This window comes from Ruegeria sp. CDSA079 (genome assembly GCF_059612245.1).
The window spans coordinates 1-56137 of record NZ_JBXWQF010000012.1 but is presented as its reverse complement, the minus strand read 5'-3'; the positions used below and the strand labels follow the sequence as shown (position 1 = coordinate 56137).

The following is a 56137-nucleotide window of genomic DNA, read 5'->3' as shown; positions in this document are numbered from 1 at the left end:
CCTTTTTTCAGATCGAAGCTGACGGAATGCCCGGCCTTGCGCAGCCGTTCCGCATAGTCGCGGCTTTGGCGGATGAACTCGGGAGTGTCCCGTTCGGCCACTGTCACGTAATAGCGTGGCCCGGGTCGGGGCAGGTTTCGAATGGGCGAGAGGTCGTTCACTTCAACCGGTGTCAATTGCAGCGGGTCGTTTACAGACATCAGGCTTATAGGCTCCAGATCGTAAATACCGCTGATTAGAATCACATCCCGAATCCGCAGCCCTGCTTTGGCCAGCGCGTCAGACGAGGTCGCCATGATCATCGCCGCCAGGTGCGCTCCGGCACTGTGCCCTGACAAGGTGATCCTCGAGGGATCGAACCCAAGCGTTCCGGCCTGAGCCGCCAGCCACAACAGCGCGTCACGGCATTCCTCGATCATCTCGCCGATCCGCGCGTCCGGGGCGAGTGTGTAGTTCAGGGTTGCAAATGAGTGTTCTGCCTCAATCAGCACCGGGGCCATCATCGCCGACTCGCGTTGGCTGAGCGCCTGCCAATAGCCGCCGTGAATGAAGACATGCAGCGGTGCGCCTGCCCCTTTTGCTGGAAAGTAATCCAGAACCTGGTTCGGGCTGTCGCCATAAGCCAGCTTTTCCTGCACGGGAAACTCTGACCGCGCCTGCGCGCTCAGCGCCTGATAGCTTGCAAGATAAGGTGACAGGTCGCCGCCGATCATCGTGCTTGGGGAATATTCCTGTTCCAGCTCGGTTTGCGAAAAACCACGATACAGCATGTTTCAGCCCTGCTCGCTATACATAAGTTCGGTGCGCATATCATAGAGGTCGTGGAAAAATCGCAGTTCAAGTGCTTTGCGCAAAAAGGCGACGCCGCTGGACCCCCCGGTACCCGGTTGCATCCCGATCACGCGTTCAACGGCTGTGGCGTGGTCAAAGCGCCAACGCTGAAACAGGCTTTCCACGTCCATCAGTTTTTCAGCCAGTGCATACAGATCCCAGTACTTGTCCGTATTGCGGAACACTTCGACCCAGATCTGCACCACGCGTGGATCACCAGAGTAAGGCTGGGCATAGTCGCGTTCGATCAGTTCCGCGGGCATATCGAATCCCTGACGGGCCAGCATATGCAGCACTTCGTCATAAAGCGACGGTTTGGTTAGGGCGGCATTCAGCATCTCCATCACCTCGGGGTCATGCTGGTGCACTTTCAGGGTCGAAGGATCCTTGTTGCCCAGAATGAACTCGATTTGCCGATACCCATAGCTCTGAAATCCCGAAGAGTTGCCCAAAGCTTGCCGGAACGTCATGTAATCGGCGGGCGTCATGGTCAGCAGGGTTTCCCAGGCCGCGATCAACTGTCTCTGGATCGCCTTGATCCGATCCAGGTTCTTCATGGCCGGGCCAAACTCATCCTGCTGCAGAAACCGGCGCACTTCGACCAGTTGGTGATGCATCAGTTTCAGCCACAGCTCACTGACCTGATGGATGATGATGAACAGCATCTCATCGGGGTGCGCGGGGTCCTGAAAGGTCTTTTGCAGGTTCAGCAGCGTTTTGAGCTGAAGGAAATCACCATAGCTTTTGCGATGGGTCTGCGCGAAGTCAGTGACCAGCGAGTCCTCGATCCCGCGTTCCAGAAACCTGTCATCCTTGTCGCCCATATGCTCCTCCAACGCGGGTTTACCTCTGTTTAGGGTCAAATCCCGCGCAGTTCCAGAGCCTTAGGTCCAATCCAAAACAACCTTGCCGGACTGCCCGGATTTCATAGCTGCAAAGCCTTGAGCGAATTCATCGACCTTGACTCGGTGCGTGATCACACGGGATACATCCAGCCCGTTTTGCAACATGGCGATCATCTTGTACCAGGTCTCGAACATTTCACGCCCGTAGACACCCTTGATGGTGATGGCCTTGAACACGATGCGCGACCAATCGACCGGAGATCTACCCGGCGGAATCCCCAGCAAAGCGATTTTCCCACCCATCACCAATGCCTCAACCATCTGGTCCAGCGCCGCTTGAGAACCAGACATTTCCAGACCAACGTCAAAGCCTTCCTTCATGCCCAATTCTGTGACGACATCTTGCAAATCTTCCTTGGACACGTCGACAGTGCGGACGGTTGGCACCACATGCTCGGCCAGTTTCAGACGGTCGGGGTTGATGTCGGTGATCACCACGTGACGCGCGCCTGCATGACGGGCGACGGCTGCGGCCATGATACCAATCGGTCCAGCGCCGGTGATCAGAACATCTTCGCCAAGCAGATCGAAACTCAGCGCCGTATGAACAGCATTGCCCAAAGGGTCGAGGATGGCACCGATTTCATCCGGCACGTCATCCGGCAGAGGCACAACGTTGAAGGCGGGAAGTTTCAGATATTGTGCAAAAGCCCCCTGTTCGTTCACGCCTATCCCGCGCGTGCCGGGGTCGAGGTGGAACTTTCCTGCGCGGCTCTGTCTACTGTCAGTCGTGATCAGATGACCCTCTCCGGAACACCGTTGGCCGATCTCAAACCCGGTTACGTTGCGCCCTATTTCCACGATCTCTCCGGCGAATTCGTGGCCCGTGATCATCGGGACCGGCACAGTGGCGGCAGCCCAATCATCCCAGTTCCAGATATGGATATCGGTGCCGCATATACCAGTCTTGTTGATCTTGATCAGCACCTCTTCTGCGCCAATTTCGGGAACCGGGGCCTGAACCATCCACAGCCCTTCCCGGGGCTTGGATTTCTCCAGTGCTTTCATCGTGTTGGGTCGCATTTTGTTACTCCCACAAATCGGTCGAAAGGTATTTCAAGCCGCTGTCGCACATGACGGTTGCGATGCAGCCGCCCTCTTCAGGGCCGCGAAGCAGCTCTATTGCGGCAGAAAGGTTCGCACCTGCCGAGTAGCCGGCGAATATTCCTTCGGTACGGGCCAGAAGTCGCGCACATTCCCGCGCAGCCTCTCCGGACACAGCGAGATGTCCGGCAAGTGCGGTGCCATTCATATGCACCAGTTCACTCATGGCATATCCGCCACCCTGTATGGGGTGGTCGGGGGTCGAAATCCTTTCACCGGCGAGGGCCCGTGCGCCTTCGGGTTCAACGGCATAGCAGCGCACGCCATGTCGGTTTAGGAACTTTGCGGCACCCGCCAGCGTGCCGCCGGATCCGGCAAAATCGCAAAACGCGGTGACGGCACCTTCGGACTGCGCCCAAATCTCGGGTCCGGTTCCTGTTTCATGGGCTTTGGGGTTTCCTGCATGCCCGAATTGATCGGCGCGAAACGCATTGCGTTCGGTTGTGATACGCTTCGCCTCGGCATCGACCAGTTCAAGATCAGCCCCCGAGACTTCACCTGGCTTGCTGCCGGGGGCTTGGGGCACAATGATCACTTGTGCCCCAAGGGCTCGCATCATGCGCGCGCGCTCGACTGAGTTACCGGCACTCATGACCGCGATGAAAGGGTGTCCGAGGATACCACACACAATCGCGAGCCCTGTGCCCATGTTGCCGGATGTCAGCTCGACCACAGTTTGTCCCGGCGCAAGCGTACCATCCGCACGGGCCATTTCGATGATGGACCTTGCAGCCCGATCTTTCTTCGAGAAACCGGGCAGCAAGTAATCCAGCTTGGCGACGATACGCCCGTTCAGATTTAGCCGGGCACACAGACGCGACAACTCGACCATTGGGGTGTTGCCGATTGCGTCTATGACCGACGGCAGGATCATTCGATGACCCCGAGTTCCGTGCCAACCTTGCCAAAGGCCGCCAAGGCGCGATCCAGTTCATCCTTTGTGAGCGCCGCATTCATCTGCGTTCTGATCCGTGCTTGCCCGCGTGGGACGACCGGAAAGAAGAAGCCTGAAACGTAAACGCCCTCGTCGAACAATCGTGATGCCATTTCCTGTGCCAGCGCAGCCTCACCCAGCATCACCGGGATGATCGGGTGCTCACCGGGCAGCAGGTCAAAGCCCAGCTTTTCCAACCCGGCGCGCCAGTATTTGGCGTTTCCGAACAACTGGGCGCGCAGCATGGCACCTTCTTCGACCAGGCGGATCGCTTCCAGCCCGGCGGCGACGATGGAGGGCGGCAGCGAATTCGAGAACAGATAGGGCCGCGCCCGCTGCCGCAGCAGGTCGATCACTGGCTGCGGCCCGGCGATGTAACCGCCGATTGCCCCCCCAAGTGCCTTGCCCAAAGTGCCCGTCAGAATGTCCACGTCGACGCCGAAGTGATCCGGCGTGCCTGCTCCGTTTGGCCCCATAAAGCCGGTGGCATGGCAGTCATCGACCATGACAATTGCATCATACTGGTCAGCCAACTCGCGGACTTTCGGCAGATTGGCCAGATAGCCATCCATCGAAAATACGCCGTCGGTCGCAATCATGATATGCCGTGCGCCATCCTCGCGCGCCTGTTTCAACCAGGCTTCGAGGTCGTTCATGTCATTGTTCAGATAGCGATAGCGCTTGGCCTTGCACAGGCGTACCCCGTCGATGATCGAGGCATGGTTCAGACTGTCCGAGATAATGGCATCTTCGGGCCCGAGCAGCGGTTCAAAAAGACCACCATTGGCATCGAAACAGGCAGCAAAAAGGATGGTGTCGTCCTTGTTCAGGAATGCCGCCAGTTTCTGTTCCAAGTCGCGGTGAATATCCTGCGTGCCGCAGATGAACCGAACCGAGGCCATGCCAAAGCCTTTTGGACCCATAGCCTTCGTCGCGGCATCGATCAGCGCGGGGTGATCGGCCAGACCCAGATAGTTATTGGCGCACAGGTTGATGACCTGTTTTTCGCCTACCGTAATCTCACCGCCCTGAGGCGAGGTGATCATTCGTTCGCGCTTGTACAATCCTTCGGATTCGATCTGCGCGAGTGTGTCCGTGATGTGGGACATGAATGCATCTGCCATGGCGACCTCCGTTCAACTGAGTCGCACATCTAACATAGCGGATGAATTTCCCAAATAGGGGAATTACAATATGGAGGAAAATTTTCCGTGAAGGCGGAAATCTGCCAGTTTCAGGCGTTTTTCACGATCAGGAAGACTCTTGCGGGCCCTTTGGCGGAAATGGAATGTGCAATGTCTGCGGCATAGCGGGCGGTGTCTCCTTGGCTGAGGTCCGAGACGGCGCTGCCGGACGTGACTCTGACTGCGCCTTCCAGCACCGTCAGTTGTTCACGTGCGCCACGGGCGTGAGGCTGGCTGTTCAAAGCTCCGCCTTCTTCAAACTCAATATCGTAGACCTCGTGCCCTCCGGCCTCTTCCGGCGGGGATAGGATGCGAATTCGGCAATTTTGTCCCATATTATCGATGCTGGGGACCTCAGACGTTCGCAGAACCTCGATCTGGTCACTGGCTTTTGCGCCTTCCAACAGACCTGCAAAATCCACCTGCAAGGCGCGGGTCAGGTTCCACAGGGTCGAGATCGTAGGGCTGCTTTCTCCGCGCTCAATCTGGCTGACCATGGACCGGGAAACGCCGCTGAGGTTCGCAACTGCCTCGAGGGATAGCCCTTTGGCCCGACGCGCTTCTTTCAGGCGTGCAGGTAAAAGGTTCAGGATATCGTCTGTATTTTCCGTCATGACGGAATCCATGCGTGTTGCGCAACGTAATGTCAATTCCGGGCGTGACAGTGAGTCAAATTTGAAGATCATGCTGCACGTGCATAATGCGCGCGGGTTTTGGAGGAGAAAACATGACTGACGTAGTGATTCTGGATGGCGCGCGTACCGCCATCGGCACATTTGGCGGCACTTTGGCCTCAACGGCTCCGATTGATCTGGCCACTGTTGCAACGGAAGCGGCCCTTGAACGCTCGGGTGTCGAAGGCGCGCAGATCGGCAGTGTTGTCTTTGGTCATGTCATCAACACCGAACCACGTGACATGTATTTGTCGCGTGTGGCCGCGATGCAGGCGGGTATTCCCAACGGTACACCGGCGATGAACGTAAACCGTCTGTGTGGTTCCGGGGCTCAGGCTATCGTATCCGCAGTGCAGTCCTTGATGCTGGGCGACGCAGAGTTTGCCGTGGCGGGCGGTGCCGAGAGCATGTCGCGTAGCCCTTACATTGTTCCTCAGGCGCGTTGGGGCGCGAAGATGGGCGACGTTTCTTCGCTGGATATGATGCTGGGCGCGCTGAATTGCCCGTTTGGCACAGGGCATATGGGTATCACGGCCGAAAATGTGGCGGATGAACACCAGATCAGCCGTGAACAGATGGATGAGTTTGCCATGACCAGCCAGACCCGTGCGGCTGCTGCGATTGAGGGGGGATTTTTCGAAAACCAAATCGCGCCGGTGCAGGTCAAGGTCAAGCGAGACATGGTCGATTTCAAGGTCGATGAACACCCCAAAGCAACGACGGCAGAGGCGCTGGCAGGCTTGAGGCCGGTATTCAAGAAAGACGGGCGCGTGACGGCAGGGAACGCGTCGGGCATCAATGACGGTGCAGCGGCGATGGTTCTGGCAACGGCGAGCGCGGCAGAGAAAGCTGGTCTGAAACCAAAAGCACGAGTGATCGGCTATGCCCATGCCGGCGTGCGGCCCGAGGTTATGGGTATTGGCCCGGTCCCGGCTGTTCAAAACCTGTTCAAGAAGACGGGTTTGTCGGCTGGCGATTTCGATGTGATCGAAAGCAACGAAGCCTTTGCCGCACAAGCACTGGCTGTGAATCAGGAACTCGGTCTGGACGCCGCCAAGGTGAACCCGAATGGGGGTGCCATTGCCCTCGGCCATCCGGTTGGCGCAACCGGCGCGATCATCACCTTGAAAGCGCTGTATGAGTTGGAGCGTACGGGTGGATCAAAAGCTTTGATCACCATGTGCATTGGCGGTGGTCAGGGGATTGCACTTGCCATAGAGCGGCTCTGAGCCGGACCGGGGGAGGGGGGCGTCTGCCCCCCATCGCGCCGCGGCGCAATTCCCCCCGAGGATATTTATGGCCAGATGAAGCGGGCGGGTTTGCCTTAGCTGAGTGCTATGGCAATCAGCGTAGCGGCTATGCCGAACCCGGCGCCGAGAACCGCAGGTAAGACATACGTGCCAAGGCCATTGTTCTTCTGATCGTCTTTTTGGGTTTGCGCAATCAGCGCGTTTTCGACGAGTGCCGGCAGGCGCGGGCCGAAACGGGCAAGAACCATTGCGGTTTTTCCAAAATCCCGTAGAGCGGCGCGTGGACCGATAGAGCGTTTGATATAGTCTTCGACCACCGGGCGGGCGACCTCCCAGATGTTCATGTGATCGTCGAGTGAGCGCGCCACGCCTTCAACCACCACCATCGTGCGTTGCAGCAGGATCAGTTCGGTTCTAGTTTCCATGCCGAACCGTTCTGTCACCTCGAAGAGGTAGTTCAGCAGGCGGCCCATCGAGATGTGAGAGGCATCCATCCCGAAAATGGGTTCACCGACCGCGCGCAGGGCGCGGGCGAATTCATCCACGTCCCGGTTGGCGGGGACATAGCCCGCTTCGAAATGCACCTCGGCCACACGCTTGTAGTCGCGGCGGATGAAGCCAAAGAGAATCTCGGCATAGACCCGGCGGGTATATTCGTCGATATGACCCATGATGCCGTAATCATAGGCGATGATGTCACCGTTCGCGGCGACCTTCAGGTTGCCCTGGTGCATGTCGGCGTGGAAATAGCCGTCACGCAGGGCGTGCAGCAAGAACAGGCGCAGCACACGTTCGGCCAGATCGCGGCGGTTATGACCTGCCGCATCAAGTGCGGCGTTATCGCCCAGCGGAATACCGTCGGCCCAGCTGAGCGTCATGACACGACGGGCTGAAAGGGACCATACCACAGGTGGCAGCCAGAACCCGGCATCATCCTTGGTATTCGCGGCGTATTCCGATGCAGCGGAGCTTTCCAGCCGCAGATCAAGTTCACCTCGGACAACGCCATCGAAATGTTCGATAACCTCCATCGGGCGCAAGCGGCGCGCGCCAGGGGCAAAAAGCTGCACGATTCGGGCCGCGAAATAGAACGCGTCCACATCCTTACGAAAGGCGCGTTCAATATTGGGGCGAAGGACCTTGACGGCTACATCCTCACCGTTGCTGACCAGTTTGGCTTTATGGACTTGCGCGATTGATGCTGCGGCAATTGGTTCACTGAATTCACTGAAGATCTCGGCGACAGGCTGACCCAGTTCCTTTTCCACCTCGGCCATGGCTTCAGATTTGGAGAATGGGGGCAATTTGTCCTGAAGCACGCGCAACTGCTCGGCCAGTTCGTTGCCGACAACATCGGGGCGGGTAGACAGCACCTGACCGAACTTGATGTAGGCCGGACCCAGCGCCGTCAGGGCACGGGTGGCCGGTGGCATATCAGGATCGCCTTTGTAGCCCAGCCATTGGAACGGTTTGCCCAACGCATGGGCAACAAACCGCAGCGACCGGGGGGCCTCAAAGGCGTCCAGCACCACGTTCATGGCTCCGGTGCGCTCCAAAGTGGCGCCTGTGCGTATCAGGCGGATGATGTTGTGAGGGCCACGCATCAGATTTTCCAGCCGGAATGCAGCGCGGCGATGCCCATGCTCAGGTTTCGGTATTTGGCGTTCTCGAAGCCCGCGGTGCGGACCATGCCCAGAAATGTCTCTTGACCGGGGAAATTGCGGATCGATTCCACCAGGTACTGGTAGCTGTCATAATCGTTGGCGATCAGCTTGCCCATGCGGGGGATGACGTTGAAGCTGTAGAGATCATAGAGCTTTTGCAGCCCGTCATTGGGCAGCTGACTGAACTCCAGAACCATCAGACGGCCACCGGGTTTCAACACGCGGTAAGCTTCGTTCAGGGCGTCTTGCGGGCGGGTCACGTTCCGGATGCCAAAAGAGATCGTGTAGACATCAAACGTGTTGTTTTCGAACGGCAGGGCCATGGCATCGCCGACCACCCAGTTCAGGCTGTCCGACATCTGATCTGCCTCGGCGCGTTGGCGGCCTTCGACAAGCATCGGTTCGGTCAGGTCCAGAACGGTGGCGTGGCCATGGCCTGCGCGTTTGAGGAAGCGGAAGGAGATGTCGCCCGTGCCGCCCGCCACGTCCAGAAGACGTTGGCCGGGACGCGGTGCCAGCCAGTCCATCATCGCGTCTTTCCAGACCCGGTGGATGCCCATCGACATGACATCGTTCATAACGTCATATTTCGAGGCAACCGAGTTGAACACGCCCTGCACGCGCCCGGCCTTGTCGGCCTCGCGCACGGTTTCGAACCCGAAATGAGTGGTCTTGTCGCTGTTGTCGGACATTTGCCTTGCCGTTTGTCGAATTTCGTCTCTGTTATAGGGCCAAGAGAGACGGGCACAATGCGGCCCTTTGAATTAGGAGCCGTGTAATGCCGGAATTGCCCGAGGTCGAGACAGTAAGACGCGGCCTGAGTCCTGCGATGGAAGGGGTGGTCATCGAAAAGGCCGATGTGAATCGCCCTGATCTGCGCTGGCCGTTCCCCGAGCGCATGGCCGAGCGGTTAACCGGGCAGCGGGTGGATCGTTTGCGACGGCGGTCGAAATACATTCTGGCAGATCTCACCAGTGGCGAGACGCTGCTGATCCATCTGGGCATGTCGGGCCGCATGACGGTGTCGGGCGATCCGTTGGGGCAGTTTGTGCATGAGCATCCGATGCCTGAGAAACATGACCACGTCGTTTTTCACATGGCTAACGGTGCCCGCGTGACATTCAATGACCCGCGTCGGTTCGGTGCTATGGACCTGCTGCCGACAGCAACGGCCGAAGATCACAAGCTGCTGTCGGTTCTGGGGCCAGAACCTTTGGGCAATGATTTCCACGAACAACACCTGATCGACGCATTCAATGGAAAGAACACACCGGTTAAATCGGCGCTGTTGGATCAGGGAATCGTTGCCGGATTGGGGAATATCTATGTCTGTGAGGCGCTTTATCGCGGCAAGGTGTCGCCACGTCGCAAAGCCGGACAAATTTCGGCATCACGTGTCGCTGCTTTGGTTCCGATCATCCGGCAGGTGTTGCAGGACGCCATCGAAGCGGGTGGCTCATCCCTGCGGGATTTTCGCCAAGCCGATGGAGAACTTGGATATTTTCAGCACAGCTTTGACGTCTATGGGCGCGAGGGAGAGCCCTGCCGGACAGAGGGCTGTGGCGCCGCAATCAAGAGAATCACCCAGTCCGGTCGCTCATCCTTCTATTGTGCGCAATGCCAAAGATAACTTGATCCAAGTTTTTCGCGTGGTAAGGAATCGTACTTGAACGGAACAACCGGAAGCTTACACCTCATGGCTTTTGAGACGATCATCGTCGAAATCGAAGACCACGTCGCCCTTATCAAGCTCAATCGACCGGACGCGATGAACGCGCTGAACACCCAATTGCTGGGTGAGCTGTGCGAGGCGCTGGAAGATGCAGACAGCAACGACAAGGTGCGGTGCATCGTGATCACCGGATCGGACAAGGCTTTTGCCGCAGGCGCGGACATCAAGGAAATGTCCGAGATGAGTTTTGTGGACGTCTACAACGTGAACCTGTTTGCCGATGCCAATGATCGGGTTTCGGCGATTCGCAAGCCGGTCATTGCGGCTGTTGCAGGTTATGCGCTGGGCGGCGGATGCGAATTGGCGATGCTGTGCGATTTCATCATCGCGGCGGACACGGCCAAATTCGGGCAACCCGAAATCAATCTGGGCGTTATTGCCGGTCTGGGCGGCAGCCAGCGCCTGACGCGGTTCGTGGGCAAGTCCAAGTCGATGGACATGAATCTGACCGGTCGTTTTATGGACGCCGAAGAGGCCGAGCGCGCCGGGCTGGTCAGCCGTGTGGTTCCGGCCAAGAAGCTGATCGAAGAGGCCGTTGGCGCCGCCCAGAAGATTGCCGAGAAATCGCAACTGACCGCGATGGCGGCCAAAGAGGCGGTGAATCGCAGCTATGAACTTCCGCTGAGCGAAGGCATGTTGTTCGAACGCCGCGTGTTCCATTCGATGTTCGCGACAGAAGATCAAAAGGAAGGCATGGCAGCTTTCCTTGAAAAGCGCGCGGCGCAGTTCCGCGACAAGTAAGCCAAACTTAGCGGATACAAAGCAGGCGGGCCCAGCCCGCCTTTTTTGTGGCCAAAGCCCCGACGGGAAGAATCGGCTTGGCAAACACTGAAAACTTGGGTAGAGACCCCCGCTATACATGCGCGTGCGGCCCGCTTGGCCCGACTCACACTCGTGATTTCTGATCCGGTGCGGATATGTCCGTGGCGCGCAACCCAAGATAACCGTACCGAACGAAGGTCAGAAACACATGGCAAATTCGCCCCAGGCAAAGAAACGCGCACGTCAGAACGAAAAGCGTTTCGCAATCAACAAAGCGCGTCGTTCGCGCATCCGTACCTATCTGCGCAAAGTCGAAGAAGCGATTGCTTCTGGTGACAAGGGCGCGGCAACCGATGCTCTGCGTGCGGCTCAGCCTGAACTGATGCGCGGCGTCACCAAAGGTGTGTTCCACAAGAACACCGCAGCCCGCAAGATGTCGCGCCTGTCGGCACGCGTCAAAGCACTGGGCTAATGCCTCAGATTGACCACGGGTCATGTCAGCAGGGCTGATATAATATTCAGGGCGTCGCGTAGAGCGGCGCCTTTTTTCGTGTTGCCCGAAAACCGCGCCTTCACAAATCTGAGAGATTCTTTCGGTCAAAGAACCGAGTCAATATCAGAGTTTCGTTGCCGGGCCCTATCCCATCTTGCTACCACTGATGTCAGCGATTCACTCGCTTGGGGGGACAGGCTGTTTCTCTGGTCGGACTGACGGGCATCAGGGCGATTGGAAGAAGTTGTCGACGACTGGCTGTTGTCAGGCTGCCGATCTGCCGTGAACTCCGGGATAAACCCGGTACTCTCGGCCCTGTCTAATAAAATGAGAGTACGAAATGCAGCCCGGTTTCCGGACGCTCGCCTATTGCCGAGCGTCTACTTCCGGACATGCGCGTATTCGTGAAGACATCCCGCCAAACCGGTCAGGTTTGGCGACGGGATAGCTTTGAGCGTGTGAATTCTTAACCGGGCTACCGGGTTGTATGAATAAGGCCGACAGGCCAATAAGAATGGGATGCGTGAGGCGCTGAATGACACAAGAGAAATGGGGACTATTGCGAAACAAGTTGCTGAAGGCTGTTGGTCGGAACAATTACACTACCTGGATCGAGCCTTTGGAATTCAAGGAGCTGCAGAATGGCGTAGCGGTCTTTTCCGTGCCGACCAATTTTATGGGCAACTACGTCAGTCAGAATTTTGCAGACCTTATCTTGTATGAGCTGAACACAGCGGGTGAAACTGTACAGCGACTGGATTTCCATGTTGCTGCAAATTCCCCGGCACGTCCGAAGCCGACGGTTCCGGCGACCCGTGCAGCAGATCCGGAACGCGTTACCGCACCTGTGACGGAAGTTGCGCAAGATGCACTGGATTCGCTGCAGGCCGCGCCGCTGGATTCCCGCTTTACCTTTGACAGTTTTGTTGTGGGCAAACCCAACGAACTGGCCCATGCCGCCGCGCGCCGAGTGTCGGAAGGTGGTCCCGTGACGTTCAACCCGCTGGTTCTGTATGGCGGCGTTGGTTTGGGTAAAACCCACCTGATGCACGCCATCGCATGGGAACTGAAAACTAAGCATCCTGAGTTGAACGTGCTCTACCTGTCCGCCGAGCAATTCATGTATCGCTTTGTTCAGGCCCTGCGCGAACGCCGGATGATGGATTTCAAACACCTGTTCCGGTCGGTCGATGTGTTGATGGTGGATGACGTGCAATTCATCGCGGGCAAGGATTCGACCCAGGAAGAGTTCTTTCACACCTTCAATGCGCTGGTGGATCAGAACAAGCAGATCATCATTTCGGCCGACCGCGCTCCGGGTGAGATCAAGGATCTGGAAGACCGTGTGAAGTCGCGCCTGCAATGTGGCTTGGTGGTTGACCTGCACCCGACCGATTATGAACTGCGGCTGGGCATCCTGCAGAACAAGGTTCAGCAATACAGCAGTTCGTATCCCGATCTGTCGATTGCCGACGGTGTTCTGGAATTCCTGGCCCATCGTATCTCGACCAATGTCCGTGTGCTGGAAGGCGCTCTGACTCGCCTATTCGCCTTCGCTTCGCTGGTTGGTCGCGAGATCGATATGGAGTTGACGCAGGATTGTCTGGCAGATGTGCTGCGGGCCTCGGAACGCAAAATCACCGTTGAAGAGATTCAGCGGAAAGTGTCCGAGTACTACAACATTCGCCTTTCTGATATCATCGGCCCCAAGCGCCTGCGCTCTTACGCGCGTCCGCGTCAGGTGGCGATGTATCTATGCAAACAGCTCACCAGTCGCTCTTTGCCAGAGATTGGCCGCCGTTTTGGTGGGCGGGACCATACAACAGTCATGCATGGTGTGAAACGCATCGAAGAGCTGAAGTTGACCGATGGTCAGATCGCTGAAGATGTGGAAATGCTGCGCCGGGCGCTCGAAGCCTGATCCGCGCCTGCATTGTAAGAAAATGCCCCGGACATACCTTCCGGGGCATTTTCTTGTGCGCATTTTTCCACGGTTGGACCAGAACTGATGCCTGCCGGGCACGCTGCCCTTGACGCTTGGGGTATTCCAACCCAGAAATCCGTAAAAAATCCTTGTGCCTCAGGGTGGAACCGCTAACGTGCCAGTCCCGCCCATGTCGGTACGCAAGTCAGAGGAACTGAGGGTATGAAGATCAGCATCGAACGCGGCACCCTTCTCAAGGCCGTTTCGCAGGCCCAATCCGTAGTGGAACGCCGCAATACCATTCCCATACTTGCCAACGTGCTGATTGAGGCTGAAGGCGATGTGGCGCAGTTCCGGGCCACCGATCTGGACATTGAAGTGGTCGACAAGGCTCCGGCGCAGGTCGAGAAAGCCGGGGCGACCACAGTTGCGGCGACCACCTTGCATGAAATCGTGCGCAAACTGCCCGACGGTGCGTTGGTCACGCTGACCGCTGACAGCGCTGCAGGCCGTCTGACGGTTGAGGCGGGGCGGTCGAATTTCTCGCTGGCGACGCTGCCAAAAGAGGATTTCCCGGTAATGGCGTCCTCGGAATATCAATCGAATTTCACCGCGTCGGCGGCACTGCTACGCCGGTTGTTCGACAAATCGAAATTCGCCATCTCGACGGAAGAGACCCGGTATTATCTGAATGGTGTCTACATGCACGTCGCTGACGGCTCGGACAGCGGTAAGGTTCTGCGCTGTGTGGCCACCGATGGCCACCGTCTGGCGCGTATCGATGCGGATCTGCCGGACGGGGCGGCAGACATGCCCGGCGTGATTGTTCCGCGCAAAACCGTGGGTGAGTTGCGCAAGCTGCTGGACGACGATGAAATGGATATCGCCGTTTCGGTCAGCGAAACCAAAGTGCGCTTTGCCACGCCGGATATTACGCTGACCTCGAAAGTCATCGATGGCACCTTCCCCGATTACACACGCGTCATCCCGCAAGGGAACACCCGCAAGCTTGAGGTCGATGCTGCCGAGTTCGCGCAGGCCGTCGACCGAGTGGCCACTGTGTCGTCGGAACGGTCTCGGGCGGTGAAGCTGCAACTGGACGGTGACAAGCTGATCCTGTCCGTCAACGCGCCAGATAGCGGCGCGGCTGAAGAAGAGCTGGCCGTTGCATACGGCGACGAACGGCTGGAGATCGGGTTCAACGCCAAATACCTGCTGGAGATTGCGTCTCAGGTCGATCGCGAGAACGCGGTTTTTCTGTTCAATTCGGCTGGAGACCCAACGCTGATGCGTGAAGGCAATGATCTCAGCGCGGTTTATGTGGTCATGCCGATGCGCGTCTGATCGCGCTGACGCGCCAAGCCTCCGGCGGGAGTATTTTTGAAAAGATGAAGGGAGGGGTCATGGGATTGGCCCTGACCGAGCTTACGGTCTCGCATTTTCGATCTCATAAACTGGCGCGGTTGTCGTTGGATGGACGGCCCGTTGCCATTCATGGACCCAACGGCGCGGGCAAGACCAACATATTGGAAGCGGTGTCCCTGTTTTCACCCGGGCGCGGGATGCGACGGGCGAGCGCGGCTGAGATGGCGCGACGGCCCGAGGCGCTGGGCTGGAAGTTGTCTGGGGTATTGGATGCGCAGGGGCAGCGTTATGAGATCGAAACCTGGTCCGAGGGCGGCGCGGCGCGGCAGGTTCGAATTGACGAAAAAACCTCGAACCAGATCGAGTTGGGGAAACTGGCGCGGGTTGTGTGGCTGGTCCCTTCGATGGACCGGCTATGGATCGAAGGGGCCGAGGGGCGGCGGCGGTTTCTGGACCGTATCGCGCTGAGCTTTGACCCTGCCCATGCCGAAGCGTCTTTAACCTATGAAAAAGCCATGCGGGAACGGAACCGTCTGCTGAAAGAGCAGGTGCGTGATGCGCATTGGTATGCCGCGCTTGAGGGGCAGTTGGCCGAGACGGGACATCGCATTCATATGGCGCGTCTGGCGGCGCTGGAGCATCTGCGCGCGGCGCAGGAACTTGCGGAAACGGCTTTTCCGTCTGCTGAACTGGAGTTGGTACAAACAGAAGGCGCGATGCCCGGGTCAGCAGAGGATCTGCGTGAGGCTTTGAGCGAAAGTCGGTTTCGTGATCTGGCGGCAGGCCGGACTTTGGTGGGGCCTCATCGTTCGGACTTGTACGGTGTGTTTGCGGCGAAGGGCGTTCCGGCCAAAGACTGTTCAACCGGAGAACAGAAGGCGCTTTTGGTTTCGTTGATCTTGTCGAATGCGCGGGCGCTGGCCGGGATGGTGGGGGCGCCGCCAATTGTTCTGTTAGATGAGGTGGCCGCCCATCTTGACGCGGATCGGCGCGCGGCGCTTTATGACGAGATTTGCGCGCTGGGGGCTCAGGCCTGGATGACGGGCACCGGGCCTGAACTGTTTGCGGAACTGGGGGACCAAGCTCAATCGCTGGTGGTTACCGAAGGCGATGAGGGCTCGGTCGTGGCTGGTTAGGCCGGTTCGCTGACTTTACGTTCCCACAGGAAGCCGCGCATAACTTCGTCGACCGGGGTTTTGGCCATGTGGTTGATGTAGTTCGACATGGTTTTCTGCGCCAGACCCAACACCACATCCAGAACCGCACGGTGCGAATAGCCCGCGTCAAAGAACGCCTGCAGCTGTTCCTCGGTCGGGTTGCCGCGTGTTTCCATCACCTGCAGGGTGAAGGTGCGCAGCGCCTCAAGCTTGGCTGAGGGCAGCGGAGTTTCGTTGCGCAGGGCCTCGGAAATCTCGTCCGAGACCTTCATCATCTTGGCGATGCCGGTGTGCGCGGGCACGCAGTAGTGGCATTCGTTTTCCACGTTGATGGTCTGCCAGACGACGGTTTTTTCTTCATTGTCGAAATCGGTCTGCAGGAACAGGCCATGCAGGACCTGATAACCTTCCAGGTGTTGAGGGCTTTCGGCCATCACCTTGTGCAGGCCAGGCAAGCGACCAAATGCGGCCTGAGATTTTTCAAGAAGTGGTTTTGACCCTTCAGGGGCGGTTTCGAGGTCGTGAGACGGGAAAGTGGCCATGTCGGAACTCCTGTTTCTGGCGTGATGGGTCGTATTTAGGGTTTCTTGAGCGATCACTCAAGTATATATTTGAGCGAACGTTCAAGAATTGGTGATGCTGATGCCCCGCAAACCCGCATATGACCGTGACGCATTGATCGCAAAGGCGAGAGATATCTTCTGGCGTCAGGGCTGGGCTGGGACATCGCTGAAGGATCTAGAGCGGGAATTGAAGCTGAAGCCCGGCAGCTTTTATGCGGCTTTCGGGTCGAAGGATGCGCTCTATGCTCTGACGCTGGAGAGCTATGCGAATGAGGGTGTCGCACGCATAAAGGCCCTGGCGGAGAAGCTGGGCCCGAAGGAAGCGCTGAAAGCGCAACCTCGTTTGGTAATTGAGGCCGTCGAGAACCCGACGAAGGCTTGCATGCTGGCAAAGACATATGCCGAGTTGCAGGCGAAGGATCACGATCTTGCGGATCAGGCTGCGCGCCACATGACTGAGATGAAGGCATGTTTTGCTGAGTTGTTTCGAAGTGCTCAGGACACAGGCGAAATCAGGGCTGATCATGATCCGGATAGACTTGCGGCGCGATATCAGTCAGACATTCTCGGGCTGCGATTGTCGGCGGAACGCAAGGATGTCGATGCGCTGGAAATTGCTGCGGATATCGCGTCTGATATCGACCGGCTATGAGCCGGGCCCGGGCGGGTAAAAAACAACTCAAACAAACACAAAATATTGGGGGATCGCGTGACAATCCCCACAAGAAAACGTATAAGTTACCAAAATAATATAGGTACTGACTGAATGTCCGAAGACGCACAGGCTCCTCAAGAATACGGCGCAGATTCCATCAAAGTTCTCAAAGGCTTGGAAGCCGTTCGTAAGCGCCCCGGCATGTATATCGGGGACACGGATGATGGTTCGGGTCTGCACCATATGGTGTATGAGGTTGTCGATAACGGGATCGATGAAGCCTTGGCTGATCACGCAGACCATGTGACTGTGAAAATCCACGCGGATTCGAGCGTCTCGGTCAGCGACAACGGACGCGGAATTCCTGTCGATATTCACCCTGAAGAAGGCGTCTCGGCCGCTGAAGTCATCATGACTCAGCTGCACGCTGGTGGTAAATTCGACAGCAACTCGTACAAGGTGTCGGGCGGTCTGCACGGTGTGGGTGTTTCGGTGGTGAACGCATTGTCGGACTGGCTGGAGCTGCGTATCTGGCGCTCTGGCAAGGAGCATGTCGCGCGCTTTGAAGGCGGAGAGACGGCAGAGCATCTGAAAGTGGTCGGTGAGTGCGGCGCCCGGACAGGAACCGAGGTGCGGTTTCTGGCCTCGACCAACACGTTCTCGAACCTTGAATACTCGTTTGAGACGCTGGAAAAGCGTCTGCGCGAGTTGGCCTTCCTGAACTCGGGTGTACGGATCATACTGATCGACGAACGCCCCGCCGAGAGGCTGGAAACCGAGCTTTTCTATGAGGGTGGCGTCAAGGAATTCGTTAAGTACCTGGACCGCTCGAAAACCCCGGCCATGTCTGAGCCGATCTACATCAAGGGTGAGCGCGACGATATCGGCGTCGAGATCGCAATGTGGTGGAATGACAGCTACCACGAGACGGTGCTGCCCTTTACCAACAACATCCCGCAGCGAGACGGTGGTGCCCACGTGGCTGGGTTCCGCGGCGCGTTGACCCGGACGATCAACAACTATGCCCAGTCCAGCGGGATTGCGAAGAAGGAAAAGGTCAGCTTCACCGGTGACGATGCGCGCGAAGGTCTGACCTGCGTGCTGTCAGTCAAAGTACCCGACCCGAAATTCTCGTCTCAAACTAAGGACAAACTGGTCTCGTCCGAGGTGCGGCCGGCGGTCGAAGGCTTGATGAACGAAAAACTGGCCGAGTGGTTTGAGGAAAACCCCAATGAAGCCAAGGGCATCGTCGGCAAGATCATCGAGGCCGCCTTGGCCCGTGAGGCTGCGCGAAAAGCCCGTGAACTGACCCGCCGAAAGACGGCGATGGATGTGAACTATCTGGCGGGCAAGCTGAAGGATTGTTCTGAAAAAGATCCGTCCAAGACCGAAGTCTTCCTGGTCGAGGGCGACTCGGCCGGGGGGTCTGCGCAGACAGGTCGGGACCGGTTGACTCAGGCTGTTCTACCTTTGCGCGGGAAAATCCTGAATGTGGAACGGGCCCGGTTTGACCGGATGCTTTCGTCTCAGGAAATTGGCAACCTTGTGATGGCGCTGGGCACGGGCATCGGCCGCGATGAGTTCAACGTCGAAAAACTGCGCTACCACAAGATCGTCATCATGACTGATGCCGACGTGGATGGCGCGCATATCCGGACGTTGCTGCTGACCTTCTTCTACCGGCAGATGCCTGAACTGATTGAGGGCGGATACCTCTACATCGCTCAGCCACCGCTTTATAAGGTTTCCCGTGGTAAATCAGAAGTTTACCTGAAAGATCAGGCCGCACTGGATGACTACCTGATCAATCAGGGCGTCGATGGGGCCGTGTTTAAACTCGGCTCGGGTGAAGAGATTGTCGGCCAGGACCTCGCCCGCGTGGTGGATGAAGCGCGCCAGTTGAAGCGTGTGTTGGACGCCTTCCCGACTCATTATCCGCGCCACATTCTGGAACAGGCCGCCGTTGCCGGGGCCTTTGTGCCCGGCGCGGTCGATGCAGACTTGCAAGGTGTGGCCGACAAAGTCGCTGCCCGTCTGGACCTGATCGCACTGGAATACGAGCGCGGCTGGCAAGGTCGCATCACGCAGGACCACGGCATCCGTCTGGCCCGCATCTTGCGCGGCGTGGAAGAGGTGCGCACGCTGGACGGTCCCATGCTGCGCTCAGGCGAAGCGCGTAAGACCGGCAGCTTCACGCAAAGCCTGCAAGAGGTTTACAACACTTCGGCGACACTGGTCCGCCGTGACCGGTCTCAGCTCATTCACGGCCCGCTGGATCTGCTTCGCGCGATTCTGGAAGAGGGCGAAAAGGGCCTGTCGTTGCAACGCTACAAAGGTCTGGGTGAAATGAACCCGGATCAGCTATGGGAAACCACGTTGGATCCGGATGCACGTACACTTTTGCAGGTGCGCGTAGATGACATGGTTGAGGCAGATGATCTATTCACCAAACTGATGGGCGATGTTGTCGAGCCCCGCCGCGAATTCATTCAGAAAAACGCACTGAGCGTGGAGAATCTGGATTTCTAACTGTGTTGTAGTTATGCCAACGCATCGAGTATTTGAAGAATATGCACGCCGCGTTGAACGCGAGATGTCACCAGGCAAGCTTAAGGGCAACCCTCAGCCAAAAACAAAAGTCTGTGGGGATTGTGGCGCCGAAAACTCAAGAGAGGCAGCGCATTGCCAAGTCTGTGACAGTCAATTCCCAGCTAGACCTCCCAAAATGAAAGCTTGCGCTTCGTGCGGAGCACTGAACACGATCTCTGCGGAAGCCTGTCAGAACTGCGGTGAGGCGTTCGCTCATGACTTCAACATCACCCTTAAATCAAGCACTGCGTGTCGGAGCGATCATTAGGGGTATGGAACTAGAGGAATGCGAGGTGCAAGATAGTGAGACGATCATCGCCGATGTCCGTGATGCAGTGCTAAGGTCAGGGGACGATCTCGTTATCAAAATGCTTCGGGTATTCCCTGAAGAGAGCACTGCTCGGTTAAAAAGAATCTTTGATAGCATCGATAGCTCGTAACTTATTGTTTATTGAATCCGCCTTTAGTCTCCGAACTCGAGAAAGCTTCAACTAACGCGCAATTGCCCGTGCAAAACACTGGACGTTGCCCCGGTAGCTGGAAAATGGCGCGCGGGTTTGCTTGGTATGAATTAGGGATTGACACAAAAACGGGGCAAATAGTCTTCGAGAATGGTGAAAGCGGGAAGAGAAGCGGACGAAGCCACTTTAAACCGATGCCGCAGTGACAGCTTCTATACCGATTTCGGACGAGAGAACGGCCTCGACATCCCTTGAATTGATGTTGTTCTAACGTTTCCAATCGGAAATGGTTTTGGCTGCATCGCAAAACTCTTGCGTCAGGTCAATGCCTCTAACCTTAGCGCTTGCTTCTTCTGCAATTATTTTGGTGACCCCACCCAATCCACTACCAACATCAAGTACACTCGCGCCTGTCGTTAACTTCAGTTTCTCCAATAACTGTAAAGTCGTCTGTCTGCCTCGGAAATGGAACTCATCGATTGGTTAGAAATCCGCGGCGCGTAGTTTCTTCGGGTCAATGCTCGCGGCCTGCAGGCTATCAGCTATCTGGTCGATCAGCCTGCGGCTGCGACCATAGTGGTCGGAAACTTGCTCTCTCATTCTCAACCCCTTTTACCAATCATGTTGAATGCTACTGAATGCCCATCAGATCAAAATTCGCGGAGGGTCGGCAGGCACTCGAGTACTCAAGGTAGAGCTTCGAACCAGTCTAGCACCGCGTCCCGCCAGCCCTCCGGAACGCCGTGTCCGCCTTTGGTGACCTTCAACCGAATCGAGCCGGCCTCACAGTCCATCCAATCCTTCTGCATCGAACCATCGTCGCCAAAGCTGTTTTCCGCGCTACCCAAGCAGGCGTTTTCTCGGCGCCAGACGTCCAAGCCCTTCATGACGTTACCCTGGTGAAAATCGACACCCTCCCATGTCAGCTTTCGGCCTTCGAAGGGCACCATTCTGTCTTTGAAGCCGTGTACGTGAAACAGGTGAACTGGCGCATCGCACTCAGTGGTCATAGGCTCCCAGAATGCACCAGCCGCCGCGGCAAAGCCTCTTGCAATCTCTGGCGCTTGGCACGCAATGTCCCAGACCATCGAGCCGCCGCGGGAGAAGCCTGAGATCAGTATTCGCGACGGGTCAATTCCAAAGCGCTCCACCGCGTCGGCGCGTACGGCGTCGATAAAGGCTACATCATCGCGCGCCAGGTCATATCCGTCAGCCACACCCCAATCGAGGTCTTTGTCATTAATACTGGGCTGCCCGCTCGGCATAATCACCGCGTAGCCACGCCGGATGAAAGGGTCAACATAGGCGGAATTCTGGATCATCGCCTTGCCAGACCGTCCATAACCGTGCAACCAAATGACGGCAGGTCGTTCATCCGGAGCCTCTGGCAGGGCCACGTAGTATTCACCGCCTTCCAGTGTGCACGGTGCATCTGGCGCTCCACACTCTCCATCAGAAGCGAGGGCAGCGTTCGGCTTCGCAGCAATAACAGCAATGGCAATACCGAGCGTCAAAATGCGATTGCGCGTTTCGGGTCGCATCAAAAGTGTACCTCTGTGGTTAGGTCACAGAAGATCATAGCACAGCGTTGCGCATCTCCGAAGGCAGCGGCCAAGCGTTTGTGAACCATCTGAAGTCTAGGCAAAGTTGGCCGGTCTATCTCTATCCAAATGAGTAGTTATGAGCTTGGGAAAGAACTTAGATTTTGTTCGAGAACCCAGGTAACTTTCATTAAAGTGGTACGGGGGGACTTATGGAACGCCGTCTGACTGCCATTATGGCTGCGGATTTTGAGGGATTCTCACGCCTGATCGGGCGTGATGAAGAGGGCACCATTACAGCGCTAAAGGGCTACCGAAAACTCATTGATGGCCTCATCTCAAACTACGGTGGTCGCGTGTTCGGCAGCGCGGGTGACAGCGTCATCGCTGAATTCACAAGTGCAACGGACGCGTCCCGCTGTGCATTGGAAATTCAAAGAGAGCTGAAAGTCCGGAACCTCGATCTGCCGAAAAAAGGGCGCATGAACCTTCGTATCGGAATACATCTCGGTGATGTCGTGGCAGATGGCGATAACCTGCTGGGAGACGGCGTCAACATTGCGGCTCGGTTGGAAGCAATCGCACCGCCCGGAGGCCTGTGTGTTTCCAAAGCAGTTGCCGATCAACTTTCGGGAAAGGTGGACGCGGAATTTGCGCATGCTGGCGCCCATAAATTGAAGAATATCGCCAATAAGGTCGAGGTTTGGACCTGGCCTCCGGAACTTGCGGTCAAACCCAAGCGCAGCGCAGCGATCCGATGGACTGCCGCGACGGCTGTTGTCGCCACAATTGTCGCGATTTCAGCTTTTTTTGTATTTGGAAGAGATGATCCGCGCGACCTTCCGTCAGGTGCGCGGATTGTCATTACACCTTTTGAAACAATCGGGGAAAACAAGGAAGACGAGTATTTTGCTGAAGGTTTGACGCGTGATCTTAACGCCTTGTTGGCGAAGTTCTCTAACCTGTTTGTTATAGCTCCCGAAGCTGGAGCCGACTTCAGCAGTAACAAAGATTGCGAAGCGATCAGGGATGCGTTAGCGGCCGATTACATACTTGGCGGCACGGCCCAACGGTCTGACTCGAAATTGCGGGTGACAACTACATTCATCAATGCAAGGACTTGCCGTCAACTCACACCGCCGGGCCCCTTTGATATGGACCTCAGCATCGCAAATGTCATGGATATCCAGGTTGAGATTGCAAGAAAGGTCGCCTCGCAAATCGGTTCAAGCGATGCCCCGTTGTTCAACACTTCTGTACAGCAGGCTATCCGCGACAAGGCACCGGAAAACCTGGAAGCCTATGAATGTTATCTGTTGGGATTCTGGTTTTATCAAAGTTTCAGCATTGAAGCGCATCGCAAGGCTCGGGACTGTCTATTGCGAACCGTGAAGGAAGAACCTGGTTACTCTCTTGCTTGGTCGCGATTGGCCTTTAACTATCTCGAGTCTAAGAAACGATCATTCGACACCGATCCGGATTGGGCAAATAAGGCCCGGGACGCCGCCACACGTGCACTTGAGGAAGACCCGGACAATGCGGATGCGCACTACGCCCTGGCAATCCTCAGCAGAATGACGGGAGAAGACAAGGCGGTCTTCTTTGAACACGCAAAGAACGCCACGGAGCTTAGTCCCAATGATTCCTGGATCCTCGCGGATCTGGGTATCTTTCTTGCTTACTCCGGCGAGTTTGAAAAAGGTAAAGAGTGGATTTCCCGCGCAAAAGACCTCAACCCCAAACTTCATCCTGGCTACAATAACGCTTGGGTGCTGCACGCGATCTTGCAAGGCAATTATGATGAGGCACAAAAAGTCATCTTGAGCTGGGGTACGCCGAAATCCACCATGTCGATGGCAAGCCTGACTGCAAGCTATGCTTTGGACGGCGAGCAACAAAAGGCGCAAGAGATGGCGCGACGCTTGCAATACGAACACCCGGAGTTTCTTGACGATCCACGCTCACCGTATCGAGCACGTGGAATGCCAACGGAGCTGATCGAAAAGATAATGGATGGGCTTCGCATTGCCGGTATTGAAGTTTCAGAGAACTAACGCCGCGATTGCTTGCAAACATCGCTTTCAGAATGGCGGGCGTAGAATGTTTGTAGCGGCTCAGGAAGCAAGTTGCGTTTGCTACCTAACGCTGTTGCCGACACCGAATGAGGAGATTCGTAATTTCTAAGGACAGTTCTGCGGACGCAGAAATTGGAAGACACCTAGCGGACGCTGCACGTCGTTGCCGCATGGTTTTCTTCACTGGATTGCCGTCATCTGGAAAGTCATTCCTATTGCGCCAGCAAATATCCATTGCGATCTCCTTGGGACGTCGCGTGCATATCATGCGTTGGGATAAGGGGCTCGCGGCGTTTCAGACCGAAGACATACTAACAAAGTATCCAGATGTTTCGGATGGAACTCATCCGTTGATCCGAAGGGCCGCCGGATTGTGGGGCCGGAGAACCTTAGCGCGATGGCAGGCGGAGAATTCCGATCCCACAGACATGATTGTGGGCGAAGTCCCTATCATCGGAAACAGGTTTTCAGAGTTCATCCAGGCGCAGCCGGATCAGATTGAGCCTGCCTTAGCTTCCGAGGAAACCAAATTCATCTATCCGGTTCCCACAAAGGGCTTACGTGCCAATCTCGAAGCTATTCGAAGATCTACGTTTGCGAACCCCGGACATCCTGAAGAGGCCAGGGACGCGCCACCATCCACAATGGAACTGGCTTGGCGTTTGACGTGTGCCAAGGCCGCAGAATTGGGCTTGATCTCTGAAGCGGATATTCATTCTCCGTACGAGGAGAGGATTTATGTGCGGTTTTTTGAGCACCTGCTGCAACTCCGACACGCCATCAGAATTGGGGTCGATACGATCTATTCAAATGCAGGGTCAGCCCATGATCTGGATGCGGACGCCTTAGAACTCAGTGCTAGCTCAGACGAAGTAAAGTACGCAATCGCAGAGGTAGAGACTACTTTTACAGCCGAAGAAGCCGCCCGAGAAGTTGAAAACTGGTATCGGGTGTAGTCTCGGACAAAGGTCTGTTCGGTTAGCATTTCGGAATTTGCAAAGCTTGGTTGCGAAGGTCCGGTTTAGGCGGCGGTCTCAATTGATCGACGCAACACTTCACCTTGAGAGCAAAGATGGAGTGTTTGGATGCTGCGTGCTGCTCGAATGAAAGTGAGGCGCAGAAAGCGGCCTCTGCAAATTTACGAGAACGGATCAAAGGAAATTGCCTTTCACCAAACGACGAACATGCGGAGGTGAGGTGAGTGACCTTTGCCAGCAGGTGGCTCACTTCAATATCGTCAAACAAGGCGCCAGGTTGCACGAGAAGGTCTCGTGTTGGTACTTACTCAATGGCTACAACACAGGTGCGTTGCTGTCACTTCCAGCTTGCAGCTGTATTTGGCGTGATCTAATCGCCTTATTCGGCCGATTGTCAACATGTGTCGTCAGAACCTTCCTGGATACAGACTCATCATGTTCTGCACGTCCAGTTCACTCGAAAACGCATCGGGATTACTCCAGATCACGTCACTAATATAGCCGCGTTCCGCGTGAAGATCGTTGGCTGTAGGCCGCGGAGTCCGAGTTTCGGGAAAGGCTCTTTTGTTCCAACCGAACAGTCCATCAAATACGGTCCAGATGCTGGGTGACATTGTATGGGAAGCCATCTCATGGTCCTTTCCGAGTTACTTGCGCTGTCGCAACAAGAGTAACTGTTCACCCGTTTTTCTGGTATCCGGCACAAAATTGTGCTGTTCTACAAAAATGAAGAACGGGTTCCGAAATTGGTCGGATATTCGTGTGTTCCTCTCTGTCTTCAGAGAAGGGTCGACGCTTGCGGCCTCCAGAAAGCTAAAGGTCTCCCAACCAACGGTTGCCCGACGCATTGATGTTCTCGAAAGAGAAACAGGCTTGACGCTTTTTGAGCGCGGTACGCATGGGTTCAAACCGACCCCAGAAGCCTTCCGCCTCGTTCCCCTCGCCGAAGCAATCGAGAATTCAGTCCTTGAATTTGCCGATTGCGCGAAAGAATTGACGTCGACACGACCGATCCGTATCACCGCTTACTCAGCAAACTTCTCTGCACGCATGATTGAAATCGTAAACGAGTTTTCCGCCGACAATCAGGATGTCGCATTCGAGTTTTTGTCCAGCGTTCGGGCGCTGGACCTGATGGCAGGCGAGGCCGACATTGCTTTGCGCCTTGCAAGAACCGATCCCGATCCTGACCTGATCTGTCGTAAGATCAGCACGGCCCGCTGGTCCTTGTTCGGCTGCAGAAATTACGCGGACAAATTTGGCTTACCGGGGTCAACGAATGATCTGGCCGGGCATCAGTTTGTTACCTTTCAGCGGGACGATGTACCAAATGTATTCCACGAATGGTTGACCAATCACGTGGAGCCGGACCAGATCGTCATGTCTTTCACTGAACTGGAGCTAATGCATGCGGCGATCAGGTCAGGGCAAGGCCTTGGGATCAGCAATGTCAAGCTGGTGGAAACAGACATGTCTTTTATCCGATGTTTCGACGAAATCCCCGAACTTGCGGTGCCGCACCTAATGCTCATTTCGCCGGAAGCCTATCGTCGGCCAGAGGTTAGAGCCTTCGTTAAGTTCTTCGCACCTCGCTATGCGGCAATCTACAAGTAGTTATTTAGGCAAAAAAGGATTGAGAACACGCGAACAAGCTAGTTTGCATGTACGCCAAGACCGCAATTGCGAATAGAAGCCTTATGCGACGAGCCCCAGGATACTCTTGGAGAAGACAATGGGAGGTCAAATTGATCGGCGCGCCCAAGTCGCTGCAAACTGCCTTAACTCCGATATGCCATCACGTGGTGCATGATCAGATTAAGAACTTCCACATCGTTCTGGTTAAATGTCTGGTATCGGAATTTGACCGTTCCCCGGTCGGGCTTCGAACGTGATGGTGTAATTGCCTCAACCGTGACGCGCACGCTGATCGTGTCACCGGAATACACCGGAGCCAGCCACCGCACCTCGTCCATACCATGTCCACCCAGATTGGTGCCGGTAAGTACACCAGTGTCGCGGAACAACCTGAAAGTAAGCGCTATTGTCTGAAATCCACTGGCTATGAGACCGCCGAAAATCGACTCTGCGGCAGCCACTTTGTTAACGTGGAAGGACTGCGGGTCATGAACCAGTGCGAAGTCAATAATCGCTCCCTCGGTCAGCGTAACGCCTCCGGTTTCGAAGGTTTCGCCAACCGACAAATCGTCGATGTATTTTCCGCTGGCCATGGCAAAAGTATAGTTTGATGCACACTCAACCGTCAACGCGGAGCCACGCTCGGCCGCCACTAATGCCGCATTGTCTTTCGACCATTGCAAAGATCGTAATGGAGAACTAAGTCAGTGGTCGTTGACCTATGCCGCGGCGACAAATAGGTGCGCTTCTTGCGGTACGTGCAATACGCCTTCTTTTTCATATCTAGACAAGGCGTCTGCAACCTCTTCCACGACCTTGTTGGTGACGTCAGCACCTGCATCCCTAAGATCGGTTTCGATTGGCAGCGCCATGATTTGCGCGCGAAGATCAATAAATCTTCGCTCAAGTACCAATGGCTCGTGACGAGCTATCTTGAAGCCTGCATCGACCAACAAGTTCGAAATGAGGTCCCCATCTCGAAACGAAAAAGGCGCTCTGGCCTTGACTGCGGCATCTGTTCCAACATGCCGTTCGAGAGCTTTTGAAAGCGCTCCATTGAAGGGCGACACAGCGCGCCAACATGTCAAAAATAGCTGACCGTCATTGCGCAAGATCCTATGAACTTCTTGCAACGCGGCGGATTTGTCAGGGAAGAACTGAAGCCCCTGTTGTATGAAGGCATAGTCAAACGTAGCCTTTCCAAAAGGTAACTCGGTTACATCTGCTGCATACCACTCGAGCACATGACGACAATCCGGCTGATTGGACTGCGCGACCTCAATCATGGTTTCGTTCAGATCTACGCCAACAACCCGGCCTTCGCCGGTCAGTTTCCTTGCTATCTCTCGCGTCAAAGCCCCGGTGCCGCATGCAATGTCGATGACACAAGCGCCGCTTCGAAGCTGAACCTTCTGCATGGTTGCTTCAGCCAATGGGCCAAACATCGCAGGCACACTGTGGTTGTTGTACTTCTGCGCAGCTTCTTTGGTCAGCCGGAATTTGTCCGTCATCAAAAATATCCTCCTAGCAACGCGTTAATAATTGGACCACCCAAAATGACCCAAAATCGTAGTCTCACGAGGTTTCAACCGGAAGGCTCTCATCGGCGCTCCACTCAGCCCATGAACCATCATACAGGCGGGACTTTTCGAACCCAATTTGGCGCAGCGCAAGGAGACCGCAAGAGGCGGCAATACCGCGACCGCAATACGCGATAACCTCGTCGTCGGTTTGAATTCCCTTGTCCTGATAGTGCTGAAGGAGCTTGGAATGATCCGCCAACTTAAATGAACCACGTTCCTTTAGTTTCGCAGCCCGTTCGGCAATGGGTGTGTGTGCCAAATCCGGATCGATGTTCGATATCGCCGGTATGTTGACGGCACTGGGGATATGTCCCGAGCGACCTCCCCATGTGTGAAGGCCGTCGCCTCGGAAGAGGTCGTTTGGCAGAAAGTCCACAATTCTGACTCCGGGCTTACCTATCGCGTGCAGAACGTCAGTTTTGCTGGCAATCCAATTGCCCTGCACTGTTGGTTCAAAGTCACCGTGCTCAACGGTTAGATCGCCAGTTTCAGTGGGTCGACTTTCGAGTTTCCATTGCTGCAAGCCGCCGTCCAAGACCTGCACGTTTTTATGTCCATAGTGCGAAAGTGCCCACCAAAGACGCGCGGAAGCCAGCGGAAGCCCGGAGTCATCGTAGACCACGACATGACTGTCGTTGGAAACACCCAACTCGCGCATCTTTTCCCCAAAATCCTCTGGCCCAAGCATCATATCGGGAATGTTCTCAGTGCCGTCTGCAAGCTCTGTCGACATGCCAACATACACTGCGCTAGGAATGTGCTCAGCTTGGAACTCGCTCCTGTCGTCGTAGGCCACACCCTTGCCGTTTTCCTCCCTAAACTTCCAGCGAACATCAATGATGCGTAGTTTCGGGTCAGTCAGGTTATCTGCCAACCAAGCCGTATCAATGAGCGGGCGAGTTTGGGTTGTCATACCTACGTTCTCCTCTAACCGGACGCGGGTCGAGCCGTATGGAATAATCCCCAAAATTGCTTTCGGAGTCCAATTTTGGAAAATCGGGATTTGATATAGCAAATATGGTTTAAACGGCATGTTGATGATTTAATGAGACTTCTGAAAGAAACGGATGCTGAAATCATCGCGCCTCGGAACGTCGATTTCCTTTGACTCGTTTATGGGTAGGCATGCTCATATAGCTCACTGACGGACAGGTTTGGTACAGATAGTGGAAGGTTTGGATGCTTGAAGATCGGTACGGAAGCCCGCTAACGACCACATCACAAACTGCGCGAGACGCCTACGTTGAAGGCATCGACCGATTTCTGGGTGCTTTTGATGATGTTGAAGAAGCTTACCGTTCTGCAATGCAGGCAGATGATAGCTTTGCCATGCCCCATGTTGGGCTTGCGCGCTACCTTGTTACTGTCGGGCGTGCACAAGATGCAAAGCGTGAAATAGCCGTCGCAAAGGAACTGTCGCATGGCGTCAGCCCGCGCGAAGCCGCCCAGATCGACATTATCAGCGATCTCATTGAGGGGCGTGCACCGCAGGCCTACAGGCGCATCCGAGATCACGTCACAGACCATCCGCGAGATATTTTGCTTGCTCAGACATGTACCAGCGTATTTGGCTTAATAGGGTTTTCAGGTCAGGCTGGACGCGAGGCGGAGCAGCTTGCGTACACAACCCTGTTGAAGCCACACTATGGCGACGACTGGTGGTTTCTCTGCCAGCATGCATTTGCCCAGATGGAGGCCGGACAGATCGGCCCGGCCGCGGAAAACATCGAGCGCGCGCTTGAGTTGAAGCCAGACAGCGCACACAGTGCACATGTCAGGGCCCATCTCTACTATGAGAACGGGGAGACGGACGCTGGCTACGCTTATCTGCGCGAATTCTGGCAAGACTATCCCTTCACAGCGTATCTGCACTGCCATCTCAGCTGGCACGTCGCTCTGTGGGCGCTTGAGAGCGGCGATGTGGCAGGTATGTGGAAGCTGTTCGATGATTATGTTTCCCCCGACCGACCTCCTGCGCCACCACTGAACGTTTTGACTGATAGTGTGGCAATTGTTCACCGCGCCTTTTTGACTGGCGAGCAAATTCCTCAGGAGCGTTGGCAACAACTCAGCGACTATGCTGTTCAGTTCTTTCCTTCACCTGGCTTGGCTTTTGCGGATGTTCACGCTGCTCTTGCGCATGCGATGGCTGGAAACAGAGAGCGTCTGGAAACAACCATTGACGGCGCAAAGGGACCCGCAGGCCCCACCGTTGCTTCGGTCGCAGGCGCATTCCGTGCGTTGGCGGATGGAATTGCGGATGAAGCGATTGAGAAATTTGTAGGTGTCATGTCTGAGCACGAACGCCTAGGCGGCAGCCGGGCGCAACGCGACTTAATTGAGTTTTCATTGGCGCATGCGCTGGCAATTTCGGGACAATCGAATGAAGCTCGACGCATTCTCAACATGCATCGACCCCATACCTCTCATGACCATGCAGTTGCCACGCTAGAAGGATAGGGTGCCTGAATTTTTGACGCCCGCAATGAGCCCAAATTACACGTTTTCAACACCACTTAGAACGGAAGCTGTCGCACGACGCTACCAGGCACAAAAAGTGTTAGTTGGCGAAAAAGACCAATCTGACTGCTGACATCAGCTTTCTCAAAAGCCCGTCTTAGGTGTGTGCGAGCGGTGTTTGTGGTCTTGTCGGTGGGCTACAGTGGAGGGATTGGACGGCGCGTCACTCACGCGGCCGACAAGTTGATCAGTCGCCAAGAAGAGTGCTTCGATCAAATGGAGTTCATATAAGACGGGTTTATGCCTTGGGTCGGCTTTGATGTCGCCAGTATCGAGAAACAGCCCATTGTGGTAACCTCCTACCTTTAATTAGGGGGTTATTGTGATGGAATACTATGATCTCGGTAGCTACAGCCGAAAGATCACAACCTCGTCGGACGAAGCCGAGCTTTGGTTTGATCGTGGTTTGGCTTGGACTTACGCGTACAACCACGAAGAAGCGATTGTATGCTTTCAGAATGCTGTGGCTGCGGATCCAAATTGCGCAATGGCGCACTGGGGCATCGCGTATTGTATTGGGCCGAACTACAACAAGCCCTGGGAAACATTCGAAGAAGACGAAAAGCCTGACTGTATCGCCTTGGCGAAAGCGTCAATCGAGGCTGCTGCGTCGTTAAAGGACCGGCTGACGCCTGTTGAACGCGCGCTAATCAATGCCATTCCAGCGCGTTATCCATCCTCATCGGATATTGAGGATTTCAGCCCGTGGAATGATGCCTTCGCTGATGCGATGCGAAAGGTTCACACCGAATTCGATCAGGACCTGGACGTGTCTGCGATTCTGGCCGAGTCGCTCATGAACCGGACACCTTGGCAGCTTTGGGATTTGCCGACCGGAAAGCCCGCCGAAGGGGCCGATACGCTCGAGGCAATATCCGTGCTCGAAAATGCGTTCGATACACTTTCCGGAGCATGGGAGCACGCAGGACTATTGCACATGTACATTCACCTGATGGAAATGTCGCCCCACCCCGAACGGGCACTGCGTCACGGCGATGTGCTCAGCACGCTGGTGCCCGAGGCCGGGCATTTGTTGCACATGCCGACCCATATCGACGTGTTGTGCGGAGACTACATGAACGTGGTACTGCGCAATCACAAAGCCATATTGGCAGATCGCAAGTTTCTGAAGCGCGAAGGCCCTGACAATTTCTATTCCGTCTATCGGTGCCACAACTATCACTTTAAAATATACGGTGCGATGTTCTTGGGGCAACCATCGGCAGCAATCGAAGCCGCCGATGAGCTGATCGACACCTTGCCGTCAGACACTCTTCGGCCTATGGCGGACTGGTTTGAAGGCTTCATTCCAATGAAGCAACATGTGCTGATCAGGTTTGGTCTCTGGCAGGATATTCTCGATCAGGATCTGCCAGAGGATGAAGAGCTTTACAGCGTGACCATTGCTATGATGCGGTATGCAAGGACGGTTGCCTTGGCCAACCTACACAGGGTCGCCGAAGCCCAGAGTGAAAAAGCCAAGTTCTATGATGCTCTGGCCAGAGTTCCTGAGACCCGAATGCTGTTCAACAACACATGCCGGGACATTCTGAAGGTCGCTGAGCAAATGATGCTGGGTGAGTTGGCCTATCACGCAGGAGAGCACGAAACGGCCTTTGACCACCTGCGAAAGTCAGTCGAGATCGACGACAACTTGCCATACGACGAGCCCTGGGGCTGGATGCAACCCACCCGCCATGCGCTGGGTGCTCTTCTTCTTGAGCAGGGCCAGATGGAGGAAGCCGAAGCTGTTTACCGTGCAGACCTTGGCCTGGATGCAACGCTTAGCCGGGCCTGCCAGCATCCGGGCAACGTCTGGAGCCTGCATGGCTTGCACGAATGTCTCACCCGGCGCGGTGAAACGGTCGAAGCCGCCCACATTAAGCCACAACTGGACAAGGCCACTGCTCGCGCCGAGGTGCCGATCAAGGCATCGTGTTATTGCAGGCAGAAGGCTTTGGCCGCCCAGTAATCACTGATCAACAGCAATGGCCGGGGTATTTGCGAGGCCCGCTTCTGCCGTTGACCGGGACTTATTTAACTTCGTTGATGGCAACAGTCTGGACGACGACAAGACTGCCAAGCATCGCTTCGGCGCCGATTTGCGGTAAATCAGCCGCATGGTAGCATAGCGCAGGATTTGCAGTCGGGGGGCAATATGGTCTTAACATTCGCACAAATGGAAGCTCAGGAAATATCCAAAGCAAATCCGATTTCAGCAACTGACGCGCTGGCAGTACTGATCGAAGACCCCAACGCACTTGTAGTGGACGTGAGGGATAGCGCTGAAATGGCGGCTACAGGTATCAGCCCTAGAGCAATTCCGGCTCCTGGTCGCGCCGTCGCTTGGATGGCAGACCTTGAAAGTGAATACAGATCTCAAGAGTTACAGGATCGTGGAAGGCGAATTTTCACCACTTGTGGCGGAGCTCCGAGCTACCGAGGCGCGGCAGCGGCAAATGTATTGACAGCGATGGGTTTTCAAAACGTGCAGTTCATCGATGGAGGGATGGCGGCTCTGATCGCAGCTGGCTCCTCCACAAAGCAGCCTTAAAAAACGGCGAAACCAACGGTCTCGAGCAAACAGAGCAGGGGAGTAAATAGATACTTCTCAACTTCCAGAGTTGTGTCTCGATACGACTTGCGACTGAGACTTAAGCCAGTTGACGAACACCTTAGCCTCGTGACGCTGAAATTCTGCTTGAGTCTGGATGTAGTAGACGCCGAAGAGTGGCTCAGAGAACAATTCAATCATCCGACCAGATGACAGATCGTCCTCAAAAAAAGCTCTGGCAGAATACGTGATCCCGTCACCACGGCGAACCGCAGTCATGATCAGGTTCCCCGGCATGTGATTTATCGTCAATGGCTCGAGAGGTGCGACCCCATGATAGGTGAACCAGTCGGCCGCCTCGTTTGTGCCTAGTTCCTGCAACCAGGGCAGCTTCGTTAAAGAGGCCGGGTCACGCAGATCTTGGCCTTCCACCAGTGAAGGTGCTCCGATCACGACCATGTCGGAGACAAGCACAGTATCCTCTTCATTTCTCGGCATGCGTCTGTCGTGATACCGAATGGCGACATCGATACCACCTGGTCTTATCTGAACCAGCTCCGAGGTTGGGTTCAGCATCAAAGTGATCTCTGGATGTTGACGTTGAAACTCTGCCATTCTCGGCAATAGCCACTCTACCGCGAATGCGGGTGACATGGTCACTTGAACGGGGCGGTGCCCTGCATGTTCCGCCAGCCGTTCGACACCCCTTCCGATAATTTCAAAACCGATACCCAGTTCACGTGCCAGAATGATGCCTGGCTCTGTCAATTCAATGCTGCGCCCACGTCTGGCAACGAGAGCTACACCCAAATGCCTTTCCAACGATTTTACCTGCTGGCTGACGGCCGCTTGGGTCACGTTCAAGCGTTCAGCCGCCACGGTGTAACTCCCTGCTTCCGCAACTGCTGAGAAGGCGCGCAAAGCGTTCATCGGGGGAAGGTGCAACCAATCCATACTGTAGATTTTCTAATGTTTTGTTAGACTATTTGAGTCGCATGATATCGGTTTTCTTGACAATATTCATATCGAAATCTGTTTATAAGCTTAAAGAAAAATAGGTATCGGCATCATCACGGATGTCAGCCTAGCCGCATGCCAGGAGATATTCATACGATGGAAAAACTTCAAGGTGGATGCTACTGTGGTGCGGTTCGATACCAGATCGCGACACCACCTGTCTGGTCCGGAAATTGCCATTGTCGTTCATGCCAAATGGCCCTTGGCGGCGCCTTTGCAACTTGGGCTAAGGTAGCCGCCGAAGACTTCGCCGTTATCAAAGGCGAAATCCAACACATTGAAAAAACTCCGGGTATTCGCCGCGGATTTTGTCGGGACTGTGGAACGACGTTGACCTATGCCGCCCTAAATGAAGTTGAGGGCCAAGACTGGAGCGCTGACGCGTGGTTTTCTGCTGTGACGTTGGACGACCCATCGATTACTCAGCCAAAAGCCCATGTCTTCGTTTCACATCAGCAGCCATGGATAAAACTCGACGACGGGCTGCCGACGTTTCTTGAGTTCTAACCAACTTTCCGAGCGCACGGAGGAGAAAGCGATGAACACTGCATACTCATATGCCTGCAAGGATTGCGTAGGCATCGAGGCCTGCCCAGGTAAAGTAGTTGCTGCGACCAAGGACGAAGTCTGGAAGCTTATGGAACTGCACGCGGTGGTCGCCCATGGAGAGGACCCCAGCTCGTGGGACGCCGACACTCGAGAATATCTGGAAACACTGATAAAGCCCGCGTGATCAAATAAATTAGGCCTCAAATTCCTAGGGATAATCGGCCAAAATTTTCGGCTTGGTTTGTTTAACCGCGAAGGGCAGCTTTCCTCTGCAACTGGGAAATTGCTGGGCCCATTTGTGAGTATCCGGTTTGGGCTGCGGCCCACCGCCAAGGCACCTAGAAGCGCAAGGCCGTCACGAACCCAAATCGGAAATGTGTGAGATCGGTTTCCATCACAAACCAACCTGCTACAGCGAAATCCTGCTCTTATTCAGGCAAACCGGCTAGTCGCAAAGACGCACAGTCTTTCTCCAGCCTTTTTCTGTCAGAGAAAAGTTGAGTTTTCGCCCAGTCCGATATGGAAAACTGAGGGCGGTATTTCATCACATTCCGTGCTTCATCGCGAGCGGCCTCAAGGTTCTCTGTCTCTACATGGACGATTACGAGGTCGAGGTGACCAAAGCCTTCAACCCTTTGACCATATTCGGTGAATGCTTTCTTGGCTTCCTCGTATTGACCGTCAAGTCGAAGGGCTAAACCCAGAACGCCTGCATACCAACCCGGATAGTGAGGGTTCAGGGTAATGGCTTGTTGTGCGACTTGGATCGCTTCATTTGCCTGGCCATTGAAAGCTAGGGTGATTGACAGTCTGGCAGCCACGTCAGCGTGGTTTGGATTTAGCGCTAGTGCCTCGTTGAACTTATCGATAGCCGAAACCAGCTTGCCATCGATTGCATCTGCAAAACCCGCAATAGCGTGAGCCTCTGGGTTGTAGCTGTCTATTTCCAGAGCCCGCTGAGCGCAGTCACGAGCCTCCGCTAGCGCGGCACGCCGGTCAGCAACAAATCCATGTCGTGCTTCGACAGTGCAAATGAATCCCAAAGTACAATACGGAGCCGAGTAACCCGGGTCGAGTGCAATTGCCTGTTGTGCAAATCGGCGAGCGTCGGCGTGAGCTTCCCTAGTAATTCTGCGCGAAGCCTCCACGGCCTTTAGTTGAGCGGTCCACGCGCCTAGGTTTTTCGTGCCGGATCCTCTGAAACGAGCCATTTCTCCCGCCAAAAGTTCGACTTGTAACTCGGTTGCAATCCTAAGTGCGAGTTCATCCTGAACTTCGAATACATCTTCAATGAGGCGATCATAGCGGTCTGCCCAAATGTGCATACCGGACTTTGCATCGATTAGCTGTGCTGTGATCCTCACCCGGTTCCTGCTTTGACGGACACTTCCCTCAAGAACAAGATCGACACCCTGCTCCAGACCGACCTGTTTCACGTCAACGGAGCGACCTTTGTAAACGAATGTAGAGTTACGCGCGACGACCAGTAAATTCGGGAGTTTTGATAAAGTGGTGATGATCTCTTCGGTAATTCCATCTGCAAAAAACTCCTGATCGGGGTCAGAAGAAAGATTATCGAAAGGTAAGACGCCGATTAGCAGAGACTTTGTATGGCTAGCCGGAGTTACTCGCGGTGGGGCAGAACCTGGCGGCGACCATTGGAAAACTTCTATTGGTGACGGCGCGTTCTTAAACTGTCGCTCTCCAGCGCGATAAAATTGCTCAGCGAGGCGCTCGTCAAGGCTGCGATGGACGACATCTGAAATCAACACAGCCCCTTCGTTGGAAGCCTCTTGTAGACGTGCGGATAGATTGATGCCATCGCCGAAAATGTCATCTTCGTCGAATACGACATCTCCAAGATGCACACCCACTCGTAGTTTCAATGAGGACTGAGTTAACACCTGGCTTTGAAGATCAAGGGCGCATCGTACTGCATCAGATACCGAGTTAAACTCGACTATCCATCCATCACCCATCTTCTTAACGACATTACCGCGATGATCGCTAACCAAAGGATCAAATAACTCTCGACGTAGAACACGAAGTTCGCCGAGAGTCCTATTTTCATCTGCCTTAATCTGGCCTGAGTAGTTTACTACATCGGCCGAGAGTACTGCGGAAAGTCTGCGGTCTCCATTCATGTCTATTGGTAGCGCAAATTACGCTGCTTGGAAAAGACAACATGATTTCCTGAACGTCGCGCATGTCCTAGTGAATGGCTTGGTGCAAAACTGAAAAGCGTGACTGTGAATGTATGCTTCGGGCTGCCATCGGCCCATCCGCACACCGCAGAGAATGATTAATTCGAGCCCAGTGCGGACGCAAAGTTAGATGGGCAGACGGGCGTGGATCTCAATCGGGGCTATCAATCCGCCTTCTATGTTTCGCACCATGTTTTGGACCTTTATCGCTGTGTCGTCGCCCATGATCAGATGCAGGCCAAGATGTGGAGGACCATCCGCACGGCTTTGCGCAGCCGCCAAATCTTCAAAGAATTGTTTGGCAAACACGGTGCGGTCGATCCTATCGGTCAATTCGAAACCAACGGACTTCAAAGCCGCCTCATATGTCTCTGGTGGTGCAAGCGCACTCTGATCCGAAGTCGAAGCCCAAGGCGCTGGATAATCCATATTGCCCTCGCCGACTTGCATCACATCGTAAATCGCAAAAATACCTCCTGGTTTAAGCACACGCATTGCCTCCCGCGCGATGCCAACTTTGTCCACAATGTTCATGCCGACGTGGATCATGTAAGCAGCGTCCATCGAGTCAGATTCTAACGGCAGATCAAGTACGCTGCCTTCGATGAGTTGAACCCGATCCGACATGCCCGTCCATTCTGTAAGGGCGCGTCCTGTTTCCACAAACTCGGCGGTTAATTCGATGCCGGTCACATGAGCCCCAGTGGCCGCTGCGACATAGCGGGCAGGACCACCGAGGCCACATCCAAAATCGACAACCCGACTTTGGGGCGAAAGGTCCAAAGCCTTCACAAAAGGTTCGGTCGCAAGGCGTCCGCCAATGTGAAACTCGTCAACCGGCGCCAAAGCGTCGCGAGAAATCGGTGGGGTCAAGTCCAGTGCTGCGCAACCATCAGAAATTCGCTTTAGCAAGTGACCGGAGTGGTAGTGGTGCGCGACTTCATTGGGATCAGTCATGTTGAAGCCTCCCTAACTTATGCCGCTATGGTAGACTCGGTGATCTTGAATGTCAGCTTTGTCCGCTTATCCGGATTTGAAAAGTCCAGTTGCAAATGTCTGCCTAGGGCTGACTATCTACGCCAGGCATCGTCCGCCAAAATCATCGCTCATCTCCTTCCTTCGAGGCCTTCGCTGCTTGGTAGCAAGTCCACAACCGCTCCACCTCATCGAGCGGATCGTCACTGGACCGTTTGTGTGAATTCAGCTGCTGTTTCATCGCTCGACGAGATGCATCATCCTGCATGATCTGGTCCGCACGGAGCACATCGACTTTTTGAACGTATTCAACCTCTGCTTCTGCCAGCAAGCGCTCCAGTAGTCCTGACGTTGAAGAAGAATCTGAATAGATCCAACCCGCCGGGCATTGGTCGATGATGCCCAAAACCTGGCTTGCAACATCCACGGCAGGTGGAGCCGTCGAAAGGTTGATTGGAGATGCGTCCAAAACCTGATGTGACCAGTTCAGGGCAGGGTAGATGCGAGATGACCAAGTGTATGGTTCGTCATCGATCACTCTCAAGACCGCGATTTCAACTGGGTAGAACTGTCCTCTTACGGCTACGATCCTCAGGTCGCATAACAGCATTCTGACAACCGGTTCCGGTAGGCCAATATCCTTGTAGACGCTGCCAGATCCTTCATTGATTTTATCGTTTTCACTCATTCTGGCCACTTGTTCTCTTTAGTCCATTGGTCGGTCCACTCCGCTACACCATCAGCTGGCTCAATCTCCACGATGTGTTCTTGCGCAGTCGCCAGAAGTGCCGGCCATGCATCTGAATCCTTTTTCAAGCGCGCTCGGATCTCTGCAATCAAGTTATCCAAAGGAATATCGTGCAATGGGCGACCAGAGATCGCTTCATCTGAAAACTCATCACTCATCGAAGGGGTTCCAATCGCCTTGGTCCTGACAGTGTGCACACAGAGCGGTTGGCTTCAGCAATGTGGATCAACCCGTTGCAGCAGGTGACATCGACTCGGCCCAGAGCCCGAGCGGCGCAATAGACTGCTCTGATCGGCGCTGGTGGATCGACACAGCCTATGTGAGCGGGGACGTTGATGGAAGCAATGGCCTTGGGACATTCGACTATTCGCTGGGCACCATTTTGGTCGGAGCGGATGTCGCAAGCACCGATAGAGGTGTGGTCGGCGTGTACGCAGGTTTTGGGACATCCTCCATGGATGAACACGATCAAGTCGATCAGGACTTTTCGACCGACAGCTATCATGTGGGCGTCTATGGGCGTACAACAACCGGAACTTGGGAGTTCTCCGGACTGATCGGTTACATGTTCGGTGAAACTGATGCCAAGCGAAATAACCCTTCTGTTGATGGCTTTACGGGAGGCGAGGCTAAATCGGATTTGGACCAAGAGGGAATCCACACCGGTATTCAGGCACGGAAGTTGTTTAACCTGGACAGCGGTGCAAGGGTTTCTACGGTTTTTGGATTGAACTACGGGCGTATTCAACAAGGTTCAGGCACAGAGACTGGCGGTGGTGACTTCAACTACTCAATTGAAAAAGCGGATGCAGAGTCTCTGGTCGCTTCCATTGGAGTTGACTACCAACGGGACTTCTTGACAGAGAATGGTGTGCTAACCCCAATCGCCTTTGCTCGTTACGAGTATGACTTCTTTGCCAACAAGGATAGTGAGCACAAAATCACTGTAACGAGCCCGATATTTGGCACGTTCACACAAGTCGGACAAAACCGAGGAGCAAATGGTTTCGTTGTTGGTCTGGGGCTAGGGTATCAGATTTCTGATCTGGCCAGACTGACGGCAGGGTATGGTTACTCAGTTCGTTCCAACGGCCAAGAGCATGGTCTCGGTGCAAACTTAAGCGTTCGGTTCTGATTAGGGCGGACCAAAGAAGAGGAATGGTAAGCTAGCTGCAACAACTTGCGGAAGCTAACGTGGCGGTGTGAGCGTCATTCTCTAGCGATCAAAATTAGGGAATACTAAAAACATAAAGCCGCGATTTCTTGGCATCGTCTGTCAGAATATAGAGAAGCCCTCTGGTCTCATCGAGAGCGATCCCTTCGGGATGTTTAACTTCCTTTTGTTTGCCATCTTCTGTGAACGTCAATCTGATAGACTTTACGGACTTGGACTCTGGATTGTAGACGAAGATTTGACGGCCTTTGTCACTCACAATCCAAAGAGAACGTGAGGACGGGGACCATGCTAGGCCGCTCAAATCCAGTTCATCATCATCTACACGCTCGGAGATAAAACCTGCATCGCGGGCTAAAGGAATGATCTCAACAATTTCGTCTAGCGCTGGTGATACGACCATTAACAACCTTGGTTGTCCTTCAATGCCAATGAAGACCCGCCCGGATTCCGGGTCGACGGCGATGCCCTCAGGTCCCTTGCTCAAAGGGTTACCGACGAGCAATTCAGCGGCGTCCGAGTAGCCTTTGAGAGATGTGAGAGGGATTGTAGTTAGTTGAATGGGGTCTGTCGGGTGAACGACTAGAATTGATCGATCAGTTTCCTGAAGTACTAAAACAGACCCATCTTTTCGTGATGCGACGCCCTCCAGATCTGATCCTGCCGATGAAGGCAGCTTGAAAGAGTTTTCCAATGCCCCGTCGATTCCAAGTAGGTGCAGTTTAGATTCAGCGTCGCTTACTGACCACAAGAAGCCTTCGGCGTTGGACAGAGACAATCCGGAAGGCTCCGAGAAGCCTTCCGATTTATCCGTCACCTTGAAGGAGTCGATGAGTGTCAAACCGTGACTCTCGGCATGGGCGAGCTCGATCCATGCCAGAAGTGCAACAGTAGCGCTTGCAAAAGAAGCCAGTGTTCCAAGCTTGGGCAAGCACCGTGAAAACCCAAGTTTCGACCGAAGCAGCTTGTGTTCTGACATTGGATTTTCTCACGCTTGGACCACATCCCAGTGTCAGCGTTCGTATCACAGTCCGGATGCTTTGTCCGAAGAATGCATGGTAATCTCTTTACCTGATCCCGCCTATTGCGATTGAATTGGACAAGATGTGCCTTTGGCGGAACACAATCTGCTAGAGTAGGCAGGAAGGAAGTTAAGTTGAACAAGACTTTCTCACTTATGGCCGGGTTATTGGTGATGCTGTTGCCAAGTGCTGCGTTGTCACAAATCGACCCCGCGACCATGTTGGCCGGTACTTCGGAGTCGGAGATACTTATCGAACGACGTTGGACGCAGTTTCGTGGTAAACAGGAACTGTATTTTTTCACCCTCGACGTCATCGTAACGGTCATATTGACTGGACTGATCGTCTACCACCCTGTGAGGCGGAGAGCCCGCAGAAGTGTCAGCGATATCGTTATGCCGCGACTGTTCTTCCTATACGCGCTTGTCGGCATGGCGGTTGGGTTTCTGGTCGTACAGCACGGATCGATGATTGGGTTCGTGATTTTTGGAATAGGAGCTCTGTTAAGGTTCCGATCAAATATGGATGACCCGGTCGACACGGTGGAAATGATTATAGTTACCGTGCTTGGGCTCGCGGTCGGGCTGGGCTTGCCGCTGATGGCCACACTGGTGGCGATTGTGTGTTGGTGTTTCATTTGGCTCGGTGGGCGAAACAAGGGCGTGGAAATTTCGCTCAAGGCTTCAGACGAAGAGCACTCATTGAAAGTCAGCGGGGACATTGAAGCTATGGCCGCAGACGCTGGCTGGAAGTTGGTCAGAAAACACCACGTACCCGGAAAATCTCGCGTTTCTTTGCTTTTCATTACCTCGGGTGGATTGTCGGAAGCTCGGATCGAAGAGATGATAAACGATCTGGTCCCTGAAAAAGTTGAGCTGAAACTCAACCTCTAGTCATTTCACAAGGTCTAAGCGTTTCAACACCGCATTCGGGGATCTGATCTCTTTCGGGAGCGACTTGAAGTTTACTGACCTTTCGAAATCAGGTCCTCGATATACTGCTATCCCAAATTCTCCGTTTGGCTGGAACGTAACATGAGTGAAGCTGTGAGGCGATCTGGCGTTATCGCCAATTAGCCGTCGCGGGCCACCTCCCAAACAAGCTTGAGAGACGTAAGCTACACCGTCTTTCCAACCGGGATAGAAGGCATGATGGTGGCCTGACAGATGCAGAACGACACCGCTTTCCAAATAGATTTTTTCAAGTGTTGGGTCACCGATGATTTCGCGTTCGCGCTGGATCGCGAAGGGCCAAAGTGGGAGGTGACTGAAAGTGACAACCGGATTTCCATTTGCACCCAGTTCCACAAGTCGGTCCTGTTGATCACCGGATAGCGGCCCTAAGGTCGTAGCATCCAAAGATGCAAACGTTACGCCCTGCATCTCAAACGCGTAGAAGAACGGGTAGTCATCCGAAACCAGGAAGTCGACGTCTGGTTTTCTTGGTGCCCATTCCTCTGCGTATATTTTTCTTTCACGCTCGAACCCACGGTAGGCGGAGGCATCATGGTTCCCAGGCGTGACCGCAAATGGAATGCCGGCAGCCTCTAAAGGGTCTGATACGGCCTCGTGAAACGCCTTCCACATCTCCCTGACCTGTTTGTCGGATAAGTTGGGGATGCGCTGTCCCGCAACCATATCTCCGGTCGAAATAACCAAATCGGGATCAATCTCGACTATCCGCTCAATCGCTTTGTCGACGCGGGCATCGTATCTTACCGAACCATAGCTTCCGTTCAGATCCGATATGACGATAACATCCAATGCCACCGCTTTGCAGGCGATCAGAGCGGTCCAAATGAACGCCGCAAAAAGGGTGGAAAGCTTACGGGGCATTACAGTCCACAGCCTCTACCTCGGTGTCGTTTCTCAAAAAGAATGCGACAGGATCCAAGTCGAACGTCAAATCACCATTAGAACAATTGTCCTGGAGAATGGACGTTGCCAGCGCGGTGTTTTTCACAACTTGGGAAATCTGCCTATCTGACAACCCAAGGCTCCGCGACAACCAGCCGTAGACGGGACCTTGAGATTGAAGATCACTATTCAAAGCGACCAAGCGCCGATACATGCTTGGAGAGAAGTGCCGTATTTTTTCCAGCATTTGAGTGGATTTCGCGAAGTTGGCATACTCGACCCGCCCACCAGCATCGTTGTCGTTTAGATTGCTGCGACGGATCAATAATGCCTCGGCGGGAATATCTCCATCGTTCGGCTGATGGTGCTTGGCTTTCTTATGCTTCAGCTTTCCGTCTTCGACCCAATACCAATAGGGTGTGAAGTCTATGTTTCCTACGCGGTCCTGCTGGCTAAAGATGAAATCGAGGAGAACAATCTCGGTAAGTTCTTGCATCCAAAATGCCATCTGTTGGTCGCTGACATCGGGACCGAGATCCTTGTTGATCATCCGGTCTTTTCTGCCTTCTCCGACACCCTCTGCGATTGCCTTTGACAATGGTTTTGAGGAACGCAAAGCCAAGAAAGCGGGGGTTTCTTGAAAATCGCGGTTCTGACCTTTCCCCCATCCAGATTTGCGTGTGCCGTTGATTTCCGAGCCGTATCTATGCCCGGGACTATCAAGCAGTACACCGTATATTTGCGTTCGATCCGAAGTGAATAGATCGTCGTTTGGCTGGTATGAGTCCGGGTCAGCATCCGCAGCTGCGAAGACCCGCCAGCCTTCATGGTTCATGCGCCCGCCATGAGAGCCACCAGAAATCGCAAGGCCAGGCTCGGCGACCTCGGAAAAATGCGCCTGGGCGTCCATGCTACGCCAAACGGCGACTGGAACTCTGACAGTCGTGTCGAAATATCTGGAGAAATGATAGTAAAGCAGCGACGAGGTGGAAAAGGTTCCACTGGTGCCCTTTTGGTTCATGGTGGATTTGAATTTGGCCACCCTGTCCTTGGCCAGATCTTTCGCCGCCTTCCCCTCTTTGCAAGCGTTTCTCTCGAACTCAGAACGGTTCCCCGTGTAGGGTCCTTCCGAAATATCGTAGACGGCCATTCCTGGACTGGTGCTCCAGGTTTTTGGGCAAATAGCAATTTCGGAGGCATAGAAATCGATCTCGCAATAGGCCGTTTCTTCCTCAAGATCGCTTTTCTTATACTCGCCCGTTGGAATTTTTTCGATCCGAATACAGTGTTCAGCAACGCCGTTGGGACTATCAAATGTCGTGGCTTCACCTAGAACATCGTCGTTCGCCCACAAGACGGTGGGTGCAATGAAAGCTAGTAACCCCTGAAGAATGAACTTCATTTGGATAGTCCTCCCAATATCATTTGGGGCAAATCGCTGCCTGTTGTGCGGTGGAGATCTTCAACTTTGGGTCGACGCTGAAGTTGGAGAATTTTGAGTCAATCCACTGGTCGCATCCGCCTGAACAAGGCGCCCCGTTTCGGGCATCATTCCAATATTCCTTGGCCCTTTCTTCCGTCCAACCGCAAAACTGAACGAGCGCCATTGCCGACAATGCCCCGGAGGAATGAACGCCCCACATGCAGTGCACCAGAACAGGGCCCTTTCCAGGGTTTTCAATCACCTCGTATATGGACGCCATGACAGCACCGGGTCGGGAGGATCTGGCGCTTTGATAGTCAAAGGATCCGTTTCCGCAACTGGTGCGACCGTATTGAGTGTTTTTGCCGAAGTCGGCATAAAACCCGGTTGAAAACCCTTCACCACACAAAGTTTCGCGTTGTCGTTCACTTAGGCCCGTTCGGTCCTTGTCACCGCCTTTGAAACCAGAGCGATACAATACTCCGCTTAAGACTGGGCGAAAGAAAGCGACGCCATCGACACCTCCGTCGCCGCCCTTTGATAGCATTTGACTGTTGCTTGGACCGCCGTTTCGGCTGGTTACGTCAGAATTCGCAGCGGTTGCGAGAACACCAATGAATACGAGGGACGTCAAAAACCGCATGCCAGTTCCTTTCTATTCTTAAGCGCTATGTGCTCAAACTCTTCCCACTTGGTAATCTATTGGAGCGGCTCATTATCAGCAGCCGTATCAAGTGCGCGATAGACTTTCCGACCTGAAGCTTTAAATCGGCCACACCAGATTGATGATAAAGACGACCACGAAGTAGGCCAGAAAAACTTTCCAGTTCAATTGGTGTTTGTTTTCTTCGTTTATCACGCCGGCCGATTTCAAGGCCAGGTTTGTTACAATTAGAGCGACGATGGTAACCGCCGCATGTGCCAAGTCGAAATGCAAACTGAAGCTCCCTTTTGCAGATGTTTGATTGATGAAAATGTGTCAGCAGTCACCTGATGGCAGCATAGTTACATCTGAGTACCTTCCCTCAGATGTCGTGATCCGAGCACATGCACCAATATCTCTGTTAAACCAGTACGAGGTCAGCCCTTCGCTGCGGATGAGTTCAAATCCGAGACTTTGGATGCCCATTTCAGCTTGGCCCGCTCTTGCCCATTCAAATGACGAAAGATCGCTAGAGCTGCCCACAGTTAGTGCACTTGCATCCACTGATCCACCACTGTCGTCGCATGCTGCAAGCGCAGTAATACACGCCGTGCCGATCACCAATAGGACCTTGGGTTTCATCTGTTTTTCCCTCGCTTTTTTGGGCTTGCGTTCAAGGGTTTCTGATTGATCACCTATTCAATTCCGAAAATGACGTTGTAGTCGACAGAAGAGTTGCTGCGATTGATAACCTCCACAACATGATCACCGGATTGCCAAAGTTGTCCTCGATACTCTTTGTCCGCGGACATCAATCCTAACAATTCAGATCCATCAGGGTTACGAATAACATAGTCCAAGGAGCCATTTCGCGGCGCAACTCGGACGTAAAGAAACTGTTCGTTCTTGGCACCGAGAACATATTGCTGCGACGCTCCGGGCGCGAGTTCACCAACTAGTTCGGCGCCGGTGGAATCAGCATCGAATTTGACACGTTGGCTACCGGTAGAACCGGCGGCGCCTGCCACTGCTCCACCGCCATCATCCATCGCTTCGACAACCGACATCTCGCCGATGCTTCCATCCTTGTACGCGATGCAGCGCCAAAGCGTTCCGCCTGCGTCACGTAGCATGACGAGCGTACCCGCCTCTGAGAATTCTGAGCTTTCAATCGTACCTGATTGACCGTCTGGTCCTCCAACCTGCCGTAATTGGTCGATACACGCGTCATCGGCTTCTGACATTGCAAAAGCAGCAGTGCCCGCGATTGCGAACATGGGTGTGAGGAGTTTGAGTAAAACGAGTTTCATCAGATGGTTCCCTGTTAGCTTGTCCTTCCAGTTTTGTTCCGTACAAAGCGGAACCTCACTTTGCTTCTCGTAACTTTGACAGAAATTCATCGCATGCTTGTGCGCTGCCGACGATCTCATCTGTCGTTTCAATTCCTTGCAGAGATGCCATCTCGGAATTTACGCGATTGAGGATTTGATCCGCTTGCTCGGCGGTGATCATGTTCTCGGCTTGTGCTCCTTTCAATGTGGTGCAAACACCGGCGGACAAGCCTGTCGCAACGCCGACCCCCATTGCGGCCCCGCCGCCCAAGGTCATCGCTCCAACCACGCCGAGGACGAGCCCGATCACAATTCCCAAGATTACTTTTCCCATGTTTTCCTCCTTTTGGGTGAGAAAGAGCTCCGCCTTCACTTCTGGCGCAAACTGCATACCCATCTGCAAATCAAGACCAGCGCTAACAGGTTGAGCACCGGTGCAATCGCCGCGAACCACGGTTTGGCTGACTCTGAGACCAAATCCACTAGAATTATCCAAGGCAGTCCCAACGGCAAAAGGAACACCCCGGACAAGGGGTCTCGTTCCTGTCCCAGCCAGCCGAATGTGCCCGTCAAGAATGCAATCAACGCCAACAGGTACAGGATCGAGAATACGATGATGGTGGTTCTACAAACCAAGTCGAACTATCCGAAGAGCGAGCCAGTGCCGCGCAGCTGTACTCAGCTACGCATTAGACTGCTCACAATGCGCCTTCGTCCCCCAGGAACTCGATACCAGCTGTCGCGCCATCACTGTAAGCAATGCAATTCCAAGGAGCACGATCCTCGCCAACGCCTACAGTAACCTGTGTTCCCGCCTCGCTAAATTCGGATGAGAGAACCACGACTTGTGAATTGTTCGTTGTGTTGGCTACATCCCGTAAACATGCTTGCTGTGCTGGCGTCAGGTCTGTTGACTCAGTCGAGCTGCCAGTATCTTCACATGCTGCAACTGTCACCGCTCCTAACAATACAGCTGTGGGCTTCGAAATTTTCTTCATCGTTATTCCCTCGTTGGTTCCACCTAGTATTAGGTCGAAGACTCAGGTCGAAATCAACAATTCGATTATGTAGCTATCTGGATGACCTATGCGCCAATGCGCTTTGCAAAGTCTGCTTTCTGAGAGAAGCAGACATTGGAGAGAGTTGCGCGGAATGACAGCTCTGCGGACCAAGCTGCCCTCAGATGGTATCGCTTGAATATCCGCGTTAAATTGGAGGGGATGTCGCCTAGAACAGCTTGCAATTCTATCGCGACGGAAACCCGTATAGTGGATGTCCATGTCCGACACAATCCTTGCTGCTGAACCAACTATCCGCCTTATTGCCTTCCTATTCGTCCTGGCGGCGATGGCACTTTGGGAAGTGGCCGCACCCCGGCGAAGACGGGATATTCCGCGCGTTATCCGATGGACAAACAACCTTGCGCTCGTGGTGCTCGACACCGCCATCCTGCGGCTGACCTTTCCAATCCTCGCAGTTGGTCTCGCAGCCATGGCCGAGGATCGCGGATGGGGGCTCTTCAATAACATCGAGGCGCCGGTTTGGGTTGCCATCGTGGTCTCCATGCTGCTTCTGGATCTTGCAATCTATCTTCAGCATGTGATGTTCCACGCCGTACCGGGGCTTTGGCGTCTGCACCGGATGCATCACGCCGACCAAGATTTTGACGCTACCACCGGCTTGCGTTTCCATCCGGTAGAAGTTCTCATCTCGATGGGGATCAAGCTAGCGGTCGTAGCAGCCTTAGGGCCGCCCGCTGTCGCCGTACTCCTTTTCGAGGTGATCCTGAACGCTACCGCGCTATTCAATCACGCAAACATTGATTTGCCGCGTCCTGTGGATCGAATTCTCAGATGGATCGTCGTCACTCCAGACATGCACCGAGTCCACCATTCAGTCGATCCAAGCGAGAACAACTCGAACTTTGGCTTTAATCTACCATGGTGGGACCGACTTCTAGGTACTTACGTTGCGCAACCCGAGAAGGGGCATAAGGGCATGGAAATTGGCATCAAGCAGTTTCGCACACGCCGAGACCTCTGGCTCGACCGAATGCTGATTCAGCCGTTAAGCGGCCCGACGAGCGGAGGTGCCCTCGACACCCCGAGCCAACAGAGGCGATCTTCATCTGTCTCGCCCGGGCAAACCAAGCTTGGCACTGACCAAATAGACCAATAGCGCTGAACCAAAGACTGCTTTGCCGCGCTTGAGTGTCATTCACGCGGCGTTTGGGATCGGTCGAATTGGGCTCGAAGCGGTCGCTCGTAGAATCTCCAAAGACGAAGATGCAAATGCGTGATAGCTCCAGATTATGGCAACGACATCTGCGCGAAATCGACCATCCATTCCTTACACATTTGCCGTTTTTGGTGTTTGCTTCAATCCGTTTCGGCCTGGTTCCCTACTTCAGCCGCAGCCTAACCGAACAGGGCGTTGCACCCTAGGCCAGGCGCGTAAAACAACCGCTAGCGCTGCGCGGGCTTACTCTGGCGCCGAACCAACGGTTAAAATCTTCCCATTGCTCCAAACTAGCGCCTCGTAACAAACCTCGGCTCCTGCGCCTCCGCACCAACCACCGTCTCGTCCAATAAGCAGTATACGGTCAGGCCACCAGTCAAAAAGACGCCAACCCGTTACCTGCCACGACATGATCTCACCGTCGACGATAAGATTGAGCATGCACCCCCCTGTTCCGCAGTACATAGAGGCAGCAGAAGAACAGGAATACTGGCTTTCATCTACGAGTTCAGCCTTAACCGTGCCAAACTGGGAGCGCAGCTCGATCTCGGTCACAGCGTCACCCTGATCAAACTCTCCATTCTCGAAGTCTTTGCAATCAGCAGCTGCGCTTTCGATGATCCGTTGTGCTTCCTGAGAGGAGGCCAAAACTGTTGTGGCGCAAAGCATCACGGCGACCATTGATGCCAGAAGCGTTGCAAATACAAATTTCACCCTTTTCATGCTGTCCTCTTCGTTTGAATTCAGTGATATCCCGCCAAAATAGCATCGTAAGAGGTGGTTTCGCCGAAGTTTTCCATCACCCATTCCGGATCGTAGTAGGTGTCGAGATAACGATTTCCGTCGTCACAAAGAATAGTGACAATGGAGCCAGATCGTCCGGCAGCCTCCATCTCTTGCGCAATTTGCAAAGCCCCCCAAAGGTTTGTGCCTGTTGATGGGCCTGCCCGCCGCCTGATCCGATCTTCAAGCCAGAGCATAGTCGCAATGCTTGCCGCATCGGGCACTTGGATCATACGGTCGATTACATCTGCCAAAAATGACTTCTCTACCTTGGGACGTCCGATACCTTCAATACGACTTGAACAGGGGCGGGTCAGGGTCCTGTCTCCAGTTCGAAAGCTTTCAAAAAACACTGAGTTTTCGGGGTCCACAACAACCAACTCACTTTTAAAGCCCTTGTAGCGAATGTACCGCCCCAGCGTTGCTGAAGTTCCGCCAGTGCCCGCGCTCATCACAATAACCGATGGAATTGGATGTGGCTCTCGTTCCATCTGGCGAAAAAGGCTTTCTGCAATGTTGTTGTTTCCTCTCCAATCCGTCGCCCGCTCGGCGTACCTAAACTGATCCATGAAGTAGCCACCGACTTCAGCTGCCAGTTCAACCGAGGCCTGGTGCATGTCCGGCGCCGCATCGACGAAGTGGATTTCCCCACCTTGGAACCGGATTAGGTCGATTTTGCTCTTGGCGGTAGATTTTGGGAGAACCGCGGTAAAAGGCACTCCGATCATACGGGCGAAGTAAGCTTCTGAAACGGCGGTGCTGCCAGACGAGGCTTCGATTACACGTGTCTCTTCCCATATTTTCCCGTTTACAAGCGCATAAAGGAAAAGCGAGCGTGCCAGCCTGTGCTTGAGGCTGCCAGTGGGATGTGTACTTTCATCCTTGAGATAGATGTCTACGCCCTTCAGCCCCCGGACGGGAAGCTTGAAAAGGTGCGTATCGGCAGAGCGGTGAGCATCTGCATTGATCTTGGCAATCGAATCCGAAATCCAACGGTCCATGCCTCTACTCAAACGCCCTGTTTAGGGCCCGTCAAGCTTGGGAAAATCGTCTTTGAAATTCATGGGGATGCAAGCATGCGTCACCAATAGGACCGACTGTCCATCTAACGGGCAGGAATACCTATCGCGCCAGATTGTCCTTCAATGAACAGCCAGTGATTAAGAGGGAAAAATGTTAGGGTACTGAAGGCGACGACTTGAACCCCAAGGAGAACCAGGCCGAATACACGAATGAGTGCAGGTATTTGATCTTCGTAAGCAAGCAGCAGAATTGACACGATCTGGCCGATGCAAATTGCTGCAACAAATATTCCAATATCAATCAACAAAAAGTTGCGCTCAAATATCGCTGTGTATGCTGTGAATACTATTACAATTAAAATAGCAGTAATTGCGAGGCTAACTCCTTTAGCACTAAATACGTCCCTTCTTGTAAGTCGGGGTGGAAGCGGCATTAGGCAGGCCCAAAACAAGCCTGGCCAAAAAGCCAGCTTTAAGTGTTCCCAAATTGACTCGTTGACAGCTGCCACAAGCGCCATTGGCGTCCAACTTCCAAGCAAAACAAATGCAAAGTGCAGCCCGGACCCAAGTAGGATCATTAGGATCGCCCCTATCGCTTCGAGCCAAACTATTCGGGACGAAGCTTCCGGCATGTTTGGATCTCCCAATCCTGATTGTCGAATACTCTGCTTAGATTCTCAAAAGTGAAATGCCCGCAGACATAGAAGGTCTAGAAATAGCTTTCACCCCCCCTTGGTGAGCGGCAATGTCCAAGTTCTTGTAAGAGTCTGTAAAGTTGACCCTTCCTGATTTTTAACCCCAGTTGCTGTCATTGCCAGGTGCTACAATAGACCGTAGGCTGGATTAAAATCCGGGGTTGAGCATGCACGATAAAAGGTGGAAAATATTATCGGTTGGATTTATTGCTCTGGCCACAGCGTCGTGTACAGATCTGTATCCTGACGCCGACGTCATGCCCACTCGCGCTGATGGGGCAGCCTTTTTCTCAGAAAACTGTAGTTCTTGTCATGGTGTGGATGGCAGAGGCGGTGGCCCGGCAAGCAGCGGTCTTTCCGTTGCGCCAACAGATTTGACAACATTGAGCGCGAAGAACGGAGGCACTTTCCCTCAAGCACGGGCCCTAAGCTACATCTATGGCGACCCAGGAAACAGCCATCTTGCTCGGGTTATGCCGGAATTTGGCGGGGAAATGGCGGAAGACCTGGTTCCGGTTGAAATCGAGGGTGTCTTGACGCCCACACCGCGCGAGTTAGCAGGGTTATTGTTTTTCTTAGAAAGCATCCAACAGTAGATTAGTGTTTTTGGCGCTAGGTCAGCAATTGATCGTTTGCCGGTGTTCTGGACCTGCACCTTTTTTTGACCCGGTGACAATTCCAGGCCTAGCATTGTGAAGCGCCGTGCTCTGCTAGGCGTAAGCAGTCATTCAAAATCATTTGGCCGAATTGGCGTGTCGAGTCCAATTCTGGCAGACTGCGAAGTGACATATGATTTATGTCAAAGAGCCGAGCGCTTTCACATGCTAAATTTCGAATGTTAAATGGTGAAGCTGTTCTGAGCTCGTTGCTGCCTGTCCCCATCAATCGGTTTTGGGCCATAGGATAGCAAGTGTTATATGGTAAAGGACCGACGTTGACCGGGGGAAGATGTCGGTCCATTTCTGTTGTAATAAACTCTCGTTTGGCAAAGGACCTCCAACTTATGAGGTACTTTATGATCGTTGCAAGCATAGTAATTTCTTCGGTTCCAACGATATCTGCGGCCGACGAGTTTTTGGACTTTGGGAAAGACCTTTTTTTCGAGCATTGCACCAGGTGTCACGGAGTCGATGCGACAGGAAATGGGCCTGACGCCACTGATTTGAAAACAGTGCCTGCTGATTTAACAAAGATTTCCGAACGCAGAGGGGGTGTGTGGCCCATGTTGGAGGTCATGTCGATCTTGGACGGTTATTTGAAAGTTCAAGAACCTCGCGATGACATGCCGATAATCACCGAATTGAATGACGGCCCTGCTGTCGAATTCGATACGGGCAACGGTTTGGTTACGCGTATCCCTTCCGGACTTATCGAAATTGCTGAGTATTTGGAGAGTATTCAGTCTCCGAAGCCGGAACGTTATGTTCCGTGAAGTTCTGATCAGCAGCTGAGTACGCTAAAGAGCGCTGCACTGTGCTGCGTTGGGCGGGTGCCGTAATTAGCAAGATTCAACGGATAGCCGCTCAAAGTCCAAGGCGGACTACACCAATGCTCTTAACGATGGTTGTCGACATCCGAATCTATCGGGGTGACTGTCAGATAAGCGCAACGATTCAACATATTATTTTCATTGTTCGTGGGCGGTTTTCAAATTTGCGCAAGATCATTTCAAAGCCAAGCGATCCCTGAGGCACTCGCTAAGAGCATTCCCCGTTGGGCCACTTGTCACCGGGGCCGATCCAATACTCTATCGAGCTGCGACCAGTCGATGGTGCGCATTAGTTCTTTCACGGCCTCTGGGTCTACTGTTCTGTCTCGACCGCTGTGTTTTACGACGCGACGCACCAACCAAATACATAGGCTGGTGAGAACAAATGACAGGATAAGGCTGATTAAGGTTTCGGTGCTCATAATGGAACTATATCATACCTTGGTATTGATGTCCGGCCAGATGAGTGTTGAACCAACCCATCGCAATTTCCTGCGGGCTGTTATTGGTTTCAAAGGCTCTGCCGCAGAACTCAAGCTCCAGCCGCTGAAGTTCGTTCTGGCGGTCTATCGCCAGCGTGCGAGTGAACCACTTTGATCGGTCAAAGGTTGAAGGCTGCCAATCAAAATGCACTTATGATTGAAGTACAGTGCTTTAAAGTTGTAGAATCCATGCAGATACTATTTTAAATTGGGCGCGTACCTTGAAACGCGCAAACTTATGGGCAAATCGTGCAAAGTTATGCGCAAATACCGCGCAGAGTTATGGGCAAGCTTCCAAGATTTTCTTCAATGAAATCAATGTTGGGAATGCAGCGTTATGAGCGCACCTACACTGTTTGTAGGGACGCGCACAAACCTTCACGAACCCCATAAGTTTGCACGATTTGCACATAAGCTTGCACTGTTTCACGATAATAGTGCAGAGGAGAGCAAGTAAATCGCCTTATGCGGGTGCCGAAGGATAGATTTCAGTGTAGCTCTCGGACGCGACTTGCAATCGAATATGCTTCATCCAGCGTTAGCTGTTCGGTCTCTGAGGACAGTTTAGATATCTGCTGGGCAGAGGTCAGGGCATCGACGATTTTCTGAGCGTTAGCTTCAATATCTCTTGTCATATTCGCATTATACCTGCCGACGGCTGGATTGCGATGCAATCGAGGTTTTGAAGGGCCATAGTCGCAAACTCAAAGGGTTGTATTGAAATTGCCGATTCCGTCTGCATCAAACGGGCAAGTCCAAGGCGTTCAAGCGACAAAAATCTCCGCCCGTTTCCGCACCCCAACTGGTACTAGCGGTTCGATTGCAATTTAGAGCGACGAGATGGCCTTGATCACTGCTTTTCGGCTCTGAACAGCGCCGGTTTGTAGATACTCCATTGCTTTGAGAGCAGCTTCATGGGCTTGGACAGATGACCCGCCAACGCAATCTTCTACTACGCGGCAGAAGTAGTCTGATTGGTGGCCATCGACGAATGTGTAGTGCACACAAACATCTGTCAGCCCGCCGCACAACAAAAGTGTGTCTACCTTTAAACCTCGCAGCAGGATTTCGAAATCGGTGCCAAAAAATGCAGAATACCGTCGCTTCGGGACGATGTAGTCACCTTTGCGATATCCCATCTCATCTTTTGCAACTTCCGTTCTTGGATCACCTTCGAGACAGTGTACGTCTTCGTCACCATCCAGTTCCCTGCCGAAATCGACCTGATCGGGACGATGGACTTCCTGAACGAAGATGACGGGCACTTTGTTCTCATGCGCGGCGTCAACCAAGTCACGCGCAGCGATCATGCGCTGTTTGTAGCCCGGCATGTTGTCGATGGAGCGTACTTCGCTGTCATCAATAAACGTGCTCTTTTGAATGTCGATTACGATTAGGGCAGGTCTACCCTCGATCAGTTTCCTGGCTTGTTTGGTTTTAGTTGTCATGTTCGACCTCTAATTTGCCAGGTCGTCCTGAAAAAAACGCCCTTGCTTGGCCGGGTCGTCCCAGCGGGCAGATCAAACTTGACTAAATGTGCAACTGATTTCGGTCAAGGGTGTGCTGCGTTGTTGTGGAATGAAAAGCATGTGTCCGCGCCTGGTGGGGCAACATTGACCGCAAAGCTGCCGCCAGGGGTAAGTGCAGTGAGTGTCTGCGCTGAGCGCAGATTGAGCAATGATGCGAGCAAAACCGACGGCGGCTATACAACTTGACCCATCGTTCATAGTGTAAATGCATGAACAGATTTCGAAATGCCCAACCCTTTGATGCAATTCGATGCTTTGAGATCGAGACTGATGCCTATGAAGGCGACGAAGCAGCTACCCTCGAAAAGATAGCAAAGAGAATCGAGGTCTATCCCGATGGTTTCCTCATTCTTGAAATCGAAGGTGAGATTGTTGGTTTTGTGAATTGCGGATGTGCGTACAACGTTGAAATGTCTGACGAGGAATTCAAAGAACTTGTAGGGCATGACCCCGACGCGCCAAATGTCGTTATTATGTCTGTCGTCGTGGATCCGGCGCATCAAGAAAAAGGCCTATCGCGGGCATTGATGACTGAATTCGTCGGCCGCATGAGAAAAATGGGCAAATCCGCGATCCACCTTATGTGTAAAGAGCATCACGTCCCGCTTTATCAGAGATTTGGGTACAACTATCTTCGTCCATCAACCTCTGATCATGGAGGAATGACTTGGCACGAAATGTCTATGCAACTTTGAACCGTTGTTGGGTTGAGCCACGGTGAGTGGACATTCAACCTAGCGGTAGGATTTCCGCTTCGTCCGTATAGCAGTCGCTCGCGATATTCAGGCGAACGTCAGCGTCAAGCCCAAAGCAATCATAGTTCCTAGGGTCAGGATGCATTGATTTTCAACGCGCTGCGTGATTCACGGCTCGGAAAGCGGAGCGGTGACATGAGCGACCTTTACTGGCTGACCAACGAGCAGATGGCCAAACTTACCTCTTTCTTCCCGAAGTCGCACGGCAAGCCACGGGTCGATGACAGACGGGTTCCGAGTGGGATTATCTTCATTAATCGCAATGGGTTGCGCTGGCGGGATGCGCCGCGGGAATATGATCCGCACAAGACGCTTTACAGCCGATGGAAGCGTTGGAGCGAGAAAGGCATCTTCGCGCAGATGATGGTCGGCCTGGCCGCCGAGCACGGCGAGGAACAGACCGTGATGATCAACGCGACCTATTTGAAGGCACATCGCACTGCGACCAGCATGGCCGCGAAAAAGGGGGGCGTGGACGCCTGATCGGCCGAACCAAGGGCGGCATGAATACCAAACTGCATGCTATCTGCGACAGCCACGGGCGACCGCTCAGCCTGTTCGTCACCGCTGGGCAGGTCAGCGACTACATCGGTGCGCGGGCGTTACTGAGCAGCCTGCCCAAGGTCGACTGGCTGCTCGGGGACCGCGGCTATGATGCCGACTGGTTCCAAGAATCGTTGCAAGACAAAGGGATACGCGCATGCATCCCTGGCCGAAAGAAACGAAAGACACCGGTTCGATACGACAAGCGCCGATACAAACGACGCAACCGCATCGAGATCATGTTCGGCAGGCTCAAGGACTGGCGGCGCGTGGCGACACGCTATGATCGCTGTCCCAAGGTTTTACTCTCAGCCATCGCTCTGGCTGCGACCGTCATCTATTGGTTATGAATCCTGACCCCAAGCGGTCGTTCGCTGCACTCGGCGTGAACGACTGCTACGCGGACTTTTCTGCCATTGGCCCACTTTCACCGTAGGACCGGACACAGCCTATTTTGTTGAAAAACTCGGGCTTGATCGGTTGGTAAGTTGCTGATTCAATTCTTCCTAAAGGGAGGGATCAGCCAT

General features: G+C 54.0%; 58 protein-coding genes (1 of these 58 cut by a window edge). 26 read left to right on the top strand and 32 right to left on the bottom strand.

Going from position 1 to position 56137, the window contains the following annotated elements; translation table 11 throughout:
- The 6 genes from AC2FJZ_RS13930 to AC2FJZ_RS13905 form a co-directional block, all read right to left on the bottom strand.
- Positions 1-770: the 5' portion of an alpha/beta hydrolase gene (locus AC2FJZ_RS13930; RefSeq protein WP_496778296.1), read on the bottom strand. Its footprint begins 58 nt before the window's first position; only the first 770 of its 828 coding nucleotides appear in the window; its start codon is at positions 768-770; its stop codon lies beyond the left edge, outside the window.
- Positions 771-773: 3 nt separating this feature from the next.
- Positions 774-1655, bottom strand: a complete 882-nt coding sequence (locus AC2FJZ_RS13925) for a tryptophan 2,3-dioxygenase (RefSeq protein ID WP_496778294.1) — start codon at positions 1653-1655, stop codon at positions 774-776.
- 60 nt (positions 1656-1715) lie between these two features.
- Positions 1716-2744, bottom strand: a complete 1029-nt coding sequence (tdh, locus tag AC2FJZ_RS13920) for an L-threonine 3-dehydrogenase (protein WP_496778383.1) — start codon at positions 2742-2744, stop codon at positions 1716-1718.
- Between the two features lie 19 nt (positions 2745-2763).
- The gene (locus AC2FJZ_RS13915; protein WP_496778292.1) at positions 2764-3714 is read right to left on the bottom strand and encodes a PLP-dependent cysteine synthase family protein; all 951 of its coding nucleotides are present in this window, start codon (positions 3712-3714) and stop codon (positions 2764-2766) included.
- The gene (locus AC2FJZ_RS13910) at positions 3711-4898 is read right to left on the bottom strand and encodes a glycine C-acetyltransferase (protein WP_496778290.1); all 1188 of its coding nucleotides are present in this window, start codon (positions 4896-4898) and stop codon (positions 3711-3713) included. Before AC2FJZ_RS13910 ends, AC2FJZ_RS13915 begins: the two co-directional genes overlap by 4 nt.
- A 110-nt stretch (positions 4899-5008) precedes the next feature.
- Positions 5009-5572: a helix-turn-helix domain-containing protein gene (locus tag AC2FJZ_RS13905; protein ID WP_050605631.1), complete on the bottom strand. Its 564-nt coding sequence runs from the start codon at positions 5570-5572 to the stop codon at positions 5009-5011.
- Positions 5573-5685: 113 nt separating this feature from the next.
- On the opposite strand from AC2FJZ_RS13905, the gene AC2FJZ_RS13900 reads away from it, so the two are divergent.
- Positions 5686-6861 (top strand): acetyl-CoA C-acyltransferase family protein, encoded by a 1176-nt coding sequence (locus AC2FJZ_RS13900; protein WP_496778288.1) that lies wholly within the window; start codon positions 5686-5688, stop codon positions 6859-6861.
- A gap of 95 nt (positions 6862-6956) precedes the next feature.
- Here AC2FJZ_RS13900 and ubiB read toward each other — a convergent pair whose 3' ends face one another.
- Positions 6957-8486, bottom strand: a complete 1530-nt coding sequence (ubiB, locus tag AC2FJZ_RS13895; RefSeq protein ID WP_496778286.1) for a 2-polyprenylphenol 6-hydroxylase — start codon at positions 8484-8486, stop codon at positions 6957-6959.
- Positions 8486-9238: a bifunctional demethylmenaquinone methyltransferase/2-methoxy-6-polyprenyl-1,4-benzoquinol methylase UbiE gene (gene ubiE / locus AC2FJZ_RS13890; protein WP_496778284.1), complete on the bottom strand. Its 753-nt coding sequence runs from the start codon at positions 9236-9238 to the stop codon at positions 8486-8488. Before ubiE ends, ubiB begins: the two co-directional genes overlap by 1 nt.
- 86 nt (positions 9239-9324) lie before the next feature.
- On the opposite strand from ubiE, the gene mutM reads away from it, so the two are divergent.
- The 6 genes from mutM (at position 9325) to recF (ending at position 15958) form a co-directional block, all read left to right on the top strand.
- Positions 9325-10176: a bifunctional DNA-formamidopyrimidine glycosylase/DNA-(apurinic or apyrimidinic site) lyase gene (gene mutM / locus AC2FJZ_RS13885; protein ID WP_496778282.1), complete on the top strand. Its 852-nt coding sequence runs from the start codon at positions 9325-9327 to the stop codon at positions 10174-10176.
- Between the two features lie 66 nt (positions 10177-10242).
- Positions 10243-11019, top strand: coding sequence for an acryloyl-CoA hydratase (acuK, locus tag AC2FJZ_RS13880; RefSeq protein ID WP_496778280.1), 777 nt, complete (start codon positions 10243-10245; stop codon positions 11017-11019).
- 229 nt (positions 11020-11248) lie between these two features.
- Entirely contained in the window at positions 11249-11512 is a 264-nt protein-coding gene (gene rpsT / locus AC2FJZ_RS13875) for a 30S ribosomal protein S20 (protein ID WP_050605552.1), read from the top strand.
- Between the two features lie 556 nt (positions 11513-12068).
- Positions 12069-13454 carry a chromosomal replication initiator protein DnaA gene (gene dnaA, locus AC2FJZ_RS13870; RefSeq protein WP_050605551.1) on the top strand — a complete coding sequence of 462 codons (1386 nt, stop codon included), beginning with the start codon at positions 12069-12071 and terminating at the stop codon, positions 13452-13454.
- Between the two features lie 225 nt (positions 13455-13679).
- Positions 13680-14801 carry a DNA polymerase III subunit beta gene (gene dnaN / locus AC2FJZ_RS13865; RefSeq protein WP_050605550.1) on the top strand — a complete coding sequence of 374 codons (1122 nt, stop codon included), beginning with the start codon at positions 13680-13682 and terminating at the stop codon, positions 14799-14801.
- 59 nt (positions 14802-14860) lie between these two features.
- Positions 14861-15958, top strand: coding sequence for a DNA replication/repair protein RecF (recF, locus tag AC2FJZ_RS13860; RefSeq protein WP_496672463.1), 1098 nt, complete (start codon positions 14861-14863; stop codon positions 15956-15958).
- Here the strand turns inward: recF and AC2FJZ_RS13855 are convergent.
- Positions 15955-16521 (bottom strand): carboxymuconolactone decarboxylase family protein, encoded by a 567-nt coding sequence (locus AC2FJZ_RS13855; protein WP_496672465.1) that lies wholly within the window; start codon positions 16519-16521, stop codon positions 15955-15957. The two genes, recF and AC2FJZ_RS13855, sit on opposite strands and share 4 nt — an antisense overlap.
- Positions 16522-16621: 100 nt before the next feature.
- On the opposite strand from AC2FJZ_RS13855, the gene AC2FJZ_RS13850 reads away from it, so the two are divergent.
- The 3 genes from AC2FJZ_RS13850 (at position 16622) to AC2FJZ_RS13840 (ending at position 20054) form a co-directional block, all read left to right on the top strand.
- Complete coding sequence (locus AC2FJZ_RS13850; protein ID WP_496672468.1) at positions 16622-17194, top strand: TetR/AcrR family transcriptional regulator; 573 nt, start codon at positions 16622-16624, stop codon at positions 17192-17194.
- A gap of 114 nt (positions 17195-17308) precedes the next feature.
- On the top strand, positions 17309-19726 hold the full coding sequence (gene gyrB / locus AC2FJZ_RS13845) for a DNA topoisomerase (ATP-hydrolyzing) subunit B (protein WP_496778275.1): 2418 nt from the start codon (positions 17309-17311) through the stop codon (positions 19724-19726).
- A gap of 13 nt (positions 19727-19739) precedes the next feature.
- Positions 19740-20054: a double zinc ribbon domain-containing protein gene (locus tag AC2FJZ_RS13840; protein WP_496778273.1), complete on the top strand. Its 315-nt coding sequence runs from the start codon at positions 19740-19742 to the stop codon at positions 20052-20054.
- A 460-nt stretch (positions 20055-20514) separates the two neighbouring features.
- Here AC2FJZ_RS13840 and AC2FJZ_RS13835 read toward each other — a convergent pair whose 3' ends face one another.
- Positions 20515-20682 (bottom strand): SAM-dependent methyltransferase, encoded by a 168-nt coding sequence (locus AC2FJZ_RS13835; protein WP_496778271.1) that lies wholly within the window; start codon positions 20680-20682, stop codon positions 20515-20517.
- Positions 20683-20933: 251 nt separating this feature from the next.
- Positions 20934-21788, bottom strand: a complete 855-nt coding sequence (locus tag AC2FJZ_RS13830; RefSeq protein ID WP_496778268.1) for a CE1 family esterase — start codon at positions 21786-21788, stop codon at positions 20934-20936.
- 212 nt (positions 21789-22000) lie between these two features.
- Between AC2FJZ_RS13830 and AC2FJZ_RS13825 the strand changes: the two genes are divergently transcribed.
- The 3 genes from AC2FJZ_RS13825 (at position 22001) to AC2FJZ_RS13815 (ending at position 26454) form a co-directional block, all read left to right on the top strand.
- Positions 22001-23842 (top strand): adenylate/guanylate cyclase domain-containing protein, encoded by a 1842-nt coding sequence (locus AC2FJZ_RS13825; protein ID WP_496778266.1) that lies wholly within the window; start codon positions 22001-22003, stop codon positions 23840-23842.
- A 191-nt stretch (positions 23843-24033) separates the two neighbouring features.
- Positions 24034-24819: a hypothetical protein gene (locus tag AC2FJZ_RS13820; protein WP_496778264.1), complete on the top strand. Its 786-nt coding sequence runs from the start codon at positions 24034-24036 to the stop codon at positions 24817-24819.
- A 585-nt stretch (positions 24820-25404) separates the two neighbouring features.
- Positions 25405-26454 carry a LysR family transcriptional regulator gene (locus AC2FJZ_RS13815; RefSeq protein WP_496778262.1) on the top strand — a complete coding sequence of 350 codons (1050 nt, stop codon included), beginning with the start codon at positions 25405-25407 and terminating at the stop codon, positions 26452-26454.
- Positions 26455-26618: 164 nt separating this feature from the next.
- Here the strand turns inward: AC2FJZ_RS13815 and AC2FJZ_RS13810 are convergent, their stop codons facing one another.
- From AC2FJZ_RS13810 to AC2FJZ_RS13800, 3 genes are all read right to left on the bottom strand, one after another.
- Complete coding sequence (locus AC2FJZ_RS13810; protein ID WP_496778260.1) at positions 26619-27128, bottom strand: MaoC family dehydratase; 510 nt, start codon at positions 27126-27128, stop codon at positions 26619-26621.
- A gap of 66 nt (positions 27129-27194) precedes the next feature.
- A complete protein-coding gene (locus AC2FJZ_RS13805) occupies positions 27195-27986 on the bottom strand; it encodes a class I SAM-dependent methyltransferase (RefSeq protein WP_496778258.1) in 792 nt (263 codons plus the stop codon).
- Between the two features lie 64 nt (positions 27987-28050).
- Positions 28051-29091 (bottom strand): sulfurtransferase, encoded by a 1041-nt coding sequence (locus AC2FJZ_RS13800; RefSeq protein WP_496778256.1) that lies wholly within the window; start codon positions 29089-29091, stop codon positions 28051-28053.
- 146 nt (positions 29092-29237) lie between these two features.
- Here AC2FJZ_RS13800 and AC2FJZ_RS13795 point away from each other — a divergent pair, with 146 nt between their 5' ends.
- The 3 genes from AC2FJZ_RS13795 to AC2FJZ_RS13785 all read left to right on the top strand — a co-directional run bounded on the left by AC2FJZ_RS13795 (position 29238) and on the right by AC2FJZ_RS13785 (position 33132).
- Positions 29238-30518, top strand: a complete 1281-nt coding sequence (locus tag AC2FJZ_RS13795) for a tetratricopeptide repeat protein (RefSeq protein WP_496778254.1) — start codon at positions 29238-29240, stop codon at positions 30516-30518.
- 385 nt (positions 30519-30903) lie between these two features.
- On the top strand, positions 30904-32550 hold the full coding sequence (locus tag AC2FJZ_RS13790) for a hypothetical protein (RefSeq protein WP_496778253.1): 1647 nt from the start codon (positions 30904-30906) through the stop codon (positions 32548-32550).
- Between the two features lie 186 nt (positions 32551-32736).
- Positions 32737-33132, top strand: a complete 396-nt coding sequence (locus tag AC2FJZ_RS13785) for a rhodanese-like domain-containing protein (protein WP_170594474.1) — start codon at positions 32737-32739, stop codon at positions 33130-33132.
- 57 nt (positions 33133-33189) lie between these two features.
- Here the strand turns inward: AC2FJZ_RS13785 and AC2FJZ_RS13780 are convergent, their stop codons facing one another.
- Complete coding sequence (locus AC2FJZ_RS13780; RefSeq protein ID WP_496778249.1) at positions 33190-34086, bottom strand: LysR family transcriptional regulator; 897 nt, start codon at positions 34084-34086, stop codon at positions 33190-33192.
- Between the two features lie 138 nt (positions 34087-34224).
- Here AC2FJZ_RS13780 and AC2FJZ_RS13775 point away from each other — a divergent pair, with 138 nt between their 5' ends.
- Positions 34225-34656, top strand: a complete 432-nt coding sequence (locus AC2FJZ_RS13775; RefSeq protein ID WP_496778247.1) for a GFA family protein — start codon at positions 34225-34227, stop codon at positions 34654-34656.
- A 31-nt stretch (positions 34657-34687) separates the two neighbouring features.
- Complete coding sequence (locus AC2FJZ_RS13770) at positions 34688-34882, top strand: DUF1059 domain-containing protein (RefSeq protein WP_496778245.1); 195 nt, start codon at positions 34688-34690, stop codon at positions 34880-34882.
- A 244-nt stretch (positions 34883-35126) separates the two neighbouring features.
- Here AC2FJZ_RS13770 and AC2FJZ_RS13765 read toward each other — a convergent pair whose 3' ends face one another.
- The 4 genes from AC2FJZ_RS13765 to AC2FJZ_RS13750 all read right to left on the bottom strand — a co-directional run bounded on the left by AC2FJZ_RS13765 (position 35127) and on the right by AC2FJZ_RS13750 (position 38783).
- On the bottom strand, positions 35127-36842 hold the full coding sequence (locus AC2FJZ_RS13765; protein WP_496778243.1) for an adenylate/guanylate cyclase domain-containing protein: 1716 nt from the start codon (positions 36840-36842) through the stop codon (positions 35127-35129).
- A 186-nt stretch (positions 36843-37028) separates the two neighbouring features.
- Entirely contained in the window at positions 37029-37859 is an 831-nt protein-coding gene (locus tag AC2FJZ_RS13760) for a class I SAM-dependent methyltransferase (protein ID WP_496778241.1), read from the bottom strand.
- Between the two features lie 142 nt (positions 37860-38001).
- Complete coding sequence (locus AC2FJZ_RS13755; protein WP_496778239.1) at positions 38002-38565, bottom strand: hypothetical protein; 564 nt, start codon at positions 38563-38565, stop codon at positions 38002-38004.
- Positions 38562-38783 (bottom strand): hypothetical protein, encoded by a 222-nt coding sequence (locus AC2FJZ_RS13750; RefSeq protein WP_496778237.1) that lies wholly within the window; start codon positions 38781-38783, stop codon positions 38562-38564. The genes AC2FJZ_RS13755 and AC2FJZ_RS13750 overlap by 4 nt, the downstream gene beginning before the upstream one ends.
- 62 nt (positions 38784-38845) lie before the next feature.
- On the opposite strand from AC2FJZ_RS13750, the gene AC2FJZ_RS13745 reads away from it, so the two are divergent.
- The gene (locus AC2FJZ_RS13745; RefSeq protein ID WP_496778235.1) at positions 38846-39760 is read left to right on the top strand and encodes an autotransporter outer membrane beta-barrel domain-containing protein; all 915 of its coding nucleotides are present in this window, start codon (positions 38846-38848) and stop codon (positions 39758-39760) included.
- Between the two features lie 94 nt (positions 39761-39854).
- On the opposite strand, the gene AC2FJZ_RS13740 is transcribed toward AC2FJZ_RS13745, so the two are convergent.
- Complete coding sequence (locus AC2FJZ_RS13740; protein ID WP_496778233.1) at positions 39855-40778, bottom strand: SdiA-regulated domain-containing protein; 924 nt, start codon at positions 40776-40778, stop codon at positions 39855-39857.
- Between the two features lie 177 nt (positions 40779-40955).
- Between AC2FJZ_RS13740 and AC2FJZ_RS13735 the strand changes: the two genes are divergently transcribed.
- On the top strand, positions 40956-41714 hold the full coding sequence (locus AC2FJZ_RS13735; RefSeq protein ID WP_496778231.1) for a hypothetical protein: 759 nt from the start codon (positions 40956-40958) through the stop codon (positions 41712-41714).
- Here AC2FJZ_RS13735 and AC2FJZ_RS13730 read toward each other — a convergent pair whose 3' ends face one another.
- The 7 genes from AC2FJZ_RS13730 to AC2FJZ_RS13700 all read right to left on the bottom strand — a co-directional run bounded on the left by AC2FJZ_RS13730 (position 41715) and on the right by AC2FJZ_RS13700 (position 47072).
- Positions 41715-42584 (bottom strand): metallophosphoesterase family protein, encoded by an 870-nt coding sequence (locus AC2FJZ_RS13730; protein WP_496778229.1) that lies wholly within the window; start codon positions 42582-42584, stop codon positions 41715-41717.
- A gap of 61 nt (positions 42585-42645) precedes the next feature.
- A complete protein-coding gene (locus AC2FJZ_RS13725) occupies positions 42646-44079 on the bottom strand; it encodes a hypothetical protein (protein WP_496778227.1) in 1434 nt (477 codons plus the stop codon).
- Between the two features lie 784 nt (positions 44080-44863).
- On the bottom strand, positions 44864-45037 hold the full coding sequence (locus AC2FJZ_RS13720) for a hypothetical protein (protein WP_165590775.1): 174 nt from the start codon (positions 45035-45037) through the stop codon (positions 44864-44866).
- Between the two features lie 42 nt (positions 45038-45079).
- Positions 45080-45385: a hypothetical protein gene (locus tag AC2FJZ_RS13715; RefSeq protein WP_496778225.1), complete on the bottom strand. Its 306-nt coding sequence runs from the start codon at positions 45383-45385 to the stop codon at positions 45080-45082.
- Between the two features lie 53 nt (positions 45386-45438).
- A complete protein-coding gene (locus AC2FJZ_RS13710; protein WP_480815069.1) occupies positions 45439-46053 on the bottom strand; it encodes a hypothetical protein in 615 nt (204 codons plus the stop codon).
- A gap of 55 nt (positions 46054-46108) precedes the next feature.
- Complete coding sequence (locus AC2FJZ_RS13705) at positions 46109-46570, bottom strand: hypothetical protein (RefSeq protein WP_496778222.1); 462 nt, start codon at positions 46568-46570, stop codon at positions 46109-46111.
- A gap of 202 nt (positions 46571-46772) precedes the next feature.
- On the bottom strand, positions 46773-47072 hold the full coding sequence (locus AC2FJZ_RS13700; protein WP_496778220.1) for a hypothetical protein: 300 nt from the start codon (positions 47070-47072) through the stop codon (positions 46773-46775).
- Between the two features lie 280 nt (positions 47073-47352).
- Between AC2FJZ_RS13700 and AC2FJZ_RS13695 the strand changes: the two genes are divergently transcribed.
- Positions 47353-48252: a sterol desaturase family protein gene (locus AC2FJZ_RS13695; RefSeq protein WP_496778218.1), complete on the top strand. Its 900-nt coding sequence runs from the start codon at positions 47353-47355 to the stop codon at positions 48250-48252.
- 303 nt (positions 48253-48555) lie between these two features.
- Here AC2FJZ_RS13695 and AC2FJZ_RS13690 read toward each other — a convergent pair whose 3' ends face one another.
- From AC2FJZ_RS13690 to AC2FJZ_RS13680, 3 genes are all read right to left on the bottom strand, one after another.
- Positions 48556-49035 carry a hypothetical protein gene (locus AC2FJZ_RS13690; protein WP_496778216.1) on the bottom strand — a complete coding sequence of 160 codons (480 nt, stop codon included), beginning with the start codon at positions 49033-49035 and terminating at the stop codon, positions 48556-48558.
- Between the two features lie 20 nt (positions 49036-49055).
- Positions 49056-50096 (bottom strand): PLP-dependent cysteine synthase family protein, encoded by a 1041-nt coding sequence (locus AC2FJZ_RS13685; protein WP_496778214.1) that lies wholly within the window; start codon positions 50094-50096, stop codon positions 49056-49058.
- Between the two features lie 104 nt (positions 50097-50200).
- Positions 50201-50749, bottom strand: a complete 549-nt coding sequence (locus tag AC2FJZ_RS13680) for a DUF6512 family protein (RefSeq protein WP_496778212.1) — start codon at positions 50747-50749, stop codon at positions 50201-50203.
- Between the two features lie 230 nt (positions 50750-50979).
- Between AC2FJZ_RS13680 and AC2FJZ_RS13675 the strand changes: the two genes are divergently transcribed.
- The 3 genes from AC2FJZ_RS13675 (at position 50980) to AC2FJZ_RS13665 (ending at position 52898) form a co-directional block, all read left to right on the top strand.
- Complete coding sequence (locus tag AC2FJZ_RS13675; protein ID WP_496778210.1) at positions 50980-51408, top strand: c-type cytochrome; 429 nt, start codon at positions 50980-50982, stop codon at positions 51406-51408.
- Between the two features lie 419 nt (positions 51409-51827).
- On the top strand, positions 51828-52244 hold the full coding sequence (locus tag AC2FJZ_RS13670; protein ID WP_481668349.1) for a cytochrome c: 417 nt from the start codon (positions 51828-51830) through the stop codon (positions 52242-52244).
- Positions 52245-52724: 480 nt separating this feature from the next.
- Positions 52725-52898 (top strand): hypothetical protein, encoded by a 174-nt coding sequence (locus AC2FJZ_RS13665; RefSeq protein ID WP_299641628.1) that lies wholly within the window; start codon positions 52725-52727, stop codon positions 52896-52898.
- A 373-nt stretch (positions 52899-53271) separates the two neighbouring features.
- Here AC2FJZ_RS13665 and AC2FJZ_RS13660 read toward each other — a convergent pair whose 3' ends face one another.
- Complete coding sequence (locus AC2FJZ_RS13660) at positions 53272-53418, bottom strand: hypothetical protein (protein WP_496674262.1); 147 nt, start codon at positions 53416-53418, stop codon at positions 53272-53274.
- A gap of 192 nt (positions 53419-53610) precedes the next feature.
- Positions 53611-54231, bottom strand: a complete 621-nt coding sequence (locus AC2FJZ_RS13655; RefSeq protein ID WP_496674264.1) for a cysteine hydrolase family protein — start codon at positions 54229-54231, stop codon at positions 53611-53613.
- A gap of 290 nt (positions 54232-54521) precedes the next feature.
- Here AC2FJZ_RS13655 and AC2FJZ_RS13650 point away from each other — a divergent pair, with 290 nt between their 5' ends.
- A complete protein-coding gene (locus AC2FJZ_RS13650; protein ID WP_050606051.1) occupies positions 54522-55007 on the top strand; it encodes a GNAT family N-acetyltransferase in 486 nt (161 codons plus the stop codon).
- A 195-nt stretch (positions 55008-55202) separates the two neighbouring features.
- Positions 55203-55960 (top strand): IS5 family transposase gene (locus tag AC2FJZ_RS13645; protein ID WP_496778207.1). Its coding sequence is split into 2 segments (ribosomal slippage): positions 55203-55527 and positions 55527-55960, totalling 759 coding nucleotides; the frame shifts between segments, so codons are not numbered across the junction.
- Positions 55961-56137: the final 177 nt, after the last annotated feature.

Coding starts and splice junctions, on each gene's coding strand:
- AC2FJZ_RS13925 (WP_496778294.1), bottom strand. CDS start 1,655: ATGGGCGACAAGGATGACAGGTTTCTGGAACGCGGGATCGAGGACTCG.
- tdh (WP_496778383.1), bottom strand. CDS start 2,744: ATGAAAGCACTGGAGAAATCCAAGCCCCGGGAAGGGCTGTGGATGGTT.
- AC2FJZ_RS13915 (WP_496778292.1), bottom strand. CDS start 3,714: ATGATCCTGCCGTCGGTCATAGACGCAATCGGCAACACCCCAATGGTC.
- AC2FJZ_RS13910 (WP_496778290.1), bottom strand. CDS start 4,898: ATGGCAGATGCATTCATGTCCCACATCACGGACACACTCGCGCAGATC.
- AC2FJZ_RS13905 (WP_050605631.1), bottom strand. CDS start 5,572: ATGACGGAAAATACAGACGATATCCTGAACCTTTTACCTGCACGCCTG.
- AC2FJZ_RS13900 (WP_496778288.1), top strand. CDS start 5,686: ATGACTGACGTAGTGATTCTGGATGGCGCGCGTACCGCCATCGGCACA.
- ubiB (WP_496778286.1), bottom strand. CDS start 8,486: ATGCGTGGCCCTCACAACATCATCCGCCTGATACGCACAGGCGCCACT.
- ubiE (WP_496778284.1), bottom strand. CDS start 9,238: ATGTCCGACAACAGCGACAAGACCACTCATTTCGGGTTCGAAACCGTG.
- mutM (WP_496778282.1), top strand. CDS start 9,325: ATGCCGGAATTGCCCGAGGTCGAGACAGTAAGACGCGGCCTGAGTCCT.
- acuK (WP_496778280.1), top strand. CDS start 10,243: ATGGCTTTTGAGACGATCATCGTCGAAATCGAAGACCACGTCGCCCTT.
- rpsT (WP_050605552.1), top strand. CDS start 11,249: ATGGCAAATTCGCCCCAGGCAAAGAAACGCGCACGTCAGAACGAAAAG.
- dnaA (WP_050605551.1), top strand. CDS start 12,069: ATGACACAAGAGAAATGGGGACTATTGCGAAACAAGTTGCTGAAGGCT.
- dnaN (WP_050605550.1), top strand. CDS start 13,680: ATGAAGATCAGCATCGAACGCGGCACCCTTCTCAAGGCCGTTTCGCAG.
- recF (WP_496672463.1), top strand. CDS start 14,861: ATGGGATTGGCCCTGACCGAGCTTACGGTCTCGCATTTTCGATCTCAT.
- AC2FJZ_RS13855 (WP_496672465.1), bottom strand. CDS start 16,521: ATGGCCACTTTCCCGTCTCACGACCTCGAAACCGCCCCTGAAGGGTCA.
- AC2FJZ_RS13850 (WP_496672468.1), top strand. CDS start 16,622: ATGCCCCGCAAACCCGCATATGACCGTGACGCATTGATCGCAAAGGCG.
- gyrB (WP_496778275.1), top strand. CDS start 17,309: ATGTCCGAAGACGCACAGGCTCCTCAAGAATACGGCGCAGATTCCATC.
- AC2FJZ_RS13840 (WP_496778273.1), top strand. CDS start 19,740: ATGCCAACGCATCGAGTATTTGAAGAATATGCACGCCGCGTTGAACGC.
- AC2FJZ_RS13830 (WP_496778268.1), bottom strand. CDS start 21,788: ATGCGACCCGAAACGCGCAATCGCATTTTGACGCTCGGTATTGCCATT.
- AC2FJZ_RS13825 (WP_496778266.1), top strand. CDS start 22,001: ATGGAACGCCGTCTGACTGCCATTATGGCTGCGGATTTTGAGGGATTC.
- AC2FJZ_RS13820 (WP_496778264.1), top strand. CDS start 24,034: ATGGTTTTCTTCACTGGATTGCCGTCATCTGGAAAGTCATTCCTATTG.
- AC2FJZ_RS13805 (WP_496778258.1), bottom strand. CDS start 27,986: ATGACGGACAAATTCCGGCTGACCAAAGAAGCTGCGCAGAAGTACAAC.
- AC2FJZ_RS13800 (WP_496778256.1), bottom strand. CDS start 29,091: ATGCCGTTTAAACCATATTTGCTATATCAAATCCCGATTTTCCAAAAT.
- AC2FJZ_RS13795 (WP_496778254.1), top strand. CDS start 29,238: ATGCTTGAAGATCGGTACGGAAGCCCGCTAACGACCACATCACAAACT.
- AC2FJZ_RS13790 (WP_496778253.1), top strand. CDS start 30,904: ATGGAATACTATGATCTCGGTAGCTACAGCCGAAAGATCACAACCTCG.
- AC2FJZ_RS13785 (WP_170594474.1), top strand. CDS start 32,737: ATGGTCTTAACATTCGCACAAATGGAAGCTCAGGAAATATCCAAAGCA.
- AC2FJZ_RS13780 (WP_496778249.1), bottom strand. CDS start 34,086: ATGGATTGGTTGCACCTTCCCCCGATGAACGCTTTGCGCGCCTTCTCA.
- AC2FJZ_RS13775 (WP_496778247.1), top strand. CDS start 34,225: ATGCCAGGAGATATTCATACGATGGAAAAACTTCAAGGTGGATGCTAC.
- AC2FJZ_RS13770 (WP_496778245.1), top strand. CDS start 34,688: ATGAACACTGCATACTCATATGCCTGCAAGGATTGCGTAGGCATCGAG.
- AC2FJZ_RS13765 (WP_496778243.1), bottom strand. CDS start 36,842: ATGAATGGAGACCGCAGACTTTCCGCAGTACTCTCGGCCGATGTAGTA.
- AC2FJZ_RS13760 (WP_496778241.1), bottom strand. CDS start 37,859: ATGACTGATCCCAATGAAGTCGCGCACCACTACCACTCCGGTCACTTG.
- AC2FJZ_RS13755 (WP_496778239.1), bottom strand. CDS start 38,565: ATGAGTGAAAACGATAAAATCAATGAAGGATCTGGCAGCGTCTACAAG.
- AC2FJZ_RS13750 (WP_496778237.1), bottom strand. CDS start 38,783: ATGAGTGATGAGTTTTCAGATGAAGCGATCTCTGGTCGCCCATTGCAC.
- AC2FJZ_RS13740 (WP_496778233.1), bottom strand. CDS start 40,778: ATGTCAGAACACAAGCTGCTTCGGTCGAAACTTGGGTTTTCACGGTGC.
- AC2FJZ_RS13725 (WP_496778227.1), bottom strand. CDS start 44,079: ATGAAGTTCATTCTTCAGGGGTTACTAGCTTTCATTGCACCCACCGTC.
- AC2FJZ_RS13715 (WP_496778225.1), bottom strand. CDS start 45,385: ATGAAACCCAAGGTCCTATTGGTGATCGGCACGGCGTGTATTACTGCG.
- AC2FJZ_RS13710 (WP_480815069.1), bottom strand. CDS start 46,053: ATGAAACTCGTTTTACTCAAACTCCTCACACCCATGTTCGCAATCGCG.
- AC2FJZ_RS13700 (WP_496778220.1), bottom strand. CDS start 47,072: ATGAAGAAAATTTCGAAGCCCACAGCTGTATTGTTAGGAGCGGTGACA.
- AC2FJZ_RS13695 (WP_496778218.1), top strand. CDS start 47,353: ATGTCCGACACAATCCTTGCTGCTGAACCAACTATCCGCCTTATTGCC.
- AC2FJZ_RS13690 (WP_496778216.1), bottom strand. CDS start 49,035: ATGAAAAGGGTGAAATTTGTATTTGCAACGCTTCTGGCATCAATGGTC.
- AC2FJZ_RS13685 (WP_496778214.1), bottom strand. CDS start 50,096: ATGGACCGTTGGATTTCGGATTCGATTGCCAAGATCAATGCAGATGCT.
- AC2FJZ_RS13680 (WP_496778212.1), bottom strand. CDS start 50,749: ATGCCGGAAGCTTCGTCCCGAATAGTTTGGCTCGAAGCGATAGGGGCG.
- AC2FJZ_RS13675 (WP_496778210.1), top strand. CDS start 50,980: ATGCACGATAAAAGGTGGAAAATATTATCGGTTGGATTTATTGCTCTG.
- AC2FJZ_RS13670 (WP_481668349.1), top strand. CDS start 51,828: ATGATCGTTGCAAGCATAGTAATTTCTTCGGTTCCAACGATATCTGCG.
- AC2FJZ_RS13665 (WP_299641628.1), top strand. CDS start 52,725: ATGGAACTATATCATACCTTGGTATTGATGTCCGGCCAGATGAGTGTT.
- AC2FJZ_RS13660 (WP_496674262.1), bottom strand. CDS start 53,418: ATGACAAGAGATATTGAAGCTAACGCTCAGAAAATCGTCGATGCCCTG.
- AC2FJZ_RS13655 (WP_496674264.1), bottom strand. CDS start 54,231: ATGACAACTAAAACCAAACAAGCCAGGAAACTGATCGAGGGTAGACCT.
- AC2FJZ_RS13650 (WP_050606051.1), top strand. CDS start 54,522: ATGAACAGATTTCGAAATGCCCAACCCTTTGATGCAATTCGATGCTTT.